Origin of the sequence: Marinifilum fragile (genome assembly GCF_963677365.1) — a bacterium.
Taxonomy (GTDB): Bacteria; Bacteroidota; Bacteroidia; order Bacteroidales; family Marinifilaceae; genus Marinifilum; species Marinifilum fragile.
Genome location: NZ_OY781962.1, coordinates 1,672,474 through 1,730,144, shown reverse-complemented (window position 1 = coordinate 1,730,144; position 57,671 = coordinate 1,672,474). Strand labels below are relative to the sequence as shown.

Sequence of the window (57,671 nt, the reverse complement as noted above, 5' to 3'; positions counted from 1 at the left end):
AGGTAGTGTATTGAAAGTTAATGCCAGCCTGTCAGATGATTTCGGATTGGAAGAATATGTACTTACCATTTCTGCTGGAGGCACAAAGTCTGTTAAAAATGTAGAGGAGTTTTCTTTTAACTCTTATACCGATACGGATGCTTATGGAAATTCACTACCTGTAATAAAGGGGATGAAATCTACAGAATTGAGCTTTGATATAGGTATAGCTGATAATGCTCGTGCCGGTTTCTATACTTTCACTTTATTGGTGAAAGATCAATCCGGTAACGGAAGTGAAGAAACATTACAATTGGAAATTTCCCGTCCTTAATTGGAAATTGATATGCGAAAATGGGGGGTCTGCTGCAAAGTAGATCCCTTTTTTATACAATTTGAAATGGTTCTAGTTAAAATATGACTCAGCTTGTTATTTAGGTTTTTTATATTTGGATCACCAAAATTTTATTGTAATTGTTCCATTTTAGGTTTCTCAAAAAATTATTCGCATGAAAAAGGTATTTCTATTTTTGTCCTTTTGTTTTCTTCAGATATTTTGTTTTTCTCAGGATAGTTTTTTTGTTGACAGTTTAAGTTTTTTGTATCAAAATGAGAAAAATGATAGTGTAAGAATAGATTTACTATTAAAAATATCAAAGGCATACCAGACCAATGATTTGGAGAAAAGTATGGAGTTTGCACATTCTGCTTTGGAATTAGCGAAGAAAGGAAAGCATCCAATTTTGGAAGCTCAAACCAACAATAAATTAGGGATACTTTTATATCATATAGGACGCTACGAAAATTCGCTTGATTATTTTTTAAAGAGCAAAAAGATATATGAGAAACTCGATAAAAATAGTTTGTTATTGGGACAAGTTCATAATATCTGTGGTATTTACATTCAATTGGGAGAATACGATAAGGCAATGAGGGCTTATCAAGAAGTGATTACAAAGCAAAATGAGCTCCTAAAGCAAGGGGATTCTACTAACATTCCTCAGAAGCATATTTTTTATAATAGTATGGGGATCATTTGTGATAAAAAGAAAGAGGATAAATTAGCTCAATCCTATTTTAAAAAAGCACTGAAAAATGCAAAGGAATTTAATTTTCACTCTAGATTAGGAGGAATTTATAACAATTTAGGGCAGAATTCATGGAAATTAAATGAATATGAGGATGCGTTCCGTTATCTTAATCTTTCAATTGAAAATTGTAAAAAGGAAAATGATAGAGTAGAATTATCAAGAGCTAATATTCTATTATCTCAGTTTCATTTATCAAATAAAGAATATTCTAAGTCACTTGATTTTGCTAACAATGCCATGAAGGTTGCAGAGGATATTGGAGCCTTGGAATCAATGGAAAAAGCTTCTTATCTTTTGTATCAAATTTATAAGGAGAAAGGGAACTATGAAAAAGCATTGAGTGCTCATGAAAAATTTCATTCTTTTCATGATAGTTTATTTAATGAGAGATCAATTAAAGAAATTACTCGTTTGCAAATGTTATATGATTTCGATAAAAAAGAGGAAATCAGAGAAATTGAGCAAAATAAACTAATATTCAAGGTTGGCCTGCTTATTTCTATTCTTGTTTTTGGCATTATCATAACTGGACTACTTTTCTTGTTGAATAAAAGCCGTGCAAGACACCTTTTCTTTGAGAAAAAATCTTTAGAAAAAGATTTGGAACTGGGGAATAAGGAGCTTACAATGAATGTGATTTATCTTCTAGAAAAAAATGAATTAATGAAGCATATTATGGTTCGTCTTTCCAACTTTTTGTCTGAGAATAATGAGAATGGGCCTGATACTATTATGAAAATAATTAAAGATATTGAAGCTAATATGAAAATGAATATTTGGGAAGAGTTCGAAATTCGCTTTCAAAACATTCATCAAAGTTTCTACAACAATCTTAGAGAGAAGTTTCCTAGCTTATCCAATGCAGAAGAAAGGTTAGCTGCATTACTTAGTTTAGGTATGAATACCAAAGAAATTGCTGCAATTACTCACCAAAGTGTAAAAAGTGTTGAAGTTGCCCGAACACGATTAAGAAAAAAATTAAATCTTACCAATACCGATACCAATCTGGTAGCTTTCTTGGCTGACTTATAGATCTATTGATTCTATGCAATGATTAGTTTGTAATTTATTAGCAAACTGTTGTGATGAGAATTATTTTCCGTAATTAGAATATTTTTCATCATCGCTTAAACATCTTCTCCAAAATTACTTTATAGGTAATTAATAAGTCATAGTATACATTAGATGTATATAGTTTCCTGTGTAGAGATATTTCTACATTTTCTAAATTTCCATTTAACTCTTGATTTGAATTTAATTATAACATTACGATCATAAGATTGATGTAATCATTAGTATTTCTTCATTTCTATTTGGATATAACCGATCTGTATTGAAAACTGCAAAAAAATAGTCTAATATAATGCGGTTTGCAATGTGCACCAAATGAATGCATTGTGAAATCGGAGTGGTATTTCTAAGGTTCTTAAATTACTTGTAGTGGAAGGATTAGGGGGAGGAGCTTAAGGACTGTTTGATTAATTATTTAGAATTGTTCCGAACATTTTAGAAAAGTAAAAAAAAGTTTGGTCAAAGATCAAATCTTTAAAATACAATTCTTAATAACACATCATATCTATGAAAGTTTACAATCGAAGTCCAATTACAAATGCTACCTATCATTATTAATTACAAATTAACCTAAATGAAAATTTATGAAAAGAAAAATACCATTAATCAGAATGATCTTCTTTTTTATATCACTTAACTTTCTTTCAAGTTTAGTGATTGCTCAGGAGACTACAGATCATTTTGTAAAAGGAGTAATTAGAGTAAAAGTAAGTCCTGAGGCTGCTTTACAAATCGAATCAACAACGAATCCTGCGCGCTATAGTGTAGGGGAATTTAATCCAACAAAGACAGGAGTTGCTGGTTTTGATCTTTTAAATGTTCAGTATCAAGCCAGGTCACTGAAGAGAGTATTCAGATCAGCAGCAAAATTTGAAAAACGACACCAAGAGTATGGCTTGCACCTTTGGTATGAAATTGAAGTGGACAGTACCATTTCCAATAAGGAACTAATGGAGGAGTATGGCCAACTGGATGTGGTTGAAATGGCTGAACCGAAAGTTATCTTTAAACAAAATGCAGTGAAGAGCGAAGTTGGTTCGACTCGTATCATGGAGGAGAAAGCCAATGATCCTCTGTATCATAATCAATGGCATTACGAAAACCTTGGGCAAACTGGGGGAACTACAGGAGCTGACATCAACCTGAGAAAAGCCTGGGAACTGGAAACCGGAAATCCCGATGTGGTTGTGGCCGTAATTGATGGTGGTATTGATATCAATCATGAAGATCTAAAAGCCAATATCTGGATCAATGAAGATGAAATTCCTGATAACCACTATGACGATGATCACAACGGTTATGTTGATGATTACCATGGTTGGAATTTTGCTGACAACATGCCAACGATTACCTCTGATGAACACGGTACACATGTTGCTGGTACGATTGCAGCCGTTAGTAACAATGGGAAAGGTGTTGCAGGTGTTGCTGGTGGTTCCGGTAATGGTGATGGTGTTCGCGTAATGTCGTGCCAAGTTTTTGGTTATCACCCAGCCTACGGTTCATATTCTGGCGGATTTGAGGAAGCCTTTATTTATGCTGCCGATAATGGAGCTGTAATTGCAAATAATTCCTGGGGAGGGGGAATGCCCTCTCAATTGATGGTTGATTGTATTCGATACTATGTGGCAAATGCAGGAAAAGATCCCGTTACCGGAGAATTTACTTCTACCGTACAGGGAGGACTTCCAATTTTTGCGGCAGGGAACTTTAATTCGAGTATGGCCTACGGTGTGCCGGCGTATTCATTCCCATCTTATATTGACGAAGTGGTATGTGTGGCAAATACCGATCACAATGACCGAAAACACGTCTCCTCTTATTTCAATGAATATGTTGATATTTCGGCTCCAGGAACAGCCATTCATTCTACCTTACCAGGAAATAGTTATGGGGGACCGCATTGGACTGGTACATCTATGGCATGTCCTCATGTTTCCGGAGTAGCTGCTCTTATTGCTTCAAAATATGCATACAATATTACTGCTGAGGAAATAAAGCAACGCATGTACAATACCGCCAAAAATATCGATAAACTTAACCCTACGATGATTGGTTATTTGGGAGCTGGCCGTATAGATGCCTATGCTGCCTTGCTTGACAATGCTGGAGAGGTGCCTGCTATAGCTGATTGGGGTTTCTACAGTATTGATGAGAATACATTTGATATAGGTTGGAAGCCTGTTGTTAATAAATTTGGCATTCGCATCGTAGACTATAACATTATGGTAGCCGAAGGAGACTTTGCTAATGATACCGTAGGATTTGAATCTGCAGCTCAAACGTTGTCCTATCGTTCCAAAGCGGATGGTGTAAATGAAGGCTATTTTATCACCAGTCTGAAAGCAGCAACAACCTATACCGTTGGAATTAAGGCAAAAGACAAGGATGGTAATCTTTCTGCAGTTTCCAAACTGTTGGTGGCGACTACCTGGAAAGCACCCACAATTGCTTTGGATGGTAACGATCCAGATACCTTAACAGTGGATATTAATGTAAAGGAAAATCCTAATGGATTTACTTCTTTCTCTTTTGAAAATACAGGAGAAGGAGTTTCCAGATTTTGGTGGGATGTTCGAGGTTTTGAAAAAGGAGCTGAGGTTCAGGCTACTACTCAAAGTACATCCATTACTCAATTTGGAAGCCCAAGTTTGGATGTGACTTATGAACCCTACACATTTGTAGATTCGGTATACCACGAAACCAAGCAGACAGCGGATAGTCGTAACGGAATGTTTTTGACTCGTAGTCCAGGTCAGGGGATGGTGTACCTAAATAAGTTTGTTGCCGAAAAAGATATGGTACTTACCCATATTGGAGCTTACATTGCCACCGAAATGTACACAGAACCACAGTTTGGTTTTGCCATTTATGTAGGGGGGGAAGATGGCCCCGATGGACAACCACAAGGTTCAACAGGTAAATATATAAGAGACAGAAGAGATGGTGGTTGGTTCTATACCACCTTATCAAGAGATGTGAGTGTAAAAGCAGGCGAAATCTTCTGGGTTGCAGTGAATGCTCCTGATGGAATTTTTTATCCTTTGGGTGTTGATTTTGTCGAAGGATCAGCTTACTATGCGAAAGGGAAAAGTTTTGTTAGAAAATCTGATCAACATTATTATACCGATTTAGGATATACCGAGAAATCCATATTAAAGATACGTGCTTACGAAAGTCAACGAAACTTTAAAGTGGCTAGTATTACCCCAAATAAAGGAGATATTGCGCCAAACGAAAAAGTGAAAGTTGATGTAACCGTTGATGGGAACGTCTTCAACAATGGGAACTATGTTGTTGATCTAATGTTGAGACATGATGATCCTCAAAAGGGCATTTTGGTAAAACCTGTTAAGGTAAATGTTACCGGTCATCAGCCTACAATTGCACTAGATCAGGAAGAAATTGACTTTGGTGTTCAATTTTTTGATACAACAGGTGAAATAGAATTGGTGCTTAAGAACAAAGGAAAAGCAAACCTTACCGGAATTTCTTTTGAGGGATTAAATGCAGACTACTTTACAGTTACTCCAACTTCAATAGAGGATCTGAAACCTGGCTATAGTGCCGTCGTAAAAATTCAGTCGAAGAAACAGACGGTTGAAGCAGAGATTCTGGAATCGTTAACCATTAACAGTAATATTTCAGCTGTTGAGATTCCAGTCCTGGCCAAATATATTCAGGGACCTGTTTTAGAAGCCAATGTTTCTGAGATTGATTTTGGGACACTGGAAAGTGGAGCACAAACAACTGCCAGTTTCGTTCTTACAAATACAGGAAACTATCCTACGTCATACGATTTTAAATCTTTTACCGAGGGTAAATATACCAGCTTTACCAAAAATCTGACACCTTCTACGGGATTACTGAATCCAGGAGAAAGTGTTGATATTACTTTCGATATTGATATGGAAGGGGTTATGGGTAGTAATTATCAAAAATCCTATACGCTTAGCGCGAATTACGGGAAAAAGACCATTGGAATCCCTGTAAGAGGTTATGTTACAGGGAAGTCTGTTATCGAACTTCCTGCCGAAGCCGTAAACTTTGGAAGTGTAGTAGCAGGTAGTGGCGATAAAGTGGCAGCATCATTTGTTATTAAGAACACAGGAACCCTGACTGCCTCCATCACCTGGGGAACGCTTTCGGCTCCGTTTGCTTTCGATGGCTACAAGAGCAGCACGGTATCTGCCGGGTATGAAATCACCATCAAGCTTCTTTACAGTCCTTTGGAGGTTGGAGCTTCAACCCAGGATTTAACATTTACTATTGATGGGCAGGAATATGTGATCCATTTAACAGGAACTGCAACTCCTTCGCCTGAGGCAGCTATTAATTGGAATAGTGACTTCTCCAGTGATCAATTGATGTACAATGAATCCAATGGTAAAAAAGGAGTACTGTCTGTTCTCAATAATAGTTCAACAACGGAATTGAATTACTCTGTTTATGCTCCTACCTGGATTAATATAAATGGAGAGGTGAAGAAAGCGGATGGTTTTGACAACGGATTCGGTTATTCTTATAAGAAAGTGCCATGTGAATGGGTGGACATTAGCGAAATAGGAACTTCAGTAAAGAGTAGATTTCCTTCGTATACAACTAATCACATCCCTCTTAATCTAGAGTATTTTGAATTCCCCTATTTTGGGAAGAAATATTCCCAAATGGTACTCGGAGTTCGTGGTTTTGTATCTTTTGATTCCAACATCTCTACTTCTTTTGGATCTTCCAATGCTGCATTACCTAAAAGTAGTGATGCCAATGCAATCATTGCGCCTTTTTGGGGACCACTGTATTTTGTTGAAAGTTCAGACCTGTTGGTTTATCAAAGTCCTGATTCGGTCATTTTCCAGTGGAACAATGTGCGTCCCCAAGTAGGACCTTATTATTATACTTTCCAGTTGATCCTTTATCCTGATGGACATTTTAAATACCAATACGGATCGATGGACGACTATCCTATGTATTTCACTGTAGGCTTTGAAGGACCTAAAGGAATTTATGGAAAGAGTATCTACTACAAGGATTACTATTCTGCTCCTGAGTTGGCCGAAACAGCCTTCGAGTTTCTACCACCTGTATCCGGAACATTGGCTGCTGGTGAATCAAAAGATTTCAACCTTCAGTACAATGCAGCAGGACTGGCCGTGGGAGAGTATTCCGATGTGGTGAGAGTGGTGACCGATGATATTAATACTCTTTCTGACGAAACCGCTGTAGCACTTACAGTAGATGGTGAGGCCATTATTAGTGTTGAGCGAAATGAGGTGAATTTTGAAAATCTAATGTATCTGAATGATGGACTGAATAGTACTACAGAAACTTTTTCTATTATCAACGATGGTAGCAAGCCGGTACCGGTTTCGTCTATTGCATTGGAGGGGGATGTAGATTATTTCGAAAGTGATTTAGTTGAAGGAACAATTGTTCCTGCATTTGATAAAGTTGAATTTACATTGAAATACAAAGCGCTTGATGCAGATGGCCATACGGCGAATTTAAATCTAAATGTAAATGCCGAAGATTATGTTGTGACTTTAAATGGGGATGCTGTATTGCCTCCTGTGTTTGGGTACGAATTGCCAGAGACAGGTAGGGTGGATACCATCGACTGGGTTGTAAATGAAAATGAGCTGAAATCATTTGAATTTACCTTATCCAATACAGGAGAAGAAGAGAAATTGAACTTTGATGTTACGCTGGGGCTTGCTCACCATGGATGGGAAGTTGTAGAGGAAAACGTGGTGGCTCAGCCATTAGTTTTAGCAGCAACTACTGTTGAAGAAATAGATCCACAGCTGTTTAGTACAATCGACTTTGCTCCATCAATAGAGAAGTCCACAGGTGTTTCTGTGAAATCGGCAGTTCATACGCCAACTGTTTTTGCAGATTCGATAGCATACGATTTACCATCAGATGAGCCTTTGACACTTATGGGAGCTTCAGTATACCACATTAATGCTGCTGTGAAATTTACAGTTCAGCAGGAAGAAGGTTTCTATTTGACACATGTGAAACAATTCCTGCGTCGTGAGTCCTCGACTGAACCTTTCATAATTGAGATTCTTCAAGGTGAAGATATCAATACAGCACAAGTATTATTATCACAGGATTACATGGGTGGTACTGTTGAAGGTGCAATGGAGATAGTTCCTTTGAATGAACAATTCTATTTCGAAAAAGGAAGTTCCTTCTTTATTAAGATTGCCTATCCACAGAATATTGAATATGCGCTTGGCTTGGATTGGGATGTACCAAGCGTGATACACAAGTGTTTTGTATCAAGTGATAATGGTCAAAGCTGGGATGCTATTTCTGATATATTCTATTATACCTATGCCTTCAAAACGCGTGCAATGTCGGCCAATCCAAATCAATGGTTAAGTATTGATCCTTCGTTTGGAGAAATCGCAAATAATGGGGCGCAAAACATTACTGTTAATGTTGACGCTTCAAAATTGGAAGTTGGAGATTATCAGGCTTACCTGCATCTGTCACATAATGATCCTTACCAGAAAACTAACAAGATTCCTGTTAATCTGCGAATTAATCAGGGGCCTATCATGGAAGTTTCCGAAAAACAAACGGTAAATGAAGGAGAGGTACTACACCTTCAAATTCCTGTGACTGATCCTGAAGGGGATGTGATTACTTCTGTCGTACCTGTCCAGGAATATGATTCTCTGACTACCAGTTTCGCTAACGGTCAATTGGAACTGAACTTCAGTCCGGATTATCACATGGCGGGTGATTATACCTTTACTTTCCTGACTAAAGATGAATATGGAGCTGAAAAATCTTATGAGGTAACGGTAGAAGCTTTGAATGTGAACCGTGCTCCGCAAGTAATCAGTTCCATTGATCCACGAGAGTACTACGAAGATGAGCAAATGGATAACATTGATCTGACTGAAGTATTTGTAGATCCAGACGGGGAGATATTGACCTTTACTGCTTTTGCAGACGATGAAACCGTGGTGAACATCTTCACCTCCGAGGATGGTATGGTCATCAAACCTTTGAAAGAAGGAACAATTACCATTACTGCTGTGGCCTCGGATCCGGAAGGATTAAATGCAGAAACTACTTTTACTGTAACCATTGCCACAGTAACTGGTATTGAAGATATCAATGGATTACAGACAACTAAAGTATATCCAGTTCCAACAGACGGTCCTCTAAATATTGTTTTGGGCAATGAAATTGAAGGAGAAGTAAGTATTTCAGTTATCAACCTTATTGGTAGATCTCAATTCCAAACAACAGTGAACAAGGGAAGAGGCTCGTATACTGAGACTTTGGATATTAGCAATCTGCCAGCTGGTATTTATTTGCTAAATATTAGAACATCAGAAGATGTAATTGTTAAAAAAGTAATTAAGAAATAGTAGTGTGATTCTTAGGGGGGACACTTTAATGGTGTTCCCTCTATACTTCACTAACTAAAAAATTGAAATATGAAGTTATTAAAATATGCAGTACTTCTCCTTTTTACTATAGGTTTACTGAGCTGTGGTGGAGGAGATGATGATAAAGTGGATAATACCAAACCCACCATTGATTTGATTGGTCCTACGGGGAATGAAATTATTAAGCCAGGAAGCGTATTAAAGGTTAATGCCAGCCTGTCAGATGATATTGGATTAGAAGAATATGTACTTACCATTTCCGCAGGAGGTACAAAGTCTGTTAAAAATGTAGAGGAGTTTTCTTTTAACTCCTATACCGATACGGATGCTTATGGAAATTCACTACCTGCAATAAAGGGAATGAAATCTACAGAATTGAGCTTCGATATTGGCATAGCAGATAATGCTCGTGCCGGCTTCTATACTTTCACATTATTGGTGAAAGACCAATCTGGTAACGGAAGTGAAGAAACATTACAATTGGAAATTTCCCGTCCTTAATTGGAAATTGATATGCGAAAATGGGGGGTCTGCTGAAAAGTAGATCCCTTTTTTTGAGCTTAATTTCCTTATTTAAAACGATCTGATTTTAAGCCTAGAGCGTTTTTATACGCTAAAATGCAGGTGTTGATTCAATGGCAACTAAGCTGAATTCAGAAATGATCAGGATTTCATAGATAAAACTGAGGATTACTAACAGATTACTCATTGGAGAACAAAAGTGCAGTTCTCCTAATTATTTTAAAGCTGTATACGATTTGCACTCCATATTCGAAGTTGAACCTTAGCTTCCAAAATTGAAGAATAAGAGAAAGGGATTTTCCAGAGTGAAAATCCCTTTTTATTTCTCAAGACCTTGTTGATTTTGGGATGATGTATTGGAAGAATCTCCTCAAAAGGAAACTTCCTGTCCTTCTTTTTAAAAAACTCACAATAAGAATTAATCAGATTATAAGTGGCATAAAACCAGATATAAAAGCCCTGCTTGTAGTGGTGTTGATATGCTGAAAAAACATCGAGTAGTAATAAAGATATGGCCATAAGCCTTTCGTGTAGGAGTTATGATAGGGCTGTTTTTTTAAGAATAAAAGAAGGAAGAATTATCCTTGTGCAGCTCGAAAAAATGGAGAGGATTAGAAGGGGAAAAGATACAAGAGAATACTTGTCTCGGGCAATGAAACTGATGAAGTGGAATTCAAAATAAAGTGTAAGGATTACTTGATTGGATCTTCAATTTTAAAAAACCTATAGCTTCTCTTTTCAGGCGAAAAGAGGTTAAGATATCAGGAATGAGAAATACTAAACTAATTGTCTCAATTACTAATTTAAAAAGTTTTCTATGAAAAAAATCATTGGACTGTCGGTACTCTTCTTTGTGTTGGGAGTGCAGATGGTAGTCGCGCAAGCCAAACAAATTACTGGTAAGGTTACCAGTAAGGAGGATGGACTTGGAATCCCCGGCGTATCTGTTGTAATAAAAGGTACAACGGTAGGTACGGTAACCACTATTGAAGGTGATTATTCCATTCAGGCAAACAGCAAGGATGTATTGGTATTCTCTTTTGTAGGGATGAAAATGCAGGAAATTGCCATTGGTGCAAGAACTCTTGTAAATGTAGAAATGGAAGCAGAAACCATTGGTATGGACGAAGTTGTTGTAACAGCTTATGGTTCTAAAGGTAAGGTAGGTTTGAAAGGTGCTGTAACATCGGTACAGTCATCCGAATTGGAGCAAGTGCCAATGGCAACTTTCGATCAGGCTTTGCAGGGTAAAACCACTGGGGTTTACATTAGTTCTGGTTCTGGTCAGCCAGGATCGGGAGATACAAAGGTGCGTATTCGTGGTAATGCATCTATTACCGGTAATAATTCTCCATTGTATGTAATGGATGGTGTGCCTATTGAGCCTTCAGTATTTGCATCTTTAAATGTGAACGATTTTGAATCGATTTCTGTTTTGAAGGATGCTTCTGCATCATCAATTTATGGTTCTCGTGCATCAAATGGGGTAATATTGATTACAACCAAGCGTGGTAAGGCAGGTGAGACCAAGTTTAACTATCGCTTTCAAAATGGTTGGACCAGCAGAACTCGTGATAAGTTCGACATGATGAATTCAACCGAGAAGTTGGCATTTGAAGAAATGGCCATGAGAGGGGAAGGATGGAGATTGTCTCCTTTGAATCCAGCCAATGCTGGTTTGTCTGAAGCTCAGTTGGCTGCCAATGAAGGAGAATTGAATCGCCTAAGAAATACCAACACTGACTGGAGAGATGTATTTACTCGTACTGGGCAAACACAAAGTCACGAGATTAACATGTCTGGCGGTAACGATAAAACCAGATTCTATTTTGCTTTACAGCGTTTTGAGCAGGAAGGACAAGCCATTCGCTCCGATTTGGAAAGAACGGCTGGACGTATGAACCTGGATCATAAGATTAATGACAAGTTGCGTTTCGGATTGTCAACTTCTATGGGTTACACAACTTCAAGTATGATTGAGTCGGAAGGTGGAATCGCTTTGGCTAATCCATTTGCTGCAGCTTACCTGGCAAATCCTTATGAAAATCCATATGATGAAAAAGGAAATATTGTAACTGGTGGTGGTCGCACAGGTTCTAATGCTTTGGATCGTTTGTTGAATTCATCGAATAACAAAGCAGAAACCAAAGGTGTTGGAGCCATGCATTTAGAGTATGACCTTATTAAAGGTTTAACCATTAAGTCTCAGGTTGGGATTGACTATAGAATGACGACATATGAGCGTTGGCTTGATCCAAATTCATATGCAGGTCAGCAAGTTTCCAATGGAGAGCAAGGTTCTATTAGCGAAAATTTTGCCCGAAGAAGTGAAATGAACTTTACCAATACTGCCGATTACAAAACTGAAATTGGTGAGAAGCATGTAATTGGTGCTTTGGTTGGTTCTGAGTTAATCAAAAGAAAATATGATGGTTTTGGATATACAGGTTATGGACTAAACGGGAAATTACCTGAAACACCTGCTGCTGTTACTCCGGGATCTCCTGATAATAATTTTATTCCGAATGTAAGTGGTTACAAATCGGAGAGAAACTTATTTTCTGTTTTCTCAATTTTGAATTATACTTACGATTCAAAATATTCATTCTACGGAAGTTTGCGTAGAGATGGTTCTTCTGCATTTGGTAAGAACAACAAATATGCGGTATTGTACTCTTTAGGTATTACCTGGAATGTTGCTGAGGAAGCATTCATGAGCAACCTTAGCTGGGTGAATAACCTGAAATTGAGAGCAAGTTATGGTACAACCGGTAACCAGGAAGGTATCGGAAGCTATGAGTCGCAAACTCTATATGGTGCAGGATCATATAATGGACAGCCTTCCATGGGCTTGACACATGCAGGAGATCCAGACATCAAATGGGAGATTGGGAAGAAATTCAACATTGGTATCGATTACAACTTGTTTAATAATCGTATTTCGGGTTCTGTTGAATTCTATAATGACATCACTTCTGATCTGTTTATTGTACAAACGCTTAGCTCTTGGGCGGGTGTTCCTGGCGACTCAAAAAGCGTAAATGCTGGTAAAATGAGAAACCGTGGTGTGGAATTCCTATTCAGTGCCGATGTAGTTCGTACCAAAGACTTTACCTGGAGTGTAGGAGCTAACCTTTCTTATAATGACAATGAAATCTTATCGTTGGGTCAGGTTGATGAGTTCGAACAGGGAACTTCTATTGTGAAAGTAGGATTGCCATTGGGATCTCATTACATCGTAAAATGGGCTGGTGTTGATCCAACAACAGGTAACCCAATGTATTATACAAAAGATGGACAGCTAACTGATACTTACCGTAGCTCTGATGCAGTTACCGATTTCGGAACCAGCGAGCCTCCATTCATTGGTGGTTTCAATACCAAATTATCTTACAAAGGAATTGAGCTTTCTGCAAACTTCTCATTTGCACATGGGTACAAGCGTTTCAACAACCAGAGCTTCTTCCAGGAGAATCCAAACTTTGCGCAGTTCAACCTTTCTACAGAGATGAATACCATCTGGCAAAAACCGGGTGATATCACAGAAATTCAGCGTTTGGGAACCGAGAGAGAATTCTCTTCTAAAGACATTGAGGATGCCTCATTCTTGAGATTTAGAAATCTGATGATTGCATATACTTTACCTAAGAGCTTGCTTCAAAATCAAAAGGTAATTGATAATGTAAGAATTTATGCGCAAGGACAAAACTTGTATACCTGGACCAGCTACACAGGTTTTGATCCTGAGGATAGCGACAACATTGCAAAGTATGAATATCCATCTTCAAGATTCTTTACTGTAGGTGTTGATGTTGCTTTTTAATTTTTAGAGATTAATTATAAATATAATGAACAAGATATTTTATAGCCTGTTATTGGCAGTAATGGTTCTGTCCAGTTCCTGTGAGGATCTGCTGGATTTGAAACCAACCGACTCAATTGACGAAGGGAAGGCCTTTGAAAATGTAGAAGATCTTGAGCCAGGAATGTTAGGAGTTTATTCTTCTTTTGGTGGTTCAGGGGCTATTGTGAATTCATCCCGTGCAGGTGATGATTTAAGACTATCTGACGAGAATACAGGTCAGGGTGTACAAATGCACAACTGGACTTTCACAGCTAGCGAAGGAAGTACAGGGAGTGTTTGGGTTGATATGGCTCATACCATCGACCGTGCAAACCGAGTATTGGCAGCTGCAGAAAAATTTGCTGCAAACAACGAAAATGCTGCATTGGTAAATAGAATTGTTGGAGAAGCTAAATTTATGCGCGCATACTGTCATTTTGAATTGGTGCGTTTGTTCTCTGGTAACTATTCTCCAGATGCTTTGGCAGTTCCTTACATGCTTGAATCTAATGTGGCCGCTGAGCCTGCAAGAGAGAAAGCATCGGTTGTTTATACCAATATTATTAATGATTTGAAGGATGCTCAAAACCTTCTTCCTGCTGATTTTACAGATCGTACTCGCGCAACCAAAGATGCTGCTACTGCATTGTTGGCAAGAGTTGCTTTGTACCAAAACGACTGGGCCAATGCCATTGCTTATGCAAGCGATGTGATCGATAATTCTGCTGTAAGAATGGCGAATGCTTCAGAAATTGCAAGTCTTTGGACAGATGAGTCTGCTGACGATGTAGAAGTATTGTTCCGCAGAGCTCGCACCACTCCAGGTGAAGGTTTATTGGGAGATATCTACACTCGTTCTGGTAATGGTGATGTCTTTTTCCATCCGGGAGTTGACCTAATGTCAAAGTATACTGCTGAGGATGCAAGATTCAACGTTTATTTTACTCAAGTTGATGGTAAAGATGTTGTTGCAAAGCACAGAGGCAAAGTAGGTGGAACATTAAACCTTGTAGATGTGAAACTGTTGCGTATTTCTGAATTGTATTTGATTCGTGCCGAAGCTTCAGCAAGAAGAAATGAAGGCAACGACCTTGCAAATGCAGCTGATGATATCAATATGCTAAGAGCAAACCGTATTGCTGATTATACCAATATCAGCTTTGCTTCACAAACATTGGCAATGGATGAAATCCTATTGGAAAGAAGAAAAGAGTTGGCTTACGAAGGACACCGATTCTATGATTTGAGAAGATTTGAGAAATCGATTCATCGTATCGAAGAGGATGCACTACTGGCATCAAACGCAAATCTTGAAGCGGGAGACTATCGATTTGTATTCCCAATTCCAATTGAGGAAATCTTTGCAAATGACAATATGGTTCAAAACCCTGGATACTAAAAAATTAATAAAATGAGAAATATATATTGGCTTTTTATCTTACTGGTTTCCATTGGTTTTGGAGCCTGTGATGCCGATCCTGAATACTTTCAGGAAGATGATTCTTACATTGCATTCAATGTGGCATCTGCTTCAGTAGCCGAGAATGCAACTGATGAATTGGAAATCCCGGTAAGGATTTCAACAGTTAACCCGAAAAATGTAACTCTGGACTATGAAATCGTTCTTGAAGGATTAGACGCTCCGGCTGAAGAAGGAGTAGATTATCAAATCATGAACGAATCAAAAACATTGAGCTTCTCATCTACTCAGCTTGTTGATGTGATTCGCATCAAGACCATCGACAATGACAGTAAGGATGGCGACAAGCAGTTTGTGATTAAATTGAAATCTAATTCAGCTGGCATAAACCAAGGTTTGGCAGATGGAGCGGATACACAATGTTTGATTACCATTTCTGATGATGAGCATCCTTTAGCACTAATCTTGGGTAACTATATTCAGGATGACTATTTTACTGATGGATCGTATGATGCAAATTCAGGAAATAATATGGTGATCCAGGCAGATCCTAATGATGATACTAAAGTTTTCATGACAGGTTTCTGGGGAATCAACGACAAGATCATTGTTGCGTCGGTTGATATTGAAAACCAAACAATGAGTATTCTTCCAGGACAGTTATTGTTTGTGCATAGTACGTATGGTGACTGTTTTGCAGTGAGTTTCGAAATCGTTCCTGATAATAATGGTGATGGCAGAAATGATGTGGTTTATCATCCTCAGGATAACATCGAATGTACAATTGATGAAAATGGAAACATTACCACTGGAATGTGGGCTCCAACCGTATCTGCAGGATCTTTTGCATACTATGGAGAAACCGTTTTCACCAAGCAATAGCAGATTCTTTTTTATAACAACAACTAGAGTTTTCCCCCGGTTCATTGGGGGAACTCTTCTCAATAACTCAATGGCCAGTGGAGTAAATTTTACACAAATTTTAGTTAGTGGAAGACTAGAGAAAAGGGGAATATACCCCTATTAAGTCCCCTTTCTCTATTCTCCTAAGAAAACATGAATGATATGTCTGTGGGCAGGTTGGCACTATTCTATAAATTGAATTATTAACATAGTCTGCAAATATAACTATAAGCCGACCTGCCAAATTTTTAACCCAAATGAAGAGAGCATTGCAGAAATAATGCAAACAACATTCTTCTTATAGAAAATACGATATGAACCATTTTTTTAGCGCAGTACTTCTAATGCTTACAACACTTTTTTCTACAGATCATTCCAGAGATGTAATAAAACCCAGCATCAATTTAATTAGCCCTGTTGATGCGGTAAGAGTGATGCAAGGTGAAACGGTAATTGTGAATGCGCTTGTAAAAGACAATCAGGTCTTAAAGGATTTCCAAATCAAGATAACCAAGGGTGGGGATAGCTCACTCTGCTTTGCTCGGTATTTTTCCTGCAATCACATGGTAAATGCAAAACGAGATGCAAAAGGGAATGATATCCCTGTTATATCCGGAAAGAAAGAGACCTGTTTGGAGTTTGCCATAGGCGTTGATGAAAATGCAGTGGTAGGAGATTACTACTTCCAACTCGAAGTAGAGGATGAATCCGGAAATAGGAGCATGAAAAAAGTAGGTTTCTACATAGAAAGAAATTAAAACGATTCATAAAATGGAATACAGTAAATGCTTGGTTGATGTACAAGAAAATCTTGTATGCAGCAAATAGGTAGTTGTAAAGTGTGAGTGATGGTTGGGAAGCCATCAAAAGACCGGATGGTGTATGCATTCGGTCTTGTTTTATATGTTATGGTGACAGTTTTATGCGAACCCATTTAAAATGATGATCCATCAAGTTGCATACTGCAATTCAATCAACTTTTTGTATTTCCCATGCCTGATTTTCATCAGTTCCTCATGGGTTCCCTTTTCCACAATGCTACCATGTTCCAATACTACAATCTCATCGGCCTTTCTAATGGTGGATAATCGGTGAGCAATCACAATGGAAGTTCTTCCTTGCATAAGTTTTTCCAAAGCTTCTTGCACCAAAAGTTCCGATTCTGAATCCAATGAGGAGGTGGCTTCATCTAAAATTAAAATCTTGGGGTCGTTCAAGATGGCGCGTGCTATGGCAATCCTTTGGCGCTGACCACCCGAAAGCTGCGTGCCGCGTTCACCTACTATGGTATCGAACTTTTCAGGGAAACGATCGATAAACTCCAAAGCATTGGCCTTTTGTGCAGCTTCGAATATCTCCTGATCGCTGGCATTGGGCTTTCCGTAGCCAATGTTTTCCCTGATACTACCGCCAAACAAAAATATGTCTTGTGGAACCAGCGAAATCTGATTTCTTAAAGCCGATAAGGGATAGGCATGGCAATCGAGTTCATCGTAAAACAAACTATTGCCCGGTGGTTGGTGCAACATTAAAAACAAGGAAGCCAAGGTACTTTTCCCAGCACCACTATGACCAACCAAGGCCACCATTTGATTGCTTCTAATCTCCAAATCGATATCATTTAAAACCTTTTGTTCCAATCGGGAAGGGTAGGCAAAGCTTAGCTTTTTAAGCTGTATGGAGCCATTCATTTTGTATTTGGCATCGATCTCCTTGATGTCCTCAATTTCCTCGGGAACTTCATCGTATATTTTGAACAGATCCTCGGTTGCACCAATAAATTTCTGGATGTTGGTATACACATTGGCCAATCCGCTGATGGTTCCACCCACAAAAACCGAATATATGACAAAGGAAAACAGATCTCCTGCAGCCATTTCTCCTGCCTGCAGCAATCTCGATCCCTGCCAAACCATGGCAGCAATGGCTCCAAACAATCCCAAAATGATAAATGAGGAGAAAGCACCACGATATTTCCCACGAGTCATGCCCAAATCGGCAATTTCCAGAGTTTTCTTCTTGTAACGGGCAATCTCGAGAAACTCATTGGTAAAGGCTTTTACACTTTGTATGCCTTGCAGGGTTTCTTCAATAATGGTATTCGAATCGGCAACCTTGGTTTGTACTTCCTTGGAGAATTTACGAATAAATCTCCCAAAGAATCTCGCGGCAATCATGGTAGGAGGAAGCGTAATCAGCATAAAGGCGGTTAGCTTGATGGAGATCACCGCCAAGAGGATGATACCGCCGGTAATTACAATAATTTGTCGAATAAAATCGGCCAGGGTACTGGTCATGGTTTCCTGCAACTGGATTACATCTGCCGATATTCTGCTGTTGAGTTCGCCAACTCTTCTTTTTTCGAAAAACTGTAAGGGCAGCTTAATCAAATGGCGATAGCTGGCCTGGCGCAAGGCAGCTAATGATTTTTCGGTAACATTTACAAAGAGTACAATGCGAAAGTAGGCAAAGGTAGCTTGCACCACCAGAATAATGGCAATGAGGATAACGGTTTGGTTCAGACTTTGTCCCAGAGTGGTGCTGTTTCCAGTATTTACCAAATCACCCAATAGTTTTGGAAAAGCCAGACTTGCCAAACTCGATCCCAAAAGGAAAAACATTCCTAAAAAATATTGTCCCCGGTAAGGTTTGATGTATTTGTACAAGCGCAAAGCGCTACTTAATCCGCTGCGGTTAATCTTTCCTTTCGGAACACTAGAGGTGTCGGAGCCGTGTGATCTTGCCATTGTGTGGTATTACTATTTGGTTTTAGTATTAATAATACACAAAATAGATGAGATATTGTTTGGGCTAAAGCTTATTTGTATGATTAATATGGGCAGACCCCTGCTAGTTATAGCTTATAGCTCGGGCTAACTGGGGTTTGGATAATTGTTAGGATAATTCCATAAGTCAACAACATCAACATATTTATTTTTAAGCAGTATTTACCTGATTATAAAAAACATGAATTAGTAATAATTAAATTACAAAACTTGATTAAAGGACAAATATGTCTTAAATTATTATTGCTAAAATAGATTGTTTAATATTAATATTTTAAGTCATGGGGTTAGTTGTTGTTCCATTATTTGATGAGAAAGTGGAAGCCTGGAAAGCTTGGGCTAAGTCCCTTTCAAATGAGAAAAGTAATGAGTTTAGTGATTTTAATAAAAAGTATGGGTTGACCAGACATAATGCCTGGCTGGCAGAAACGCCGGGAGGCAAGGTTGTCGTTGCCTTACATGAGGGCCCCGGTGCCGATGATTTTTTGCACAAGGTAGCTGGATCAAATGATAGTTTTGAATTGTACTTTAAAGAGAAACTAACAGAGTTTCATGGAATGAACTTTGATGCTCCGCCACCACCAATGCCTGTTCAAATGATATAGTAGCCTCCCGCTAGTGCGAGCTTATAGCTCGTACTCTGCCTTGGCAGTAATTGAAGGATTTCTACTTCAGATGATATGTTTTGTAAATGATATTTTGCATTCGCAAAGCAAGAGCTATAAGCTCGCGCTATTTGGGTTATTTCACTGCTCTAGGCAATACATTTTCTCTTTTCAATATTCCATCCTTGCTGGTAACATACAAGTAATAATCAGCAAGTCCGTATTCAATATTGACATCCAATTTTAGTTCTATAAACTCGAAATCATCGGAATCGGTAACAAGCTTATACCTCATTGTTTTGATTAAATTTTTGTCTACCGCTTGAAATAGACTGTACTTTGAAACTTTCCCAATTGTCATCGATATCATTTTATAGCTCTCATTATACATTTCTAGGTTATGCATTATTCGGCCATGCACCATTGGGGTTGTGTAGTTTTTGTCGAGCAAGAATCTTGCACCATCTTTATGATTGAATGAAGTTAGAATGTCCTTAACCATCAAACTTGCTGTCTTTTTCAATTTTGGATCAAGATTTTCTAGCGGTATCTTTTGGTATTCTGTAGGACCACAAGAGGTGATGAAAAAAAGCCCTACCATCAATAAAATCAACTTATGAAGAGTTAAATCCTTACTTAGTTTTCTCATGTTACTTAATACTTTGTTTTTAAATGTGATGCAATACAAAGCGCGAGCTACAAGCTCGCGCTTTCTGGCATTGTTTTTTTAAGCTATAATTTGGAAAGTTTAATCTTTTAGAATACAGCCAGCATAAGTTTTGGTCTTTTCAATCTTTTTCTTTTTTAAATCCATATCGTAATAGGATTCATCTTTCAAGCAAGTTCTGATAAATTTAATGCCCACTTCTTCAATTTTCTTCAATTGTTCTTTGGTAATTGGATAGGTCATTGCAAAACCTGAATAGATTTGAGTTCCTGATACAAAGGACTGAGGAGTTGCATTTTTAATGGAAGTGAGTTCCATGATAGACTTATCTCCCAATTTCAAATTCAATTTGCTCCCTTCAGGAATTAAAAAGGCCTGATCGCCAGGAATGTTTACATAGGATTCCAGCCTATAATCATCGCCCAACCTGTAAAAAGCAAAGGTGAAATAGAAGTTATGCTTCTGCACAATTCTTCTTTCCACTTTCCCAGAAAATTCATCTACTTTTTCGTGGGTATACTTGCAATTTTGTGCATTTGTAATGCTCGTAATGGATAATAAAAGAAATGCGAAGATCAATAAGAATTTTGTTTTCATAAAGTGTGTAGTTATGGGTTAGTAAATTATTAATCTCCTTTTTTGTGTTTGTGTGGTTTTAATGTCGGATGTTTAGGTTTTGTTTCTGGATTTACACGTCTTCTTCTGTCATCTTTACCTTCTTCTGTTTTTGGTTTAGGACCTGGTTTGATTGCTTCAATTGTAGTCATACTGTTAGATTTTAAATGATTATTCTATTTAATTTTTGGTATTTCTCATGCTACCGCACGAGTTCTCTCGTGTGGTTTTGCTAAAAAGGAACGCGATAGAATCGCGCACCAGCGGGGGGCACCAATGCTTTATGAGCCATTCTTAGTGTACGTAATTATTTCTTTAAAACTCTGCCAATCAATCGACTTCTTATCTATATTACCCGTTTTATCAATTTCATAAAATCGTTTAAACGTTCCTATTTCCACATCCGAGAGCCAATATTCTTTACTAGCAAATATTGGTTTCATTGTAGATGATAAATAGCCATTTAAATCTATTCTAATCTTACATTTATCTAATTTCCATAAATCTTCAATGGTTAATTTTTCTTTATTCTCATGAAGTTTTAAAAGCGGTGATTTAATTATTACACTCTCCTCTTTACCATCTCTTACAATAGAGGATTCGTAATTGAATTTATGAGCAAACTGCCAAGAACACCTAACTTCAGGAGCTAGTCTAGTTGTTAATTTAAGCTTTTCCCAATTTTGAGAATTCTTCCCATCAGGTTCTTTTTTTATTCTTAATAAATGTGCTGCAATATTTAGGTTTAGAACACTATCAGGTCCTGTAAAAGCAATTTTAAAACAAAGTTTATTTTCTTCTGAATTAAATAATATCTTGTCATGCAAGACTAGTTTATTTCTAGACCCTAATTGGCTAATTCGACTGCTAATCCTATATGATGCCTCTTTCATTGCCTTCATGCGGTCGTCAAATGATTTATCTTTATCAGAGTAATAAAACAAAAATGGATTTGTACCTAACAAATCAGAAGGAAGTTTTAATTTTGAATTTCTAGGTATTATAGGAAAAACCCTTTCTTTACCTAGAGTGCCTAATAGGAGACCTAATTCAAATACTACATTATCCCTAGGAGTGTCATAGTTCCTATCTCTAGATTTAGTTTCATCATCTGGAGTAAATATTACAATACCAAAATCATATTCGTCAATGTTTAATAATTGATTAATAGTAGATTCAAATCCATTTTCGAAATAAAGAGACCATGGTGTAATATCTAAGTCTTCATGCTCAAGTAAACATACTAATGCTTTAGTATACTCAATTGCTTCACTTGTCGAAGCTATAAAAATTTTAGGTTTATGGTAGATGGTTTTCATATGGTATGGGTTTTTATGCACACTAACTGTTTTGTTATAATTTGAGGGCGATTTACAACTGCCGTCTTATCAAACTTGCGTTTATTGTTTTTGTTACATTATCTAGTTGAGTGTTACTGTCCTTGAAGTTTAGTTTTTGTTAGGCCCTTTTATTGTTTTAATATTTCTTCATAAAATTCACTTTCATGTCCGATAGAAATTTTAGTACCGGTGTATAAATTCAGTAAGTCTTGCTCACTAATTTTTATTGCTGGTAATTTTTTTGAGTATTTCTTATTAGAAGTAGTGTGGTAATTTAATTCAATACTGTATTCCCCAGATTTTATTTGATGGTTATAAGGATTATCATTTTCATCTTTTAAATTCCATTTAATACAAAACAGATGTAATTCTTTGTCTGAATTTTCTGTAAGTAGAAATGGATGGAATGGCTTTGAAAATACATCTTGAGTTTTCTTTAGATCATTTGTGAATAATTTCTTACTATCAACAAAAAACATAGGTTTATATATAAATCTATCAGTTTCATTTTTTACTACAAAGAAAAGCTCATCAAGTACAACAGGATTAGGAGTCTTATTTATAAATGAGATACTAAATACTAAAGGAATAGTACAAGGATCTACTCCAAAGAATTTCTTTACTACATCAACACTAGTATCATAGGTGAATGAAGCTCCTTTGGTTCTTTCGAAAAACTGACCTTTCGTTAAGGCCTGTACATCTATTCCAGCTTGAATTAATTGTTTATTTATATTCCTTCCCTGCTCAGTAATGTTATTCATTAAGTCATAATAAAGGCACTCTGACAATAAGTTTTTCTTATTTTCTTCTGGTAAGCTAAAAAGAGTGGTACTAGTCTGATATACCTCTATTTCTATGGGTAAACTTCTGGACAAAAATGTAAATAGACCTATAGCTAGTGAAATTATCACAGCTGTTAATGCAAGTACATCTTGTCTGCTAATTCTTCCATACTTCCATAGCATATAGAAAACAAGAGTAAAAATTACAATTGCTACAATTAGCAGTATAAAATGTAAATTCATTGTTTTAATCATTCTTTTGTATTGAATATGTTATAATTTTAAAATTGTGTCTAACTAGTTGATATGTGAACTAGTGCGTATGTTTTTCTTATATCAATCTAAAAAGATGTACAATACTGACCTATATGGGGTGTATTGTGCACCTTTTATAAAATCGATTGGTAATTTACAAAACAATAATATTTAATCAAAGGAATGCATAATCTAATTTATAGTATAATTATAAGAATAAGTCAATTTGCTTATGATACATGAGGGAAGTATTAATTATAGCATTTTAAAAATCGATCTTGGTAAATTGCAATTCCTGTTTGTATGAGCTTTAATTTCGTAAGCAGAATTAATCCAGAATAACTTCCTTAACCCTTTCATTTCCCGGATAATCAAAAGCCTTTACAACTATTTTATTTCCCTTGTATTCCGAGTTGGCTACACTGGCAGCATAATGCCATTTACCATTTTGAGCATATTCATTGGCATGTCCTTTTTCAAACAAGCTTCCATCACTGCTATAAATTTCAAGCTCAACACGCTTCACTTTAAAATCATCAAATGCAATAATTTCAATGATATCCCCAATTTCACCATGATAATTACTGGTGTCTATTTTTTCAATTGTAGGAGGGTGGAAATAATCCGATACTGCCAGGTTATAGCCGCTGTAGATGCCTTTTTCCTTAGCTACTCTATTGTATTCTTCCATCAATTCAGAATCATGCTTTTGAGTGTTTGCATATAGACTAGCCTTTTTAAATCGGTTTTTTTGTTGCTCTTGCGCAACGGTTCTTTTCCCTGAATAATGGGCTGCTACAGATAAAATGGTTTTTCCTTTACGTTGTCTAAACACAAGGTTTTTTCCTAATTTTCCACTCAAGCCCGTTGTGATTAAATTTCTTTTTACAATAGCCATATTTCCTATATTTTGGATATAATCAATCTCTATATGTTGGTATCAGCGCTCAAATAATCATGACTAACATGTTCATATACATGATAAAGGTCTCAATGAAATCATAAAATGTCAACAGGCTGATTATAACACCAGCAAAATTCCAAATGATAATTTATCAACACAACGAGCAATCCCACTTAACAATAACACCCTCCTAGATGGTGCATTTACAGCTGTGCTACTTCTTCGCTATTCCTTCGCTATTTCTGTACTATGCCTATGGTGTTTTTAGTGTAACATAAATACAAACAAAAAGAGAAGCTAATATGTTAATGAATTACAGTTTTGAAAGTCAGAGAAATAATACTTTGTTTATTTTAATTCTAAATAAATACCCACCTAAAGAAACTACCTGTTTAAATCACCTCACCCCAATCCTCTCCTTGAGGTGAGGAAGTAGTGCAAAAGAATAGGGGTATGTTTGGTTAATTTATTTAAAGCACCGCTTATTTAATGCAGTAACTGTGTAATGCACATCGAGCGGGAGCCGCCAATCGGACGCGATTCGGGGCAGACCGTTACTATGGAAAGGCGAGCAGTATCCGATTGGCTTGATTCTTTTGTTTCTTTTCTCATCTAAGGAACCGAGCTGTGCGAGCTCATGAATGCCCGTGAAAATTATGAATGAATAGAAAAGATAAAGAAAAAGCCTGTCTGACTTGAAGACAATACAAACAATCCATATTCGTCGCATAAAACGACCTAGACCAAACTACTCTACACTTGCGACGATAATAAACTGCATCAATAACCCAGGGCGGCGGTCATTATCATTCCCTTGCCCTGGGCTGAATGATCTTTGCCCTTCAGGCAAAAATTGTTATACCCCTTTGCCTGTCGGGATTCTCCTCTGAAAAGGGAAAACTCCCAAATCAACTCAATAGTGCATTTTGATCGGGAGCTGCCGATCGGACGCGATTCGGGGTAGACCGTTACTATGGAAAGGCGAGCAGTATCCGATTGGCTTGATTCTTTTGTTTCTTTTCTCATCTAAGGAACCGAGCTGTGCGAGCTCATGAATGCCCGTGAAAATTATGAATGAATAGAAAAGATAGAGAGAAAGCCCGTCTGGCTTAAAGACAAAAACATAAAGTCTGCACAGACCCAAGGCATTGCCTTGGATTTACCATTATTATAGCTGGTGGAAGAGACAGCATGAATGCTATCTTTACTTAGAATTGGAAAAATAAAAGGTACCAAAAGTAAAAGGCCATCCCTTTCGAGATGGCCTTCAATTCTATTGTGTCAATGGCAAAAGCCATCACTAATATCTTACTTTAATTCTTCCAAAGCTTCTTTAGCCGCATTCAATAGAGGTTCAGCCGATAAATCATTACCAGTAGCCTCAACCATCCATTGGTTAGGAGTCAAACGACCTTGCTTAAAGATGCGATCAACCTCAGCAGGGAAACTTCTTCCTTTTAATTGTTGTTCCAACTGGAACTCAATTACATTACCAAATGCATAGTTCGATAGGTACAACGGACTGTTCAACATGTGCGAGTATACAGCCAAAATTGGTTGATCTTTCACACCGTAAACAGGAGCGTAGAACTCGTTCCAAACTGCTTTCGCGATATCCATGGTAGCATCGCGCAATTCAGCAGCTGTAGCGTTAGGATTTTCATACAGCCATCTCCACATGCGAATGTCTACCAACGAAACACCCATAATTTCGTAAGCACTCCAGAAAAGATCCAATTTCTTTAAGGCTTCTTTTTGTGGGGTATCATCTTTAACGTCCAAAAGTAGCATGTCGCGCTTTTGGAAGATAAATGCCAAAGCCTCAGTAAATGCTGTGTTAGGAACACCATTCAATACAAAGTTGTCCACATCATATAGTGAGATGGTTTGCTCAACATTGTGCCCAAACTCGTGGATCGCGATGTTGTAACCCTTGTAATCCATACCTTTTGCACCAATTCTGGTACGCAAGTGAGCTTTTTGACCTTTTGCAGCGCCACCCCAGGCGTGACCTGAACCTCTTGCAGGATCAACAGCAATTCTGTCTGCCAACCACTGAGCTCTTTCCTTGTCGTAACCCAATTTTACCAACAGGTTCGCCAAATCAGCTTCCAAAGCAGCAGCATCAGGATACAAACCTCTGGTTTGAGCATCTAATTTCGACTCATCCATTCCGCTACGAGCCTTGAAACCATCGTACCAAATATCAAATGGCTGTAACTTACGACCCAATCTCTTTTGAATCAGTTTACCCACTTTTTTGGTCTCTTCAGAGCTTAAGAATGCAGAGAAAATCTTTTCAGTTGCTTCCGCAGAGATCTCTTTTGCTCCGTCGTACTGTCTCTTGATGAATGTATTCTGATCTGGATAGTAAGGATCAATGGCTTTGTTTGCGTGGAAGTTATTCAGGATTTGTTGATATCTCTCGTTTGGTTCCGGAGTAGCATCAACAGCTTTGCCAGCCTTGTAAACTACGTTTGTGTATGGATCCCATTCGAAATCACCCGAGTTAATTACCTTTTCAGGGATTTCCTGAGAGATGATTCTCTTCATCACCTGGTAAATCATCTTTTGCTTGCTTAAACCATCTTTTTTATTGGCATAGTTCGCTTTGATCTCATCACGAAGGTTCCAGTGAGAAAGCAATACCTTATCTTCCGGGAAGAAACGGTTTCCTTTCTTATCGGTAAGGTGGCCTACATAAATGTTGTAATCTGCAATGTACACATCAGAACCTGCAGCAGCTGTTCCGGCAGCTTGCAACAATTCCGAAGGAACTCTTGCTGTAAAGTAATCACCCAAACGAGCGTATGCCCATTCCTGGCGAGTCCAGTTCTTTGCATTGGCTTCTTTCTCAGCCAGGCTGAATGAAGGGAAGTTCAAAGCAATGGTAAAAGCAATTTTGTTGTTGTAGAAATCGTTCATCCAGTGCGAACCTACACTATAGGCACCAAAAGCATTGTCGATAGGGTGCTGCTCGAAGGTGTTCAAGTGAACAGGCTCCAATAAATCTAGAGTAATCTTGTTGAAGTGTCCTGTAATGATCTCAAGGTTTCTTGAAATTTTCTGGAACACCATTTCCTTTTCAGCCTTGTCGGCGATATAGCTTTTCTTACAGAAGTTTTTGAAATCGGCTTCTGTTCCGTCGCTCATGCGCCAAAGACTAGCAGCGTGTTTTACGCCTTTCTCAAGTAAAGCTTTATCCAAACAATTGGTGCTTAACTCCTCAATGGTCGATTTGATTGTTTCGGCAGTAATGTTAGAGGTTTCTGCCTTCTTTTCTGCAATAACTTGATTAGTAGTGGATACTAAAGTTAAAAATGCAGCACAAAGAATAAAAATTTTCTTCATCTGATTAGGTTTGTTATCTGATAATTGAATTAACAGGGCTAATATAAGAAATCGCATCTCCGCAAACAATGAGCAATCTCAGTTTAAACTTTGTGTGCCGCTAAACAAATTGAGCAATAAAAATTCCTGATTCGTTTCTCAGATTGAATTACATGTGTTATTTTTGCGGAAAAATTTTATACATAAATTATGGGAAGAGCATTCGAATTTAGAAAAGCGCGAAAAATGAAGCGTTGGGATAAGATGGCCAAAGCCTTTACCCGAATTGGGAAGGATATTGTTATTGCAGTAAAAGAAGGTGGCCCTGATCCGACAACAAATGCTCGTTTGCGTGCGGTTATTCAAAATGCTAAGGCAGCCAACATGCCTAAGGAAAATGTTGAGCGTGCCATTAAAAAAGCCTCTTCAAAGGAGCAAAAGGATTTTAAAGAGATTGTTTACGAAGGATACGCACCACACGGTATCGCTATTCTTGTTGAAACAGCAACCGATAATCATACCAGAACTGTAGCTGATGTTCGTTCATATTTTAACAAATGCAAAGGTAGTTTAGGTACTGCAGGTAGCGTTGAATTTATGTTTGAGCACAAATGTCATTTCAAAATTGAAAATACAGGTCATGATGTTGAAGAACTAGAGTTGGAGATGATTGATCTTGGTGTTGATGAGGTATTTGCTGAAGAAGATGGTATTATGCTTTATGGTGGTTTTGCTGATTTCGGAAAGATTCAAGCTTACCTTGAAGAAAATGATATGACTGTAATTTCATCTGGTTTTGAAAGAATCCCAATGGATACTAAGGAATTATCAGAAGAACAAGTTGCTGATGTTGAAAAGTTATTGGAGAAATTGGAAGATAACGATGATGTGCAAAACGTATATCACAACATGGCATAATTAGAAAAAGATTTTAATCTTATTATAGTTAACCCGGTTCAAACTTGAATCGGGTTTTTTTATTTCCCATTTCCAATTCAGAATTGCAGATCTTTTTTTAACTTTTTTTGCAATTCTAAAAGCCTGTAAATCTAGGGGGTGTAGGCCGATTGTATTAATGCGTGATAAATTGCCTTTTGAGTGTTAAGAGTTTTTGCTATATTTAGTTAGATATGTAGATAAAAAGTCTTACTCACACCTAATGATGTACAATTATTTAAAATTTGAAAAGAGAGATAGAATAGGGATTCTAACTCTTGATCGTCCTAAAGCCTTAAATGCCCTAAACGAAGAGGTTTTTAAGGAATTAACTTGCTTTTTGGAAGGCGAGGATGTGAATAACATTCGAGTACTGATCATTACCGGAGAAGGCAAAGCCTTTATTGCCGGAGCTGATATCAAAGCCATGCAGGAATACTCTCCACAAAATGCCTACGATTTTTCTGAAACAGGCAAACGAGTATTCGATTTGATTGCGAATCTGGAAATTCCGGTTATTGCAGCCATCAATGGATTTGCCCTTGGGGGAGGGTTGGAATTGGCATTAGCCTGCGATATTAGAGTTGCCAGTGAAAAAGCTCGCTTGGGTTTGCCTGAGGTCAACTTGGGATTGATTCCTGGATTCAATGGAACGCAACGTTTGCCAAGATTGGTAGGAGCTGGTAATGCCATGTATTTAATGATGCTCGGAGAAGGAATAACTGCTCAGGAAGCTTACAACCTGGGAGTTGTTCAGAAACTATCAGAACCAGATCAGGTTCTGGAAGATACCATAAAACTTGCTGAAAAGATTGCGGATAAAAGTCCGAATGCATTGCGCCTTGTAAAAGAGATGGTTCGCAATGGATTGGAAATGTGCAGCAAAGATGCTGGTAAAATGGAATCGAAGGAGTTTGGCAGGTTATTCAAGGAAGATCAGAAAGAACGTGAAGAAGGGGTTAATGCCTTTCTGGAGAAGCGTCAGCCTAATTGGTAACATTCAATTTTAGTGGGGAAGCTTATCTCTGTAAAGGAGATTTGTAGGTAGTGATGATGGGTTTTTTAAGTTGACTCAATTGGGTGAATTACACCATGAACTGATTAAGAAAATTAAATAAAACAATAAACGTATGGATTTAGTCCCTAAAATGAAAAATGTGAGTGTATTGGGAGCTGCTGGGAAAATGGGTAGCGGAATTCTGGTATTACTTTCATTCGAAATGGCCAAGTTGAAAATTGGCAAAAAATCAAACGAACAATTTGTGTTGAATGCGATTGATGTATCGCAGCCTGCTTTAGTGAATTTATTAGGCTATGTTAGATCGCAGTTGCTGAAACATGCAGAAAAGAATATTGTTGAACTTCGTGACTGGTATGCTGACAAGGAAAACCTTGTTGACAATGAGGATGTGATCAATCAATTTGTTGAAGATGTGATGGCTATGATTCAAACATCTACCAGAATTGAAACCACTTACGAATCAAATCTAATTTTTGAGGCAATTAAGGAAGATAAAGATTTGAAGGTTAAATTGTTCTCTCAAATCAAGCAAAATAATCCTGATGCATGGTTCCTTACCAATACCTCTTCCATTCCGATTGGAGAAATTGAAAAAGAAGCTGGCCTGAATGGAGATATCGTTGGATATCATTTCTATAATCCTCCTGTAATTCAGAAATTATTGGAAATCATCAAGTGTGATAATACGGGAGATGAACTGAATGAATTCTCGATAGAATTGGCAAAATCGATGCGCAAAATCATTGTTCCATCGAGAGATGTTGCAGGTTTTATTGGTAATGGTCATTTTATGCGTGATGCTTTGTATGCTCTAAACCAAGCTGAGAAATTGGCAGAAACTGAAGGATGGGCAAAAGCTTTCTTCATGATCGATACCATTAGTAGAGATTTATTGGTTCGACCAATGGGTATCTTCCAATTGATCGACTACGTGGGAGTGGATGTTACCAAATTTATTTTGGCCAGCATGCAGCCTTCTTTCCCAAATGAAACCCTATCGCATGATGTATTAAACGAGTTGTTTGATAGAGAAGTAAAAGGTGGACAGTATGCCGACGGATCACAGAAGGATGGTGTTTTCAAATATCAGAAAGGCAGAATCACACACGTATATGATTTTGGTGCTGGTAAATATGTTTCTAAAGAAGATATTGAAATGGATTGTGCAGCAAAAATGGGAGAGTTGCCAACATTGAAAATCTACTGGAAAACAGTTGTGAGAGATAAGAATAAGGCTGAGTATTTGGAGAAATTCTTCAAAGAACTTCATCAGATTGATAGTGTAGGCGCAAACCTTGCAGTAGCATATGGTCAGAACTCTAAAGCAATTGGTCAAATGCTTGTTGATACAGAGGTAGCTGCTTCAGCGGAGGATGTAAATACAGTATTGGAAACAGGATTTTTCCATGCTTATGGGCCCATTAACGATTATTTCTAAAAGAACTAACAAACACAACAATGAAAGCTTTACGCAAAAAAGTATATATGGTAGCTGGTTACAATACCGTTTCAATGGGAACCGGCCGAAAAGAGTTTCACCCGAAAAAGCCACGTCCGGATCTGGAACATTATATCAAGGAAGCTGGACAAGCTACACTGAAAATGATTGGCGGTGCTGAAAATGTAGATGAAGGAGTGATTGGAAACTTCATGGCATCTCGTTTTAACAAGCAGGCCAATTTACCAGCATTTTTACCAATGATTGATGAAGGTTTGAAGTACAAACCAGCCATTAGTGTTGAAGGTGCTTGTGCTTCGGGAGGCTTGGCTTTGGCTAGTGGAATCAAGTCGATCTTAGCCGAAACTGCTGATGTTGTTTTGGCTGTTGGTTTTGAGGTTCAGAATACCATGAAAGCCATGTATGGTGCCGATGTGTTGGCAGGTGCTGGCTGGATGAAAACCAGAAAAGATGGTCATGCTTATTTCTTCCCAGGCGTATTTAGTAAGAGAGCAGGAGCTTATTACGAAAAGTTTGGAAAAGAAAAGACCAGAGAAGCTATGGCAAAGTGGTATTGCAATGCCATTGAAAATGCACGTTTGTGCGAAACTGCTCAGGAATTCCATAATCAAAACAAAGATTTGGAAGGAACAGCTAAAATGCCTTTGAATCCTAAAAAGTTTGTGGATCATTTGAATTATTCTGACTGTTCCAAAGTTTCTGATGGTGCATCTGCCATTGCAATTGTATCAGAAGAAGGTTTGAAGAAAGTAGGAATTGATCCAAAGGATGCAGTTGAAGTTGTTGGTATAGGGCAAGCTGCTGCTGATATCACCCAGGAACCTGAGAATATGACATGTTTGTCTACCATGAAAGTTGCTGCAGCCAAAGCAATGGAAATGGCTGGTATTACGGTGGATCAGATAGGAACTGTTGAAGTACATGATTGTTTCTCGATTGCTGGTATCATGGGGGCCGAAGCCATTGGTTTTGCAGAAGAAGGCAAAGGTGTAGATTTTGTATTGGAAGGACATACATCACGTTGTGGTAAGGTGCCATTTAATACAACAGGTGGCCTTATTGGTTGGGGGCATCCAACAGGAGCTACAGGTGTGCATCAGGCGGTTACCATTTGGGAACAATTAACTGGCAAAGCTGGTGATGCTCAAATTGAAATGAAAGAAGACAGACCTTACGGGATGACCGTAAATATGGGAGGAGATGATAAATCTCTTGTTGTAATTGTATACAAGAGAGGAGAGTAGGAATTAAATTGATTAGAATGAAATAGAAATAATTAAATGAGCTAATAGCGATATGCTAAAAGCTATTGGCTCATTTTATCACACCTAAAAACAAACATTATGAATTTTGAATTCACCGAAGAACAATTGATGATTCGAGATGCGGCTCGCGATTTTGCTCAAAGAGAATTGTTACCAGGAGTAATTGAACGCGATGAAAAAGCAATTTATCCAACTGAGCAAGTAAAAAAGCTAGGAGAACTTGGTTTTCTGGGTATGCTTGTGGGACTTGATTATGATGGAGGAGGAATGGATACCATTTCTTACGTTTTGGCAATGGAAGAAATTTCTAAAATCGATTCTTCGGTTTCAGTAATCATGTCGGTGAACAATTCATTGGTTTGTTGGGGGGTTGAAAAGTATGGAACTGAGGAGCAGAAGCAGAAATATTTAAAACCAATGGCTCGAGGAGAGAAGATTGGTGCTTTTCTTTTATCAGAACCGGAAGCAGGATCGGATGCTACATCTCAGCGAACAACTGCTGTTGATATGGGTGATCATTATTTGGTAAATGGAACAAAAAATTGGATTACAAGTGGAAAATCTGCCTCTACATATATTGTAATCGCTCAAACACATCCTGAATTAAAGCACAGGGGAATTAATGCTTTAATTGTGGAAGCTGATTCGGAAGGAATATCGGTTGGACCACATGAAAATAAAATGGGAATGCGTGCATCCGACACTCATTCGGTAATGTTCAACAATGTAAAAGTGCCAAAGGAGAATTTACTGGGAGAAGAAGGATTTGGATTCAAGTTCGCAATGAAATCACTTGAAGGAGGAAGAATTGGGATCGCATCTCAGGCATTGGGAATTGCTTCGGGAGCGTATGAGTTGGCATTGAAATATGCTCAGGAAAGAAAAACATTCGGAAAAGAAATAATAAAACATCAAGCAATTGCCTTCAAATTAGCAGATATGGCTACGGAGATTGAAGCTGCTCGTTTTTTCTGTTTAAAAGCTGCATGGTTAAAAGATCAGGGAAAACCTTATGGGCAAGCGAGTGCGATGGCTAAATTATATGCTGCAGAAACAGCAATGAAAGTCACTACAGAAGCAGTTCAGATTCATGGTGGCTATGGCTATGTAAAGGAATATCATGTTGAAAGATTAATGAGAGATGCCAAGTTAACGCAGATCTATGAAGGGACTTCAGAAATTCAAAAGATTGTAATTTCGAGAGGATTGGTTGATTAAAAATTTGAAAGAATAAAAGAGAAAGGAATCTTGTATTTCGCTTCTCTTGTCTCATATAAAAAAAGTCGCTTATGAAAATATTAGTATGTATAAGTAATGTTCCAGATACGACCACCAAAGTTAAATTTAAAGAAGGAGACAGCTTGTTTGATGACACTGGTGTACAGTGGATCATTAACCCTTGGGATGAGTTGGCCTTAACCCGCGCCATGGAACTAAAGGAAGATACTGGAAATTCAGTAAATGAAATTTGTGTTATCCATGTTGGTGGAGCAAGTGCCGACGCAACGCTAAGAAAAGCTTTGGCTATTGGGGCCGATAAAGCAGTAAGAATTGATGCATGTCCGGCAGATGCTTATCATGTAGCGGGCCAGATTGCGGAATATCTAAAAGAGAACCCTTTTGATATCATATTTAGTGGTATTGAATCGAGTGATTACAATGGTTCTTCTGTTGGTGCCATGATCGCTGAGTTTATGGATTATCCGGGGATTTCATCCGTTACTTCAGTGAATTTGGATGATGATGACATTCAGGTAAACAGGGCAATTCCTGGTGGAAAGCAAGTATTAAAAACTGAAACTCCATTTGTAGCAGTTGTGCAGAAAGGGATTGCAAAAGAACCAAGAATTCCATCTATGCGTGGCATTATGATGGCGCGTAAGAAACCTCTGGAGGTCAAACCAGCTGTAGAACTGGAAGTGTTAACTGAATCGATAAAGTTTGAATTGCCACCGGCAAAAGGAGCATGTAAAATGATTGATTCAGAATCGGCAGAACAACTAGTTGAACTGCTAAAGAATGAAGCAAAAGTGCTTTAATTGAAATAAAGAAATATGTATGAGAATGAAGTGTAGTAAAGTTAGCGTCTCTTTCTCAAATCTAAAACTAAGTAATAACATTTAAAACTTAGCCTATGTCTGTAATTGCATTTGCCAAGAATTGGAATGGGAAATTTAAGAATTCCACCTTTGAATTGGTCTCATATACAAAAGCTTTAGCTAATCAGCTAAATACAAATATGGTGGTTCTTTCTATTGGAGAGGTTGCCGAAGAAGAATTGAAATTATTAGGGAATTATGGTGCAGACAAAGTTCTCACTGTCAGTAATCCGCAATTAAATACATTAACCAGTAGAGCTTACGCTGATATTGTTGCAAAGGCAGCTAATTCAGTAGGAGCTGAGGTAATTGTGTTGTCTGACAACAACAGTGGAAAAGCAATTGCTCCGAGAGTTTCGGTTAAATTAAAAGCAGGTCATGTGGCTGCAGTTCAAGAATTGCCGCTTTCTTTAGATCCATTTGTGGTGAAGAAAAGTGTTTTCTCTGGGAAAGCATTTGGGCATATACAAATCAAGTCTGATAAAAAGATACTCACTATTGCTAAAAACTGTTTTGGTTTGGTGGCAAATCCTTGTGATGTAGCCATTGAAGAGTTTGCAGTAGATATTGATACAAACTTGTTTAAAGTAAAGATTATTCAAGAGGAAGAACAAAAAGATAAAGTGATTCTTTCTGATGCTGATATTGTTGTTTCGGCAGGTAGGGGTATGCGAAGCCCTGAAAATTGGGCTCCAGTGGAAGAACTGGCTGAAGTATTGGGGGCTGCAACTGCTTGTTCTCGCCCAGTTTCTGATGAAGGATGGCGTGGACATGAAGAGCATGTTGGACAAACAGGTAAGGTAATTGCTCCGAATCTATATATCGCAGCAGGTATTTCTGGTGCAATTCAACATGTTGCAGGTATTAGCCGAAGCAAGTGTATTGTGGCGATTAATACAGACCCTGAGGCACCGATATTTAGTGTGGCCGATTATGGTATTGTTGGAGATGTGATGGATGTATTACCAAGATTAACGGAGGCTTTTAGGAATTCAAAATCATAATAAAGACTAACTCTACAAAACAATGACAAAACAGATCCTCTTCATTATTTCATTGGCAATAACCTTGGGTGTTTTTGCCTGGTCGGTGAAACGATTATGGGCTTTTTTTAAACTCACAAAGCCTTCGTATCCGATTAAAAACATTGGTGCCAGAATTTCTCATACTTTGGATGTGGCTTTTGGGCAAACCAAAATTTTCAGAAAACCTGTGATTGGTTTAATGCACGCATTGGTATTTTGGGGCTTTTTGGTTATCACCCTTGGAAGTATTGAAATTGTGATTGATGGGGTGTTTGGCTTGGAGCGATCATTTTCATTTACTGGCTGGTTTTACGATTTTGTGATGGCTTCTGGAGATATATTTGCATTGCTGATTATCATCTTTATAAAAGCATTCAGCTTAAGAAGAAGTATTTTCCGCATTAAGCGATTTACAGGAGTTGAGATGTCATCCAAATCCTATTGGGATGCTCAAATTGCACTTACCTTTATTGGATTTCTGATGCTATCGTTGTTAGCATTTAATGTAGGATACATTAGCAATCATCCTAATGGATACGAAGGAGTTTATCCGGTATCAGCAGTAATTGTAAACCTGGTTAATATGGATTTGGGTTGGTTACAGGAGCCTGGCTGGTGGATACATATTCTACTGATTTTTGCGTTTGCAAACTATCTTCCTTACTCTAAGCATTTTCATGTATTCCTTTCGGTTCCGAATGTATTTCTTGCCAATCTTGAACCACTTACCAAATATCCTAATCTGGAAAGCATTACCAAAGAAGTTAAGTTAATGCTAGATCCTGAAGCGGCTTATGATGAAAGTGAAGAAGTAGCTAGGTTTGGTGTTAAGGATGTTGAGGATGTAAGCTGGAAAAATTACATGGATTCCTTGGCTTGCACGCAATGTGGTAGGTGTACGGATGTTTGTCCGGCCAATATTACGGGTAAACTTTTATCGCCTAGAAAAATATTTGTGGATTTGCGTAAACGAATGGATGAAAAAGGTCCGATAGCGATAAAAGGAGAGGATGATGGTAAATCGTTGTTAAGGGATTACATTACAGAGGAAGAACTATGGGCATGTACAACTTGTAATGCATGTGCTCAGGAATGTCCAATTGATATCAGTCATCCGAATTTGATTATGGATATGAGAAGATATCTGGTGATGGAAGAAGCAGCAGCGCCTGCAGAATTGAATGCAATGTTTACGAATATTGAAAACAATGGTGCACCGTGGCAATTTTCTCCTGAAGATCGCCTGAAATGGACAGAAGGATAGAATATTCAATGATATTACTGTAGAGACGCAAGGCCTTGCGTCTCTACCATAAAATATAAATAGAATGACAGATAAAAAACTACATGTACCAGTAATGTCCGACTTGGCGGCTAATGGAGAAAAGCCGGAATATCTATATTGGGTTGGATGTGCAGGTGCTTTTGATGATAGATATCAAAAAGTGGCACGGGCATTTGCCAAAATTTTAAATCACCTTGAGGTGAGCTATGCTGTTTTGGGGAAGGAAGAAAGTTGTACCGGAGATGCTGCTAAACGTGCAGGCAATGAAATGCTTTTTCAGATGCAAGCCATGCAAAATATTGAGGTTTTAAACGGGTACGAAGTGGATAAAATCATTTGTACTTGTCCGCATTGTTACAACACGCTCAAGAATGAGTATCCTGAATTAGGAGGGAATTACAATGTGATCAATTATACTGTGTTTTTGGATGAAATGATTCAAGCTGGAAAGTTGAAATTGGAAAATAATCCATTTAAGGGAGAATCCATTACTTATCATGATCCTTGCTATTTGGGAAGAGGAAATAAGATTTACGATGCTCCTAGAAATGTGGTCAAGGCCGTTTTTGGTGACGTGAAAGAATTGAAGAGATCCAAAAGTTTTGGCTTGTGTTGTGGCGCTGGTGGAGCGCAAATGTTTAAAGAGGCGGAAAAAGGAGATAAGGAAGTAAACATAGAACGAACTGAGGAAATTATTGAAAGAAAAGTTGATAAGGTGGCATCGGCCTGTCCGTTTTGTATGACAATGCTTACCGATGGAATCAAACTAAAGAATAAGGAATCTGAACTTCAGAATTTAGATGTTGCTGAAATTATAGAGAAGGCACTCGAATTATAGAAATTAAGAATCATGAACACACCTGCTACATACAAATTGAAAAATGCTGTACGAATAGTAACTGCTACCTCTTTATTTGATGGACATGATGCTTCTATTAACATCATGCGTAGAATTATTCAGGCCTCTGGTGCCGAAGTAATTCATCTAGGACACAATCGCTCCGCAGAAGAGATTGTGGATTGTGCCATTCAGGAAGATGCGCAGGCAATTGCAATCAGCTCTTATCAAGGGGGACATATTGAGTTTTTCAAGTATATGTATGATTTATTGCAGGAGAAAAATGCAGGACACATTCAGATATTTGGTGGTGGTGGTGGTGTAATTCTACCTGAAGAGATTAAGGAGTTGGAAGCCTATGGTATTGCAGGTCTGTATTCTCCGGATGATGGTCGTAACCTTGGGCTTCAAGGCATGATAAATGAAGTGCTTCAGAAAGCAGATTATGCCTTGAATCGTATCAATTTGAGTGGTACAGAAAAGATTGATTTTTCTGATGTTAATACATTGGCTAGATTAATTAGTTTAGCTGAACATGATGAGATTCAGGATTCTGATTTGTACCTCAAATTAAAGAATAATGCCACAATTCATCACACTCCGGTTGTTGGAATAACAGGAACAGGTGGTGCAGGAAAATCATCCTTAACTGATGAATTGATTAGAAGGTTCCAGATTGATTATCCCAATTTGAGATTGGCAATTCTCTCCGTTGATCCATCGCGAAAGAAAAGCGGCGGAGCTTTATTGGGAGATAGAATTAGAATGAATGCCATTCACAATTCCAATGTTTACTTGAGATCTTTGGCAACAAGACGAGCAAATTTGGCCTTATCAAAACATGTGGATGATGCCTTGATGATTATGAAAGCGGCTAGTTTCGATTGTATTTTTTTAGAGAGTTCAGGCATTGGGCAGTCGGATACCGAAATTGTAGATTACAGCGATGTGAAGTTGTATGTGATGACGCCGGAATTTGGAGCAGCAACCCAATTGGAAAAGATTGATATGCTAGATTTTGCAGATTTGGTTGCCATCAATAAATTTGACAAACAAGGAGCTCAGGATGCATTGAGAGATGTAAAAAAGCAATATCAACGAAATCACATGCTCTTTGATCAGGATCCCGAAGAAATGCCGGTATTTGGAACTGTTGCATCGCAATTTAATGATCATGGGGTTAACGAATTGTACCATGCTTTAATCAATTTTCTTGGCAAACAGGGAGTAAAGCAGTTTGAGATAAACGGAAAGCCTTTACTGGAGGCAAGTAAGAAGATTGAGATTGTTCCTCCTTCCAGAATTCGTTACTTATCTGATATTTCAGAGACTGTTAGAAGATACAACAGAAAAGTTGAAGATCAGGCTGATATTGCTGATCAGTTGTATGCTTTAAGAAAGTCTTCTGATTTGGTAGATGATGAGATTGCCCAAAAGTCAATCAAGAAAGAGTTTGAAAAACTTGCAAAGGATTTTAAGCATCAGGATATTGTTGATGGTTGGGAGGAAAAAGTAAAAAGATACAAGGAAGATGTTTTTACATATAAAGTAAGAGGCAAGGAAATTTGTGTGGATACCCACATCAAAACTTTATCTCACAACAGAATACCAAAGATTGTTTTGCCCAATTATAAAAGCTGGGGCGATATTGTAAAGTGGAGTTTAAAGGAAAATGTTCCTGGTGAATTTCCGTATGCAGCAGGAGTATTTCCTTTTAAGCGGGAAGGAGAAGATCCAACCAGAATGTTTGCTGGCGAAGGCGCTCCGGAACGTACCAATAAGCGATTCCATTATCTGGCAAAAGGACAACCTGCGGTTCGCTTATCAACGGCATTCGATTCTGTAACTTTATATGGAGCAGATCCAGATATTAGACCAGATATTTACGGAAAAGTGGGGAATTCGGGAGTTTCTATTGCTTCCTTGGATGATGCCAAAAAACTCTATTCAGGTTTTGATCTGGTAGATCCTAAAACTTCGGTGTCCATGACCATTAATGGTCCAGCTCCAATGTTAGTTGGATACTTTATGAATGTTGCCATTGATCAGCAATGTGAGAAATATATTCTTGAAAATGGATTGGAAGATGAGGTTGAGGCTAAAATTCAAGAAATCTATAAAGAAAAGGAGAGAGTCAAATATATTGGAGATCTGCCGGAAGGCAATAATGGATTAGGATTGATGTTACTTGGGGTAACAGGAGATCAGGTGCTTCCAAAAGAGGTTTACGAGAAGATAAAAACGGAAACCATTTGTAGAGTTCGTGGTACTGTACAGGCTGATATGTTGAAAGAAGATCAGGCCCAAAATACTTGTATTTTCTCTATTGATTTTGCCTTGAAGATGATGGGTGATATTCAGGAGTATTTCATACAGAATCAGGTTAGGAATTTTTATTCAGTTTCGATTTCAGGATATCACATTGCCGAAGCAGGGGCGAATCCAATTAGTCAGTTGGCATTTACCTTGGCAAACGGATTTACCTTGGTTGAATACTACATTTCGAGAGGAATGAATGTAGATGATTTTGCGCCCAACTTGTCTTTTTTCTTCTCGAATGGAATGGACCCAGAATATACAGTAATTGGTCGTGTTGCCCGAATTATTTGGGCTAAAGCCATGAAGTACTTGTACAAGGCCAACGAGCGTTCTCAAAAGTTGAAATATCACATTCAAACTTCAGGAAGGTCTTTGCATGCGCAGGAAATCGAGTTTAACGATATTCGTACAACATTACAGGCATTGACTGGTATCTACGACAATTGCAACTCGCTCCACACCAACGCTTACGACGAGGCAATAACGACTCCAACTGAAGAATCAGTTCGAAGAGCAATGGCCATTCAATTGATCATTAACAATGAATTGGGATTGGCTAAGAATCAAAATCCATTGCAGGGAGCATTTATTATTGATGAATTAACAGAATTGGTGGAAGAGGCAGTGATGATGGAATTTGATCGACTTACTGAGAGAGGTGGAGTTTTAGGAGCCATGGAAACCATGTATCAGCGAAGTAAAATTCAATCGGAATCCTTGCATTATGAGAGTTTGAAACACAATGGAAAGCTACCAATTATTGGTGTAAACACCTTCTTAAGCTCTGAAGGTTCACCAACTGTTCAGCCAAAAGAAGTGATTCGTTCAGATAAATCTGAGAAAGAAAATCAGGTGAAATTCAAGGAAATGATTCAGGAGAATCATAAAGAGCAAGCAGAATTGGCTTTAAGTAAGTTAAAAGAGACTGCATTAAAGAATGAGAATATTTTTGCTGAATTAATGGAGGTATGTAAATATTGCACACTAGGGCAGATTACCAATGCCTTGTACGAAGTGGGCGGCCAATACAGACGAAATATGTAAATTATATATGTAGAGATGAAAGGTCTTGCGTCTCTACTATAAATCTATAATAAATTGAAAACAATAAAATCAAAAATAAACACCAAGTCCGAAGACTTTATTAAGAATAAAGAGTCTTATAATCTCTTGATGACTGAGTATCGAGATCGCTTAAACTCTGTGATAAATGGAGTAGATGAAAAAGCTCGGGAAAGACATTTGAAGAGAGGGAAATTATTGGTTCGTGACAGAATTGAGCTACTACTGGATAAGAATACGCCTTTTCTTGAGTTATCTGCAATGGCTGCATGCGATCAATATGACAATCAGTTTCCTTCGGCGGGAATTGTTACAGGAATTGGAATAGTTCATGCACGTGAATGCGTGATTGTAGCCAATGATGCTACGGTAAAAGGCGGAACTTACATTAAAGAAACCATTAAAAAACACATTCGTGCACAGGAAATCGCCATGGAGAATCATTTGCCATGTATCTATATGGTTGATTCAGGCGGAGTATTTCTTCCAGAGCAGTCGAAGGTGTTTCCCGACAAATATGACTTTGGTCGATTCTTTTTCAATCAATCTAAAATGTCAGCTAAAGGTATTCCACAAATATCCATTGTAATGGGATCGTGTACTGCAGGAGGAGCTTATGTTCCTGCCATGAGTGACGAAACCATTATTGTGAAAGGACAAGGAACCATTTTTATTGGAGGGCCACCATTGGTAAAAGCTGCAACCGGTGAGGAAGTAAGTGCAGAGGAATTGGGTGGTGCTGAAATTCATACCTCTATTTCTGGTGTTGCTGATCATTTGGCAGAAAACGATCGACATGCCATTCAGATTTGTAGGGATATTTTTGAATCGATGCCAAAGGTGCAGAAATATCCTTTGGAAAGAAAAGATTTTAAGGAACCACAATATCCAGTCGAAGATTTGTATGGATTGGCTCCTCTGGATTTAAAAAAGCCAATAGATGCCAGAGAGTTAATCGCACGTATTGTTGATGATAGCTCTTTTCAGGAATTTAAAGAACGTTATGCTCCTACTATTGTTACCGGATTTGCAAAAATTATGGGTTATCCTGTTGGAATTATCGCTAATAATGGAATCATTTTTTCAGAAACTTCATTAAAAGCAGCACATTTTATCGAGTTGTGCAGCTTCCGTAAGATCCCTTTGGTATTTCTTCAGAATATCACAGGTTTTATGGTTGGTAAGGAGTATGAACACAAAGGAATAGCACGTGATGGAGCCAAAATGGTTCATGCAGTTGCCAATGCACAGGTTCCGAAGTTCACTGTTATAGTTGGAGGATCGTTTGGTGCAGGGAATTATGCCATGGCTGGTCGTGCGTACGAACCTCGCTTGTTATTCATGTGGCCAAATGCGAAAATATCAGTAATGGGAGGTGAACAAGCGGCTGGAGTATTGGTACAGGTGAAAGAACAACAGCTGAGGAAACAAGGGAAAGTATTTGATGATGAAGAAAGAATCACCTTGCGTGAAAAGATTCTAAAGAAATATGAGGAAGAAGGATCGGCATATTTCAGTACTTCAAGGTTGTGGGATGATGGAATTATCGATCCGGCAGATACGCGAAAGGTGCTTGCCATGGGAATTGCAGCATCTTTGAACAAAGATTTTGGAGAACCAGATTTTGGAGTATTTAGGATGTAGATTAAAAACAGGTTGTTATGATCTTCATTAACTCATTTACACATGAATTCAATCATTAAAACAATGAAACAATATCAAACCATAGAATTTAGCATCGATAATAAAATCGGAACGATTAGTTTGAATCGTCCAGATATTCACAATGCTTTCAACGAAAGTATGATTGCAGAGATTATCGATTGCTTTGAAGAAATAGAAAAATTGGATTACAATACAATACGAGTTGTAATTCTGCAAGGAATAGGCAAATCATTTTGTGCGGGTGCCGACTTGAACTGGATGAAAGGAGTGGCAAATTATTCCTACGATGAAAACTACCTGGAAAGTTACAAGCTGTCGATGTGTTTCAACGCCGTGTATTTGTGCAAGTTTCCAACCATTGCAATGGTTCATGGAGCTGCAATTGGAGGCGCAAATGGTCTACTGGCGGCTTGCGATTTTGTATTGGCTCACAAAAATACAGTTTTCTCTTTAAGCGAGGTGAAAATTGGAATTGTACCAGCTTGTATTTCTCCCTACGTGATAAAGCGTGTTGGTGAATACAAATCAAAAGAGTTGATGCTAACGGGGATGCGATTTAATGGAAAAGAGGCGCAAAAAGCAGGCTTGGCCAACTGGTCATTTGGAGAAAAAAAATTAAAAGCAAAGTTGGAAGATCTTATTTCCAAGCTAAAAACAAGTGGTCCTGTTGCTGTTTCAACATGCAAACAATTGATATATGATGTGGAAAATCAATGGACACATGAAGAAGCCATGGAGAATACAGCCAAAATGATAGCGGATTTGCGTCAATCGGAAGAAGGACAAGAAGGAATGAGTTCCTTTTTAGAGAAACGCAAACCAAATTGGACAGAGGACAATTAATATTTGTAGAGGCGCACGGCCGTGCGCCTCTACGAGAAAAATAAAATATGTATTACAAAAGAATATTAATAGCAAACCGTGGTGAGATTGCCTTAAGGGTGATAAAAACCGCAAAGAACCTGGGAATACACACTGTAGCGCTTTATTCAGAACAAGATAGAGATGCCGAACATGTATTGCAGGCCGATGAGGCTTTTCTTTTGAAAGGTGTTGGTTTGCATGAAACTTATTTGAACGCACAACAAATTGTTAACGTGGCTCACAAAGCAAAAGCGGATGCCATTCATCCCGGTTATGGATTCCTGGCTGAGAATGCAGAGTTTTCAAAGCTTTGTGCAGATTCAGGTATCGATTTTGTTGGTCCTGATGCAAAAGCCATTGAGCTCATGGGGAACAAGGTAAATGCGAGAGAGTTTGCCAAAACCATTGGAGTGCCTGTTCTGGAAGGTGTTATTGGCGATCAGCAAACATTATTGGCGGCAAGTAAGAATTTGAAATTTCCACTATTGATTAAGGCTGCAGCTGGAGGTGGTGGTAAAGGAATGCGCATTGTTCATGAGCCTAAGGATATGGAATCAGCCTTGGAATCAACATCGCGTGAAGCAGCAAGTTATTTTGGTGATGGAGCAGTATTGATTGAAAAATATATTGAAAATCCAAGACATATAGAGGTTCAGGTGTTGGCCGATAAACATGGGAATGTGATTCATTTATTTGAAAGGGAGTGTTCTATTCAAAGAAGATTCCAGAAAGTAATTGAGGAAGCACCTTCGCCAACACTAACACCTGGCTTAAGGCAGAAGATGGGCAAAACTGCCGTACTTCTTGCTCAGAAAATGAATTATAGCAACGCAGGTACAGTAGAGTTTCTGGTTGATGAGGACTTGAACTTCTATTTTCTGGAAATGAATACCAGAATTCAGGTGGAGCATCCGGTAACGGAAATGATTACAGGTATTGATTTGGTTGAGCAACAATTGTTGGTAGCGTCGGGTAGAAGCTTGCCATTGAAGCAGGATGAGGTGCAACTGAAAGGACATGCCATTGAGGCAAGAATTTATGCTGAAGATCCAGAAAAAGATTTCATTCCTTCGCCTGGAGAGATCAGTTTTTACAGTGCACCAAAATTGTTTGAAGGCAGGCTACGATTAGATTCGGCCATAACAGGTCCTTGTGTAGTTCATCCCGATTTTGATCCGATGATTGCCAAACTGGTGGTTTGGGATGAAAATCGCGACTTGGCCATTGAGCGTTTGCATTTGGCATTGCATGATTATCAAATACATGGTATCAAAAATAATATCATGTACCTGCATACACTTGTAAATACTGAATCATTTAAGCAAAACAAGATTTCAACTCATTTTTGCCAGTATCATGCTGATGAGTTGAATCAAATCATGTTAAAGGAAAAAGAAGATGTGCCTTCATTCCTGTTTCATATCAGTTTTGCTTTGTTTGAATTGTGTTCGAAAAAGTCTGATTCTGTATGGGACCAGATTGGTTATTGGCGTATGAATGGAACAAGGCTTCGTGTATTGGATGGTGAAAGCTTGGATGTTGAAATTCTGGAAAAAAATCCTTACCGAATAAAGATAGGAGAGTGCGATTATAGTTTGGAGAATCTTCAGATTGAAGAGAATTATATGACATTTGAATATGAAAGTGCTCGATATCGATTTTATCGATCGAAAAATTTAGAAGGCAAGAGTTTTGTGAGTTGTAGGGGAATTGTTCGTCAATTGGAGCGTTGGTCTGAGGTTCAAGCCAAACCTGGTGAATCATCGAATGATAATTCGGGAGCAATGGATGGAAGAATTCTATCACCAATGCCGGGAAAAATTGTGAAAGTGAAAGCAAAAGCAGGACAATTAGTTGCAAAGGGAGAGGTATTGGTTATTGTGGAAGCCATGAAGATGGAGAACAACATATTGGCACCTTTCGAAGGAAAAATTGAAAAGGTGTTTGTTGAGGAGGGTGAGCAGGTAAGGAATGAGACAGAACTGATTCGTTTATCAGCGAACTAGAAGTTTGCTTCGAAAGACGAAAAGGATAATTCGAAAAGCAGAGAGAATAATTCTACAAGAGCAAAGATTGGTTCAAGATACACTGTGAATAGTCTAGTGCGTTGGCAGGAGAATTCAGAAGACAGAGAGATTGATTCAGTAGGCTCGGTGTTCAATTCATAGGACACAAAGAAGAATTCTATCTGCATAAAAATTCATTCAGAAGGTTCGAAGATGAATTCAGTAGACTGGGATCTCGATTCAGACGGTATGAAGCTAAATTCAGCGAACTTGGAATTGAATTCAGCAGAGTTGAAACCTGATTCAGTAGACTTGAAGTTGAATTCAAAAGATTAGATAATCAGAAAGATAAACATAGAGGATGACTAAAAGCGGTCGAATAGATAAAAAATAGAATATTAAATATTAAAACATACCAAAATGAAAACCAAAATCAGAATTGCAAATGCCGGAGGTTTCTGGGGAGATGATTTGGGAGTATTACGCAGACAACTGGAAGGTGGCGAGGTAGATTATATCTCATCCGATTTTTTAGCTGAAGTTACCATGAGTATTCTTCGAAAACAGCAGCTAAAGAATGAAGCCTTGGGATATGTTACTGATTTTGTCGATCAGATTGTAGATGTGGCTGATTTGATGAAATCGAAAGGTGTTCGCATGATTACCAATGCCGGTGGTATCAATCCAATTGGATGTGCCAGAAAGATTTTATCGGAGCTTGAAAAGAAAGGAGTTTCCTTAAAAATTGCGGTGGTTGATGGCGACAATATCGTTGATCGTATAGATGAATTTTATCCGGCGAAAGCCAATTTTAAAAATATGGATTCGGGTGATGATTTCGAATCGATTATCCAGAACATTCAAAGTGCAAATGTGTACCTGGGTGTACCTCCTTTGTTAAAAGCTTTAGAAAGTGGAGCCGATTTGATTTTAGCAGGTCGTGTTACCGATACTTCGGTTACCATGGCGCCAATGATTTATGAATTGGGCTGGGAGCTGAACGATTGGGATAAACTGGCTGCAGGTTTGGTGGCTGGTCATATTATTGAGTGTGGAGCTCAGTCGACAGGAGGTAATTTTACTGATTGGGAAAAAGTGGAACGTTGGGATAATATGGGTTACCCAATAGTTGAAATGAAACAGAATGGTGATTTTACTGTCTATAAACATGAGAATACTGGTGGATTAATAAGTGTAGACACCATTCGGGAGCAATTGGTGTATGAAATGGGCAATCCCGATCAATATATCAGTCCTGATGTAGTAGCCGATTTTACCCATCTGAAGCTGGAGGAATTGGAAAGTAACAAAGTATTGGTAAGTGGAGCCAAAGGTTATCCGTCTACGCCTTACCTGAAAGTTTCAATGGCTTACGAGGATGGCTATAAAGCTACAAGTTCCATTGTGATTAGTGGAGGCAGAGTGCTGAATAAGGCTCAGGAGTTTGAAAAGATTTTCTGGGATCGATTGGATACCGATTTCTTGAAGAAAAATACTGAGTTTGTAGGATACAATGCCTGTCATCAGCATTTGGCCGATCATATTGATCCCAATGAGATCTTACTTCGATTATCGGTTTACGATACTGATGTGGCTAAAATAAGGGATTTTTCAATGAGTATTGCTCCTTTGATTTTGAGTGGACCTCCAGGAGTGGCAGTAACGGGCGGACGAGCCAGAATGCAACAGGTAATTACTTATTGGCCAACATTGATTCCTAAAGAATGTATCACATCAACCGTGCATGTGCTGAATGAACAGGGTGAAGTGATTGAATCTAATGACATTGGTTCGGTTTTGGGCTACGAAGAAGAGTTGACTTTTAAGGAAGCTAGCGAGCATACCGACTATATTAATCCAGCTTGGGAGGAAGATCGATTGATAACGGTTGCTTTGCGCGATATCTGTTTAGGCCGCTCTGGCGATAAGGGTGATACTGTAAATATTGGTGTTTTAGCTCGTTCAGAAGAGATTTATCAATACTTGAAACATGATTTGACTGCAGAAAAACTTTCCGAAATGTTTTTTGGAATGGTGAAAGGAAAAATACATCGATACGAAATAGATAATTTATTGGCATTAAATTTTCTGTTGGAAGAATCGCTTGATGGAGGAGGGACAAAATCCTTAATGATTGATGCTCAAGGGAAAACATTTGCAACGGCCCTTTTGAATCAAGAAATCATGATTCCAGAAAAATTGCTTTCGTCAATGATGAAGGTTGAATCACAAAAATAATTTGTGAAAGTACCTAATTGTATTGGGATAATTAAGAATTGTTATTAACTTAAATAGTGTAAAATATAACTAATGAAGACGACAAATATAAATAACTATGAGTCTTTACTTGGTTTTTATTAATTAGTACATAGAAAATGAATTTTGAATTAAACGAGGAACATAATATCATAAGAAAAGCTGTTCGCGACTTTGCGGAGCGCGAAATTAAGCCATTGGCAAAAGAGCTTGATGAGAAGGAGGAGTTTTCTTTTGAATTAACAAAGAAAATGGGAGAGATGGGATTGTTTGGAATGTTTCTTCCTGAAAAATATGGTGGACAAGATTCAGATTATCTTTCTTATATCATTGCTGTTGAAGAAATAGCAAGAGTTGATGGATCTCATGCAGCAACATTGGCTGCTCATAATTCTTTAGGAATTGGGCCATTGTATATGTTTGGAACCGAGGATCAGAAAATGAAGTATTTGCCATCGCTTTGTAGCGGTGAAGAGTTGTGGGCATTCGGACTGACAGAACCTGATGCAGGATCTGATTCTCGTGGATCAAAGACTTTTGCAAAGGACATTGGTGTGAATTGGGAAATTAACGGTTCCAAGATATTTATTACCAATGGATCTACTTCGATGTGTTCTGGAGTAACGGTTCAGGCTGTTACGGCTATTAATGGAGATGAAAAGGAGTTTTCAACTTTTATTGTAGAAAAGGATACTCCAGGATGGTCATCGAGAGCTATGCACGGAAAACTAATGTGGAGAGCTTCGGATACTGCTGAAATGTTTTTTGATACCTGTTGTATCCCCAAGGAAAATATGCTTGGGGAGCGTGGAATGGGATCGAAAATCATGTTGAATACATTGGATTCAGGGAGATTATCTATTGCTGCAATGGGATTAGGATTGGCTCAAGGTGCATTCGAAATGGCTTTACAATATTCGAAGGAAAGAAAGCAATTTGGAAAACCAATTGCAAAATTCCAATCCATTTCATTTAAGCTAGCTGATATGGCTACCAAAATTGAATTGGCAAGGAACCTATTATACAAAGCATGCTGGCTGAAAGACAATGGAAAACCTTTTGCCAAAGAGGCTGCAATGTCGAAATTGTATTGTTCCGAAATCGCCAAGGAAGTTGCAGATGAGGCGGTTCAAATTCATGGAGGATATGGATTGATGAAAGAATATCCGGTAGAACGTTTTTACAGAGATCAAAGATTGTTGCAAATCGGAGAAGGAACTTCTGAAATTCAACGATTGGTGATTTCAAGATACATAATGGATGAATAGAAAGAATTAATGAATACAAGCTGCAAATTCCTAACCATTTGTAGCTTGTTTAACCCAAAATACCAACAATATGAGTAGAGAACTAATTCTGGCATTGAATCCTAGAATGCAATTTACCCGAATTGCTGTATATAGGATGAATACGACTGTTTTTCTTAAGAAAATAAATCATAAACCTGAAGATTTTAATGGTTTCGATCGCTATGTTGATCAAGCTGCTTTGCGAGCAAAAATTATTCTGGATGAGCTAAGGAGCAATGATATTGCAGTTGAAGATATTGCAGTTGTTATAGGCCGTGGAGGTTTGCTTAAGCCGGTTAAATCTGGAGTTTACAAAGTAAATGATTCCATGGTAAACGATTTGGCAAATTGTAAGTATGGCGATGATGTTGTAAATCTTGGTGGACTTTTGGCCAATACAATTGCATCTGAGTTGACTAATGCTGATGCATTTATCGCTGATCCTGTTGTAGTAGACGAGCTAGAAGACATTGCTCGAATTACAGGGCGTCCTGAATTCAAAAAGAAATCTATCTTTCACGCATTGAATCAAAAAATTGCAGCACGAAAATATGCCAAGAGTGTTTACAAGGAATATGAAGAAATGAATGTAATTGTAGCACACTTGGGAGGGGGAATTAGTATTGGAGCTCACCGAAAAGGAAAAGTAATAGATGCTAACCAGGCTTATGATGGCGATGGACCATTTTCACCAATCCGTAGTGGAAGTTTGCCAATGGGCGATGTGATTAGGGAATGCTTCTCAGGAAAGTACACTCTAGAGGAAATATTAAATAAGCAAACTGGCCAGGGTGGATTGTTTGCTCATTTTAATACTTATAGCGGTTATGATGTCTGTAAAATGAGAGATGCAGGCGATACAAAAGCAACTGAAGTTTTGGCAGCAATGGCATATCAAGTTTCTAAATCAATTGCATCAATGTATGCAGTATTTGAGGATGAACCTGTTGATGCGATAATCATTACAGGAGGTATGGCAAAGGATGAGAAGTTTGTAAAAGCAATAAGGGCTCGTGTTGATAAAATTGCGCCTGTATCTATCCAGCCAGGAGCAGAGGTTCTTGGAGCACTTTCCTATTATGGTAAAATGATTCTTCGAAATGAAACAGAAATACTTGAATATTAAATAAAAAGAGCCGACACATGTCGGCTTTTTTTATGAAAGTCTTGAAATTATAAAGAATAATACCAATATTATCTCCAATTGGCATGTGGTAGTTAAGAATCATTTGGAATTCAAATTCAACATGCACAAAATCATACCATAACGAAAACTTTCATTGCTGTTGATGATTCTTATATCATCATGAAAGTTTATTTTAGAATAAATTTCTTTTTCCCATTAAGAATTTTAAGCATGAATGAGTGTTTAAATGCAAGGCGATAAAAATCGATTTACACAAGATAAAAGTCGATTATAATAACCTATTTCTCGTATTTTTAATGTAGTAAACCTCTTTATTCTATGGTGAAAATCTCGCTAAGCAATTATTGATAAGCTTTTTGCATTCATCTATATTTATTGATGATAAGAGTAGGGCTCTTATTCACTCTATCATAAACTAAAAAGTATTAACCTTATATTCATGAATTATGAAAAAAGCTCGTTTATTTTTTCAACTTGTCGGCGTTGGAATTTTTACAATTTCATTAATAATTGTCAGCTGTACTAAGGAAGGACCAATGGGACCAGCTGGTGCAGATGGTACAGATGGGGTTGACGGGGAAGATGGAAATTCTACCTGTATGGCCTGTCATAATACTACAACTAAAACAAATATTGAAGCACAGTTCTCCTTATCTGTTCATAGTGCAGGTTTGAATGCAGTAGATTATGCAGGAGGTAGAGCCTCATGTGCTGAATGTCACTCTCATCAAGGTTTTGTGCAATTTGCAACCACAGGAGATGTGACAGGTGATATAACTAATCCAACAGCATGGGAATGTGCTACTTGCCATGGATTACATGAAACAATGGGAGCAGGAGATTACGCTTTAAGGCTAAAAGATCCTGTTAATCCTATTTTTGATTCTTCTGTAACTATGGATTTAAATGGAAATTCTAATTTGTGTGCAAATTGTCACCAATCAAGAAGAGCAGAACCTGCTCTAACCAATCCGGGTGAAGATACATTTACAATTACAAGCGCGCATTGGGGACCACATCATGGTGCACAAGCAAACTCTGTATATGGTGTTGGTTTTGCTGAAATTGAAGGATCTGTTGAATATCCTGAAGCAGGATCATCATTCCATTTAAAGCAAGCTTCATGTACAGGATGTCACATGGCTGATTTTGATAATGACAGAGATGAGGGAGGTCATACATGGAATCCTTCTTTAGTAGCTTGTAATACTTGTCATGAGGCAAATGAAGAAGATTTCAACTATGGCGGAGTTAGATCTGATATTGCAGCAAAATTAGATATCTTACGTGATGAATTACTAAGATTAGGTGTTCTTGAGTATGTAGAAGCAGATGAAGCCTATGAACCAGTACCTGGTACTTATCCAACAGTTCAGGCACGTGCTTTCTTTAATTGGGTTGGCTTATCAGAAGATAGAAGTTTTGGAGCACATAATCCAAAATATATTCGTGCATTGCTTATTAATACAATTGAAAAGGTTCAGTTAGAACCAACTCCTGGAGTTTAATCTAAATTTGATCAATATAAAAAGAGGGTGTCCTACATTAGTAGGACACCCTCTTAATTTTTATTCTATCACTTGAACTTAGGCTTTAATTTCCTCAACCTTAAATTTCAATTTTTCAATAGCTTTCTTTAAGTTTTCCTTGTTTGTTTTGTCAGCCTTATAAGTAATAGTCACTTTCTGGGCTTTAAAATCAACATCTAATTTCTTAACACCTTTCTCGAAAGGAATATTTTTTTCAATCTTACCTGCACATCCCATGCAATCCATTTCTACTTTGAAAACAACGGTTTCAACTTTTTTGTCGATGTTATTTGCTGCGTAAGATAAAGTTGATGTAATTACAATGCTTAATACTAATAGAGTACTTTTGAAAATTTTAGATAAATTCTTCATTTGTTTAATTTTTATTGGTTTAGATATATTAGTGTTTGTTTATTCAATTGTTAATCGTAATCCTATATAGAATTTTCTTTCCTGGATTGGTCCCCATATCATCGAAGCATCGAAATATTCTCCAAAAGGATCAGTAGCACCAATTATAGGATTCTTTTGTGTATAGTTGCCAATGTTTTCAGCTCCCACATATATTTCCCAAATTTTAAATCTCTTTGTGACCTGAGCATTCATTAATGCATAAACAGGAGATTTATCGCGTCTTTGGTACTGTTCAGGATTCGCACCTGTTGAAGGAATTCTCATATCACCATTAAACTGTGTTGTGAAATCGAATTGCCATTTGTTAAAGTTTGTAGCATAGGATGTTGTAATCAAACCCTTAAATCGATTTACATATGGTACCTTTTGGAATTGGTTATTAATGTCAGCTTTTACATCAGAAAAACGAATTGCTGTTGTTACATCAAATCTGTCGATAGGAGCAAACTTTAATTCAACCTGATAGTTGTTTGCCCATGATTTGCCATCAAGATTATAGAATCTTACTTTATCAACGCTATTGTCTAAATCTGTAATGATCTGATTGTCGAATACGGTTCTATAAAAATCAGCCGAAAGCGTAAACCCTCTTTCAAATAAATCAAAATATTGAGTTAAGCTTAAGCCAAAGTTCCATGCTTTTTCTTGTTTGAGATCTTCAGCAATTTCCAAAGATCTGCTAGATGCTAATAAAAAGCTGTTTTCAGCAATTGGATTTGATGTTCTTCTACCACTACCAACAGCCAAACGTGCTGTAGTTTTTGGAGCAAATTGATATCTAAAATGCAAACGGGGAGTCACAAAACCACCATAGATATTGTGATCATCGTAACGTAATCCGGTTTGTAATGTAATGTTATCATTTGGTAGCCAAGTGTATTCCATGTAAGCACCAACAACTTTTTCAGTTCTGTCTGTTCCAAGGTTATCTATACTTAAATGATCTTTAAAATCATCGTAAACATAGGATAAACCAGCAGTATATTTATGCTTTAAATTACCGATATATGATTGAAATAGCAGATTTGCATAGAAGTACTTTTGTTCTGCATCGTAATTTCTTAGACCATAAAATGAGTTTTGCTCATGAGATGCAAAGTTTGTGATTAAGGCAACACTTTTGTCATCATCATTTGGCATGATATAACCAAATTTCGCAAAAGCTTCGTACCTTCTGGTATCAATATTAATGCGATAAGCGTTGTTCAAATCATTGGGTTGATCCTTTTTAAATCCTTTTTGACCACCAATTCTTTGTTCATCAATAAACTTGGCACCGAACTGTACTTTAAAAAATTCACTAGCGTCCCAGTTCCAACGATTAATGAAATTGTACTGAGTTACCATGGGATCATCTAGAAAATGATCATGATTGTGATCAATTTCTCTATCATTATCTTGTCCATGAGTTAAAATGGCCGTACTAAGCTTAGGTGATAATTTAGCAGAAGCTATCATGTTTACTTCTGCCATACCCATGCTGTTTGCAAAAGTATTTAAATAGAATTTTGGAGCGGTTTGTGGTCTCTGATAATTGATATTAATTTGACCAGTAATTGATTCATAACCGTTGATTACTGAACCCACACCTTTCGAAACCTGAATGGATTCCATCCATGGCCCAGGAACATATACCATACCATAAACAGAAGCTAATCCTTTAAAATTTGGATTCTTTTCTGTCATCATTTCAATGTATTTTCCTGTCAAACCCAAAAGTTTAATCGACTTAGCACCCGTTGCAGCATCTGCATAAGAGACATCAACAGAGGCATTGGTTTCGAAGCTTTCCGAAAGATTACAACAGGCTGCTTTACAAAGTTCAGCTCCTGTTATACTTTGTGATTGAATAGGATTGTCTCTATCCAAAATGGTTCCAAGTTTTCTTTCAGAAACAATAACTTCTTTCAATTCAATATTTGGATCTAATTCAATTAATAAGTCTTGATTCTTATAATCATCAATATGGATTTCTTTGGTTTTATAACCAACGAACTGAACTACCAATGTTTTTGAATCATTTAATACATCAATTGTGAAATTACCATCCATATTGGCAGCGGTACCAACGCTTGTGTTTTTCCAAAATACTGATGCTCCCGCTAAAGGAATTTGTTCTCCTGAATTTTGTTTTTCTACAATTTTACCCTTAATAACAGTATTTTTTGCCATTGACAAAAAGGGTACAATTAAGAGGATTAGTGTTATTATTTTAATCTTCATGATAAAAATAAATTAATACAATACAGCTTCAAATTGTACACAATACAACTTGATCTATTTTATTAGTTTAGAATTTATTGCACGCGAATGTTACACAACGATAGTTTTGAACATCATTATGTATTTTTAATTTTGATGATTATGGAATCAACACAGGAAAGTGCACAACTTACACCTGTCAACTTGAATATAGTCATCAGGATAATCATCAACATAACCACTTTTTGTAATGGTAGTAATTGAATTTGAAGCTGTGTATAATGCATTTTCGAAAAGAAGCAAAGTCTCAATGACTATAGGAGCTTTACTTGTTTCAGTTAAAGTAGTATTAGGATCGGTTTTTAGATAAACCAGATTGTAATCACAGCAAAGAAGAGAACCAAGCTCTGAAATTTTATGATGTTTTTTATCGTGATCATGTTGATCACAGCAACATTTACAGTCGACACTGTCAATACAATCAGCATCTACGGTAAAATGAATTTCGGAATGCTCGCAAGAAAAACAACTGTGCTTTATAAAGTGCACACCACAAAATCCTATTAGGTAAAATCCTAAAAGAAGCAATGTGATTATATTTCGAAGCATTTTTTTCATTTTCCGGATGTAAAAATAGATACTTTTTCAATATCCTTTACAACCTTAAGACAGGTAAAGATTAAAAAAGGGTGAAAGGGAATTGCTTTTTTTGTTAAAATAATGATAATTGATTCAGTCATAGCAAAAAAAAACAGACACTAATCTGATAGTGTCTGTTTAGATATTTTTGGTTTTAGTTATCTAGTGCCAGCCAGTAATCATACTTTTAAAATTACTAATTACAGTACTTCCAATCGTACAAACATATACATGAATGAATAAAAATAATGATAAAACAAACCCGATTACAACATGTAATAAAGCAGTAACTAATATCCCACTAACTCCAAAGATTTGAGGAATAATAATTTCGGGGAAGAGCATTGCCATACCACTCGCTATTATTACGGGAAAACCAATATACATTGCCGTTGAGTAAATAAATCGCTGTAGGGGGTTGAACTTGTTCTCCATTGAAATTGGGAATGGAGGATTTTGCTTTTTAAACATTCCAAACAAGTAAAATACAGATTGATCGTATAATCTTTTGAACAAACCTTTGGTTTTCATTTTGTATTGCTTTCCATTTGATGTAAATAAGTTTCCAAAAACAAATAGGAGATAGTTAATACTAAGAGCAATACCACAAATGTTATGTAGCTGAACCGATGATTCAAATGATATAAGTAGTGGATTTTCAGGATTAGAGTACTGCATGCTTATCCCTGTAAGCAGTAGTACAATAAAAATAGTAGCATTTAACCAATGCCAAATTCTAATCCATAAAGGATACAAGTATAGTTTTTCGTTTGCCATAGTTATTTGCTTTTAAAAATTCGAAAAATAGTGTGAGTGAAAATTCCGATTAGTACTAATCCAAATATAACTACACTTAAAATATTAAGATATTTATTTCGGTTTGCTCCAATTACATATGATTCATTTATAATTACAGCATTTAAAAAACCAGCTCCTTTTCTAGACTCCAGACTTTTATAACGATACAAACTAGCCATAAGATGAGAGTTCTCAGAGTGACATGAGGTACATTCTCTAATTGCACTATCTTTTGCCATTACCACATGACTAACCAAAAGACTATCTGAAAGTTGTGTGTGACATTCAATACATCTCACTTTTTTGAAGTGAAGTTCCTGATTTGGAAGCCATTCATGAGACTTGAGAATATTGATATTTTCTCTCTCGGTTAACAATTCAAATTTGTTTACATCTGCGTGACAGGATAGACAAATATTGTTGTCATAACTTACAGTCTCACTAATTTTGTCTCCTACGCGAGCCTGAGTTTTATATGTATGGGGATTGTGACAACTCCAGCAAGTAAATGCATCTGGTGCACGATTGTAATGCATACTTTCGTAGAAGGCTTCTTCTATTTTTTCAAAATGAAACTTTGCATATTCTGGGTCACCAGCATGGCAATCATTACATACATACATTAATCCCATTCTTAAATTGCCAGCATGTGGGAATGTTTCATATTCAGGGGAATGACAGTCTGTACATTTAAACATGCCATGATTCGATTGTTGGTAGGCTAGGGTATCAATTATTCGGTTCGAACACATGGATTCCTTAATTTCCATACCAAAATCCTCATTCATGTATTTGTATGTGCGATGTGCATGACATTGAAGGCATGAGTTGTTTTTATTGGTTTCTTCTTGAGCTTGTACGCCGTAGGAAAGCAATAAAAAAATACATCCCAATATTAATTTTGATAATTTCATAAAGATTAGGCTTATGGGTTTTGCTGATAGGTTGATATGACTAAAAAAGGGTATTATTCATTTTTAATACCCTTTTATAATTGAGATGATTACATCACTTTTTGAATGTTCTCAGATAATTTATCACAGCCCATTGGTCTTTTTTACTAGGAATTTTCTTTTCGTAATTTGGCATTTCGTCTCTACCAATTATTGATTTGTAAAATAATTCTCCATCGCTATGAGCTTGAAATTCAGCAGAAGTAAAATCTCCTGGGAAATGCTTCAATCTTGCAGCTTTTGGACCATCTCCTAAACCAGTATTACCATGGCATGAACGACAATGCTTCATATAAACCATTTTACCTTTATTTACACTAGCCTTGTCATTTGCCAATGGATTCTCCATTTTTTTGTATTCTGCTGGAATTTCCCAAGGGCCTGCCTTTTTTTGTTGAATTGTAAAAGAAAAGCCTACTAATGCAATGGCAACTAAGATAAAAATCTTGAATGTTTTCATAACTAATTGTTTTTAATGAGGGATATTAGAATCTAACCAATATATTGAAGCCGACTAGAAAATCCCCATCTCCTATTTTATTTTTGTTGTATAGTATATTCCTCTGTGGGGTAATTCCCTCGTAGTTCGACATAAATACTTGGAATACGTGAGTACTAGTACCAATTTCTATACCAAAAGATAGATTTGCTTCCGGATCTTTCTCATCTGAAGCAAATTCTCTCATATCATCAATGTTTAGAGGTTGATCATATTCGAAAAATAATGACATCGAAGAACTTACTTTGGCTCTACCTGCCAAAGAAAGAGCAATCTTATCATGTTCAACCAATGTATCTGTTTTATTAAAATGAGTAAAACTTGGTCCAAACTGTAAGGAGAAATTGTCATTAAATTTGTGCGCTACTAATAGTTGAGAAAAGTACGACATTCTATCCGAGAATTTATAGTCATTTCCAAAAACCGATTTGTCTTGAGAGTTGATTGCTAAATTTCCATATACCGCAACTGAAACGGGAATGGAATTTGATTCGGTTTGAGTTAGAACACGATATTTACCATGGAACTCCTGTAATTTAAATTCTTTGGTGTAACCATATCCAATCATAAAT

At 37.5% G+C, this 57,671-nt stretch carries 42 protein-coding genes (2 of these 42 only partly in view); 27 read left to right on the top strand and 15 right to left on the bottom strand.

The genetic code is table 11. The features are described 5' to 3' along the window. From ACKPCA_RS06750 to ACKPCA_RS06715, 8 genes are all read left to right on the top strand, one after another. Nucleotides 1-313, top strand: the 3' portion of a protein-coding gene (locus ACKPCA_RS06750) for a DUF4625 domain-containing protein (RefSeq protein ID WP_321282083.1). 140 nt of this gene lie to the left of the window's left edge; only the last 313 of its 453 coding nucleotides appear in the window; its start codon lies beyond the left edge, outside the window; it ends in the stop codon at nt 311-313. A gap of 175 nt (nt 314-488) precedes the next feature. Then, nucleotides 489-2,102 carry a tetratricopeptide repeat protein gene (locus ACKPCA_RS06745; RefSeq protein ID WP_321282081.1) on the top strand — a complete coding sequence of 538 codons (1,614 nt, stop codon included), beginning with the start codon at nt 489-491 and terminating at the stop codon, nt 2,100-2,102. 623 nt (nt 2,103-2,725) lie between these two features. Continuing rightward, entirely contained in the window at nt 2,726-9,532 is a 6,807-nt protein-coding gene (locus tag ACKPCA_RS06740) for a S8 family serine peptidase (RefSeq protein WP_321282080.1), read from the top strand. 69 nt (nt 9,533-9,601) lie between these two features. After that, complete coding sequence (locus tag ACKPCA_RS06735) at nt 9,602-10,054, top strand: DUF4625 domain-containing protein (RefSeq protein WP_321282078.1); 453 nt, start codon at nt 9,602-9,604, stop codon at nt 10,052-10,054. A gap of 838 nt (nt 10,055-10,892) precedes the next feature. Beyond that, nucleotides 10,893-13,898, top strand: coding sequence for a SusC/RagA family TonB-linked outer membrane protein (locus tag ACKPCA_RS06730; protein ID WP_321282076.1), 3,006 nt, complete (start codon nt 10,893-10,895; stop codon nt 13,896-13,898). 25 nt (nt 13,899-13,923) lie between these two features. Further along, nucleotides 13,924-15,318, top strand: coding sequence for a RagB/SusD family nutrient uptake outer membrane protein (locus tag ACKPCA_RS06725; RefSeq protein ID WP_321282075.1), 1,395 nt, complete (start codon nt 13,924-13,926; stop codon nt 15,316-15,318). Between the two features lie 12 nt (nt 15,319-15,330). Then, nucleotides 15,331-16,221 carry a Calx-beta domain-containing protein gene (locus ACKPCA_RS06720; RefSeq protein WP_321282074.1) on the top strand — a complete coding sequence of 297 codons (891 nt, stop codon included), beginning with the start codon at nt 15,331-15,333 and terminating at the stop codon, nt 16,219-16,221. Nucleotides 16,222-16,556: 335 nt separating this feature from the next. Further along, on the top strand, nt 16,557-17,000 hold the full coding sequence (locus ACKPCA_RS06715) for a DUF4625 domain-containing protein (protein ID WP_321282072.1): 444 nt from the start codon (nt 16,557-16,559) through the stop codon (nt 16,998-17,000). 192 nt (nt 17,001-17,192) lie between these two features. Here ACKPCA_RS06715 and ACKPCA_RS06710 read toward each other — a convergent pair whose 3' ends face one another. Further along, nucleotides 17,193-18,989, bottom strand: coding sequence for an ABC transporter ATP-binding protein (locus ACKPCA_RS06710; protein WP_321282070.1), 1,797 nt, complete (start codon nt 18,987-18,989; stop codon nt 17,193-17,195). 320 nt (nt 18,990-19,309) lie between these two features. On the opposite strand from ACKPCA_RS06710, the gene ACKPCA_RS06705 reads away from it, so the two are divergent. Next, a complete protein-coding gene (locus ACKPCA_RS06705) occupies nt 19,310-19,633 on the top strand; it encodes a hypothetical protein (protein WP_321282069.1) in 324 nt (107 codons plus the stop codon). Nucleotides 19,634-19,769: 136 nt separating this feature from the next. Here ACKPCA_RS06705 and ACKPCA_RS06700 read toward each other — a convergent pair whose 3' ends face one another. The 7 genes from ACKPCA_RS06700 to ACKPCA_RS06670 all read right to left on the bottom strand — a co-directional run bounded on the left by ACKPCA_RS06700 (nt 19,770) and on the right by ACKPCA_RS06670 (nt 27,550). After that, complete coding sequence (locus tag ACKPCA_RS06700) at nt 19,770-20,282, bottom strand: hypothetical protein (protein WP_321282068.1); 513 nt, start codon at nt 20,280-20,282, stop codon at nt 19,770-19,772. Between the two features lie 99 nt (nt 20,283-20,381). Further along, nucleotides 20,382-20,897: a hypothetical protein gene (locus tag ACKPCA_RS06695; protein WP_321282067.1), complete on the bottom strand. Its 516-nt coding sequence runs from the start codon at nt 20,895-20,897 to the stop codon at nt 20,382-20,384. A gap of 29 nt (nt 20,898-20,926) precedes the next feature. After that, nucleotides 20,927-21,067 (bottom strand): hypothetical protein, encoded by a 141-nt coding sequence (locus ACKPCA_RS06690; RefSeq protein WP_321282065.1) that lies wholly within the window; start codon nt 21,065-21,067, stop codon nt 20,927-20,929. Nucleotides 21,068-21,196: 129 nt separating this feature from the next. Further along, nucleotides 21,197-22,234, bottom strand: coding sequence for a TIR domain-containing protein (locus tag ACKPCA_RS06685; RefSeq protein ID WP_321282064.1), 1,038 nt, complete (start codon nt 22,232-22,234; stop codon nt 21,197-21,199). Nucleotides 22,235-22,383: 149 nt separating this feature from the next. Further along, entirely contained in the window at nt 22,384-23,283 is a 900-nt protein-coding gene (locus tag ACKPCA_RS06680; protein ID WP_321282063.1) for a cytochrome c oxidase subunit II, read from the bottom strand. A gap of 340 nt (nt 23,284-23,623) precedes the next feature. After that, a complete protein-coding gene (locus tag ACKPCA_RS06675) occupies nt 23,624-24,193 on the bottom strand; it encodes a lipocalin/fatty-acid binding family protein (RefSeq protein WP_321282062.1) in 570 nt (189 codons plus the stop codon). Between the two features lie 1,314 nt (nt 24,194-25,507). Further along, nucleotides 25,508-27,550: a hypothetical protein gene (locus ACKPCA_RS06670; RefSeq protein WP_321282061.1), complete on the bottom strand. Its 2,043-nt coding sequence runs from the start codon at nt 27,548-27,550 to the stop codon at nt 25,508-25,510. A gap of 189 nt (nt 27,551-27,739) precedes the next feature. Between ACKPCA_RS06670 and ACKPCA_RS06665 the strand changes: the two genes are divergently transcribed. The 18 genes from ACKPCA_RS06665 to ACKPCA_RS06580 all read left to right on the top strand — a co-directional run bounded on the left by ACKPCA_RS06665 (nt 27,740) and on the right by ACKPCA_RS06580 (nt 51,573). Beyond that, nucleotides 27,740-28,447 (top strand): YebC/PmpR family DNA-binding transcriptional regulator, encoded by a 708-nt coding sequence (locus tag ACKPCA_RS06665; RefSeq protein WP_321282060.1) that lies wholly within the window; start codon nt 27,740-27,742, stop codon nt 28,445-28,447. A gap of 241 nt (nt 28,448-28,688) precedes the next feature. After that, nucleotides 28,689-29,462: an enoyl-CoA hydratase/isomerase family protein gene (locus ACKPCA_RS06660; protein WP_321282059.1), complete on the top strand. Its 774-nt coding sequence runs from the start codon at nt 28,689-28,691 to the stop codon at nt 29,460-29,462. Nucleotides 29,463-29,595: 133 nt separating this feature from the next. Then, nucleotides 29,596-30,924 carry a 3-hydroxyacyl-CoA dehydrogenase family protein gene (locus ACKPCA_RS06655; protein WP_321282058.1) on the top strand — a complete coding sequence of 443 codons (1,329 nt, stop codon included), beginning with the start codon at nt 29,596-29,598 and terminating at the stop codon, nt 30,922-30,924. Nucleotides 30,925-30,944: 20 nt separating this feature from the next. Next, entirely contained in the window at nt 30,945-32,189 is a 1,245-nt protein-coding gene (locus ACKPCA_RS06650) for a thiolase C-terminal domain-containing protein (protein ID WP_321282056.1), read from the top strand. A 99-nt stretch (nt 32,190-32,288) separates the two neighbouring features. After that, on the top strand, nt 32,289-33,428 hold the full coding sequence (locus tag ACKPCA_RS06645; RefSeq protein WP_054722682.1) for an acyl-CoA dehydrogenase: 1,140 nt from the start codon (nt 32,289-32,291) through the stop codon (nt 33,426-33,428). 71 nt (nt 33,429-33,499) lie between these two features. Further along, a complete protein-coding gene (locus ACKPCA_RS06640) occupies nt 33,500-34,249 on the top strand; it encodes an electron transfer flavoprotein subunit beta/FixA family protein (RefSeq protein ID WP_321282055.1) in 750 nt (249 codons plus the stop codon). 95 nt (nt 34,250-34,344) lie between these two features. Then, a complete protein-coding gene (locus tag ACKPCA_RS06635) occupies nt 34,345-35,313 on the top strand; it encodes an electron transfer flavoprotein subunit alpha/FixB family protein (RefSeq protein WP_321282054.1) in 969 nt (322 codons plus the stop codon). Nucleotides 35,314-35,335: 22 nt separating this feature from the next. Further along, a complete protein-coding gene (locus tag ACKPCA_RS06630) occupies nt 35,336-36,598 on the top strand; it encodes a 4Fe-4S dicluster domain-containing protein (RefSeq protein ID WP_321282053.1) in 1,263 nt (420 codons plus the stop codon). A 64-nt stretch (nt 36,599-36,662) separates the two neighbouring features. Next, complete coding sequence (locus ACKPCA_RS06625) at nt 36,663-37,457, top strand: (Fe-S)-binding protein (RefSeq protein ID WP_321282052.1); 795 nt, start codon at nt 36,663-36,665, stop codon at nt 37,455-37,457. A 12-nt stretch (nt 37,458-37,469) separates the two neighbouring features. Next, nucleotides 37,470-40,820, top strand: coding sequence for a methylmalonyl-CoA mutase family protein (locus tag ACKPCA_RS06620; RefSeq protein ID WP_321282051.1), 3,351 nt, complete (start codon nt 37,470-37,472; stop codon nt 40,818-40,820). Between the two features lie 54 nt (nt 40,821-40,874). Further along, nucleotides 40,875-42,482 carry a carboxyl transferase domain-containing protein gene (locus ACKPCA_RS06615; RefSeq protein WP_321282050.1) on the top strand — a complete coding sequence of 536 codons (1,608 nt, stop codon included), beginning with the start codon at nt 40,875-40,877 and terminating at the stop codon, nt 42,480-42,482. Between the two features lie 63 nt (nt 42,483-42,545). Then, on the top strand, nt 42,546-43,346 hold the full coding sequence (locus tag ACKPCA_RS06610; protein ID WP_321282049.1) for an enoyl-CoA hydratase-related protein: 801 nt from the start codon (nt 42,546-42,548) through the stop codon (nt 43,344-43,346). A 47-nt stretch (nt 43,347-43,393) separates the two neighbouring features. Then, a complete protein-coding gene (locus tag ACKPCA_RS06605) occupies nt 43,394-45,373 on the top strand; it encodes an ATP-binding protein (protein WP_321282048.1) in 1,980 nt (659 codons plus the stop codon). Between the two features lie 213 nt (nt 45,374-45,586). After that, nucleotides 45,587-45,709, top strand: a complete 123-nt coding sequence (locus tag ACKPCA_RS06600) for a hypothetical protein (RefSeq protein WP_262493546.1) — start codon at nt 45,587-45,589, stop codon at nt 45,707-45,709. Nucleotides 45,710-45,793: 84 nt separating this feature from the next. Further along, entirely contained in the window at nt 45,794-47,611 is a 1,818-nt protein-coding gene (locus ACKPCA_RS06595; RefSeq protein ID WP_321282047.1) for an acyclic terpene utilization AtuA family protein, read from the top strand. 137 nt (nt 47,612-47,748) lie between these two features. After that, nucleotides 47,749-48,897 carry an acyl-CoA dehydrogenase family protein gene (locus tag ACKPCA_RS06590; protein ID WP_321282046.1) on the top strand — a complete coding sequence of 383 codons (1,149 nt, stop codon included), beginning with the start codon at nt 47,749-47,751 and terminating at the stop codon, nt 48,895-48,897. A gap of 70 nt (nt 48,898-48,967) precedes the next feature. Next, on the top strand, nt 48,968-50,044 hold the full coding sequence (gene buk, locus ACKPCA_RS06585; RefSeq protein WP_321282045.1) for a butyrate kinase: 1,077 nt from the start codon (nt 48,968-48,970) through the stop codon (nt 50,042-50,044). Nucleotides 50,045-50,511: 467 nt separating this feature from the next. Beyond that, nucleotides 50,512-51,573, top strand: a complete 1,062-nt coding sequence (locus ACKPCA_RS06580) for a hypothetical protein (protein ID WP_321282044.1) — start codon at nt 50,512-50,514, stop codon at nt 51,571-51,573. A 78-nt stretch (nt 51,574-51,651) separates the two neighbouring features. Here ACKPCA_RS06580 and ACKPCA_RS06575 read toward each other — a convergent pair whose 3' ends face one another. From ACKPCA_RS06575 to ACKPCA_RS06545, 7 genes are all read right to left on the bottom strand, one after another. After that, nucleotides 51,652-51,966 carry a heavy-metal-associated domain-containing protein gene (locus tag ACKPCA_RS06575; protein WP_321282043.1) on the bottom strand — a complete coding sequence of 105 codons (315 nt, stop codon included), beginning with the start codon at nt 51,964-51,966 and terminating at the stop codon, nt 51,652-51,654. A 39-nt stretch (nt 51,967-52,005) separates the two neighbouring features. Continuing rightward, nucleotides 52,006-54,231, bottom strand: coding sequence for a TonB-dependent receptor (locus ACKPCA_RS06570; protein WP_321282042.1), 2,226 nt, complete (start codon nt 54,229-54,231; stop codon nt 52,006-52,008). A 147-nt stretch (nt 54,232-54,378) separates the two neighbouring features. Further along, entirely contained in the window at nt 54,379-54,819 is a 441-nt protein-coding gene (locus tag ACKPCA_RS06565) for a hypothetical protein (protein ID WP_321282040.1), read from the bottom strand. Nucleotides 54,820-55,011: 192 nt separating this feature from the next. Next, complete coding sequence (locus ACKPCA_RS06560) at nt 55,012-55,626, bottom strand: cytochrome b/b6 domain-containing protein (protein ID WP_321282039.1); 615 nt, start codon at nt 55,624-55,626, stop codon at nt 55,012-55,014. 2 nt (nt 55,627-55,628) lie between these two features. Next, on the bottom strand, nt 55,629-56,561 hold the full coding sequence (locus ACKPCA_RS06555) for a cytochrome c3 family protein (protein ID WP_321282037.1): 933 nt from the start codon (nt 56,559-56,561) through the stop codon (nt 55,629-55,631). Between the two features lie 94 nt (nt 56,562-56,655). Beyond that, a complete protein-coding gene (locus ACKPCA_RS06550; RefSeq protein ID WP_321282036.1) occupies nt 56,656-57,060 on the bottom strand; it encodes a c-type cytochrome in 405 nt (134 codons plus the stop codon). Between the two features lie 25 nt (nt 57,061-57,085). Beyond that, nucleotides 57,086-57,671 carry the 3' portion of a DUF5777 family beta-barrel protein gene (locus tag ACKPCA_RS06545; RefSeq protein ID WP_054721285.1) on the bottom strand. It continues 323 nt past the right edge of the window, so only the last 586 of its 909 coding nucleotides appear in the window; its start codon lies off the right edge, out of view; its stop codon occupies nt 57,086-57,088.

Bases quoted from the DNA above. Each gene is read 5' to 3' on its own strand.
- ACKPCA_RS06745 (WP_321282081.1), top strand. From the start codon at position 489: ATGAAAAAGGTATTTCTATTTTTGTCCTTTTGTTTTCTTCAGATATTT.
- ACKPCA_RS06740 (WP_321282080.1), top strand. From the start codon at position 2,726: ATGAAAAGAAAAATACCATTAATCAGAATGATCTTCTTTTTTATATCA.
- ACKPCA_RS06735 (WP_321282078.1), top strand. From the start codon at position 9,602: ATGAAGTTATTAAAATATGCAGTACTTCTCCTTTTTACTATAGGTTTA.
- ACKPCA_RS06730 (WP_321282076.1), top strand. From the start codon at position 10,893: ATGAAAAAAATCATTGGACTGTCGGTACTCTTCTTTGTGTTGGGAGTG.
- ACKPCA_RS06725 (WP_321282075.1), top strand. From the start codon at position 13,924: ATGAACAAGATATTTTATAGCCTGTTATTGGCAGTAATGGTTCTGTCC.
- ACKPCA_RS06720 (WP_321282074.1), top strand. From the start codon at position 15,331: ATGAGAAATATATATTGGCTTTTTATCTTACTGGTTTCCATTGGTTTT.
- ACKPCA_RS06715 (WP_321282072.1), top strand. From the start codon at position 16,557: ATGAACCATTTTTTTAGCGCAGTACTTCTAATGCTTACAACACTTTTT.
- ACKPCA_RS06710 (WP_321282070.1), bottom strand. From the start codon at position 18,989: ATGGCAAGATCACACGGCTCCGACACCTCTAGTGTTCCGAAAGGAAAG.
- ACKPCA_RS06705 (WP_321282069.1), top strand. From the start codon at position 19,310: ATGGGGTTAGTTGTTGTTCCATTATTTGATGAGAAAGTGGAAGCCTGG.
- ACKPCA_RS06700 (WP_321282068.1), bottom strand. From the start codon at position 20,282: ATGAGAAAACTAAGTAAGGATTTAACTCTTCATAAGTTGATTTTATTG.
- ACKPCA_RS06695 (WP_321282067.1), bottom strand. From the start codon at position 20,897: ATGAAAACAAAATTCTTATTGATCTTCGCATTTCTTTTATTATCCATT.
- ACKPCA_RS06690 (WP_321282065.1), bottom strand. From the start codon at position 21,067: ATGACTACAATTGAAGCAATCAAACCAGGTCCTAAACCAAAAACAGAA.
- ACKPCA_RS06685 (WP_321282064.1), bottom strand. From the start codon at position 22,234: ATGAAAACCATCTACCATAAACCTAAAATTTTTATAGCTTCGACAAGT.
- ACKPCA_RS06680 (WP_321282063.1), bottom strand. From the start codon at position 23,283: ATGAATTTACATTTTATACTGCTAATTGTAGCAATTGTAATTTTTACT.
- ACKPCA_RS06675 (WP_321282062.1), bottom strand. From the start codon at position 24,193: ATGGCTATTGTAAAAAGAAATTTAATCACAACGGGCTTGAGTGGAAAA.
- ACKPCA_RS06670 (WP_321282061.1), bottom strand. From the start codon at position 27,550: ATGAAGAAAATTTTTATTCTTTGTGCTGCATTTTTAACTTTAGTATCC.
- ACKPCA_RS06665 (WP_321282060.1), top strand. From the start codon at position 27,740: ATGGGAAGAGCATTCGAATTTAGAAAAGCGCGAAAAATGAAGCGTTGG.
- ACKPCA_RS06660 (WP_321282059.1), top strand. From the start codon at position 28,689: ATGATGTACAATTATTTAAAATTTGAAAAGAGAGATAGAATAGGGATT.
- ACKPCA_RS06655 (WP_321282058.1), top strand. From the start codon at position 29,596: ATGGATTTAGTCCCTAAAATGAAAAATGTGAGTGTATTGGGAGCTGCT.
- ACKPCA_RS06650 (WP_321282056.1), top strand. From the start codon at position 30,945: ATGAAAGCTTTACGCAAAAAAGTATATATGGTAGCTGGTTACAATACC.
- ACKPCA_RS06645 (WP_054722682.1), top strand. From the start codon at position 32,289: ATGAATTTTGAATTCACCGAAGAACAATTGATGATTCGAGATGCGGCT.
- ACKPCA_RS06640 (WP_321282055.1), top strand. From the start codon at position 33,500: ATGAAAATATTAGTATGTATAAGTAATGTTCCAGATACGACCACCAAA.
- ACKPCA_RS06635 (WP_321282054.1), top strand. From the start codon at position 34,345: ATGTCTGTAATTGCATTTGCCAAGAATTGGAATGGGAAATTTAAGAAT.
- ACKPCA_RS06630 (WP_321282053.1), top strand. From the start codon at position 35,336: ATGACAAAACAGATCCTCTTCATTATTTCATTGGCAATAACCTTGGGT.
- ACKPCA_RS06625 (WP_321282052.1), top strand. From the start codon at position 36,663: ATGACAGATAAAAAACTACATGTACCAGTAATGTCCGACTTGGCGGCT.
- ACKPCA_RS06620 (WP_321282051.1), top strand. From the start codon at position 37,470: ATGAACACACCTGCTACATACAAATTGAAAAATGCTGTACGAATAGTA.
- ACKPCA_RS06610 (WP_321282049.1), top strand. From the start codon at position 42,546: ATGAAACAATATCAAACCATAGAATTTAGCATCGATAATAAAATCGGA.
- ACKPCA_RS06605 (WP_321282048.1), top strand. From the start codon at position 43,394: ATGTATTACAAAAGAATATTAATAGCAAACCGTGGTGAGATTGCCTTA.
- ACKPCA_RS06600 (WP_262493546.1), top strand. From the start codon at position 45,587: ATGAATTCAGTAGACTGGGATCTCGATTCAGACGGTATGAAGCTAAAT.
- ACKPCA_RS06595 (WP_321282047.1), top strand. From the start codon at position 45,794: ATGAAAACCAAAATCAGAATTGCAAATGCCGGAGGTTTCTGGGGAGAT.
- ACKPCA_RS06590 (WP_321282046.1), top strand. From the start codon at position 47,749: ATGAATTTTGAATTAAACGAGGAACATAATATCATAAGAAAAGCTGTT.
- buk (WP_321282045.1), top strand. From the start codon at position 48,968: ATGAGTAGAGAACTAATTCTGGCATTGAATCCTAGAATGCAATTTACC.
- ACKPCA_RS06580 (WP_321282044.1), top strand. From the start codon at position 50,512: ATGAAAAAAGCTCGTTTATTTTTTCAACTTGTCGGCGTTGGAATTTTT.
- ACKPCA_RS06575 (WP_321282043.1), bottom strand. From the start codon at position 51,966: ATGAAGAATTTATCTAAAATTTTCAAAAGTACTCTATTAGTATTAAGC.
- ACKPCA_RS06570 (WP_321282042.1), bottom strand. From the start codon at position 54,231: ATGAAGATTAAAATAATAACACTAATCCTCTTAATTGTACCCTTTTTG.
- ACKPCA_RS06565 (WP_321282040.1), bottom strand. From the start codon at position 54,819: ATGCTTCGAAATATAATCACATTGCTTCTTTTAGGATTTTACCTAATA.
- ACKPCA_RS06560 (WP_321282039.1), bottom strand. From the start codon at position 55,626: ATGGCAAACGAAAAACTATACTTGTATCCTTTATGGATTAGAATTTGG.
- ACKPCA_RS06555 (WP_321282037.1), bottom strand. From the start codon at position 56,561: ATGAAATTATCAAAATTAATATTGGGATGTATTTTTTTATTGCTTTCC.
- ACKPCA_RS06550 (WP_321282036.1), bottom strand. From the start codon at position 57,060: ATGAAAACATTCAAGATTTTTATCTTAGTTGCCATTGCATTAGTAGGC.